Origin of the sequence: Pseudarthrobacter raffinosi, from assembly GCF_023913835.1 — a bacterium.
In the GTDB taxonomy this organism is placed as follows: Bacteria; Actinomycetota; Actinomycetes; order Actinomycetales; family Micrococcaceae; genus Arthrobacter; species Arthrobacter raffinosi.
On record NZ_JAMXBG010000006.1, the window covers coordinates 1 to 57,671 of the forward strand.

General features: G+C 66.0%; 43 protein-coding genes, 3 tRNA genes, 2 pseudogenes and 1 riboswitch (1 of these 49 running past the window's edge). Of the genes and pseudogenes, 25 read left to right on the forward strand and 23 right to left on the reverse strand.

The genetic code is table 11. The features are described 5' to 3' along the window. Positions 1-137 precede the first annotated feature (137 nt). Complete coding sequence (locus NG697_RS07410) at positions 138-2,162, reverse strand: FAD/NAD(P)-binding protein (RefSeq protein WP_252613927.1); 2,025 nt, start codon at positions 2,160-2,162, stop codon at positions 138-140. A 75-nt stretch (positions 2,163-2,237) separates the two neighbouring features. On the opposite strand from NG697_RS07410, the gene NG697_RS07415 reads away from it, so the two are divergent. The 3 genes from NG697_RS07415 (at position 2,238) to NG697_RS07425 (ending at position 6,507) form a co-directional block, all read left to right on the forward strand. After that, positions 2,238-4,523, forward strand: a complete 2,286-nt coding sequence (locus NG697_RS07415) for a prolyl oligopeptidase family serine peptidase (RefSeq protein ID WP_252599738.1) — start codon at positions 2,238-2,240, stop codon at positions 4,521-4,523. A 135-nt stretch (positions 4,524-4,658) separates the two neighbouring features. Next, positions 4,659-4,746, forward strand: a tRNA-Ser gene (locus NG697_RS07420). Positions 4,747-5,025: 279 nt separating this feature from the next. Continuing rightward, positions 5,026-6,507 carry an MFS transporter gene (locus NG697_RS07425; RefSeq protein ID WP_252599740.1) on the forward strand — a complete coding sequence of 494 codons (1,482 nt, stop codon included), beginning with the start codon at positions 5,026-5,028 and terminating at the stop codon, positions 6,505-6,507. Here NG697_RS07425 and NG697_RS07430 read toward each other — a convergent pair. Continuing rightward, entirely contained in the window at positions 6,431-8,611 is a 2,181-nt protein-coding gene (locus NG697_RS07430; protein ID WP_252599742.1) for a RecQ family ATP-dependent DNA helicase, read from the reverse strand. The genes NG697_RS07425 and NG697_RS07430 overlap by 77 nt on opposite strands. Before the next feature lie 96 nt (positions 8,612-8,707). Here NG697_RS07430 and NG697_RS07435 point away from each other — a divergent pair, with 96 nt between their 5' ends. The 4 genes from NG697_RS07435 to NG697_RS07450 all read left to right on the forward strand — a co-directional run bounded on the left by NG697_RS07435 (position 8,708) and on the right by NG697_RS07450 (position 12,391). After that, positions 8,708-10,126 carry a phosphomannomutase/phosphoglucomutase gene (locus tag NG697_RS07435; RefSeq protein ID WP_252599743.1) on the forward strand — a complete coding sequence of 473 codons (1,419 nt, stop codon included), beginning with the start codon at positions 8,708-8,710 and terminating at the stop codon, positions 10,124-10,126. Positions 10,127-10,133: 7 nt separating this feature from the next. Further along, on the forward strand, positions 10,134-10,622 hold the full coding sequence (locus NG697_RS07440; RefSeq protein ID WP_252599744.1) for a hypothetical protein: 489 nt from the start codon (positions 10,134-10,136) through the stop codon (positions 10,620-10,622). A 17-nt stretch (positions 10,623-10,639) separates the two neighbouring features. Continuing rightward, positions 10,640-11,089 (forward strand): RrF2 family transcriptional regulator, encoded by a 450-nt coding sequence (locus tag NG697_RS07445; protein ID WP_252599746.1) that lies wholly within the window; start codon positions 10,640-10,642, stop codon positions 11,087-11,089. A 141-nt stretch (positions 11,090-11,230) separates the two neighbouring features. Beyond that, positions 11,231-12,391 carry a globin domain-containing protein gene (locus NG697_RS07450; RefSeq protein ID WP_252599747.1) on the forward strand — a complete coding sequence of 387 codons (1,161 nt, stop codon included), beginning with the start codon at positions 11,231-11,233 and terminating at the stop codon, positions 12,389-12,391. A 150-nt stretch (positions 12,392-12,541) separates the two neighbouring features. On the opposite strand, the gene NG697_RS07455 is transcribed toward NG697_RS07450, so the two are convergent. Further along, a complete protein-coding gene (locus NG697_RS07455) occupies positions 12,542-14,368 on the reverse strand; it encodes a phosphoenolpyruvate carboxykinase (GTP) (protein WP_252613929.1) in 1,827 nt (608 codons plus the stop codon). 276 nt (positions 14,369-14,644) lie between these two features. On the opposite strand from NG697_RS07455, the gene NG697_RS07460 reads away from it, so the two are divergent. From NG697_RS07460 to NG697_RS07480, 5 genes are all read left to right on the forward strand, one after another. Beyond that, positions 14,645-14,718 (forward strand) — tRNA-Arg (locus NG697_RS07460). A gap of 281 nt (positions 14,719-14,999) precedes the next feature. Then, positions 15,000-16,505, forward strand: coding sequence for a dihydrolipoyl dehydrogenase family protein (locus NG697_RS07465; RefSeq protein WP_252613931.1), 1,506 nt, complete (start codon positions 15,000-15,002; stop codon positions 16,503-16,505). Positions 16,506-16,629: 124 nt separating this feature from the next. Beyond that, entirely contained in the window at positions 16,630-17,337 is a 708-nt protein-coding gene (locus NG697_RS07470) for a sugar ABC transporter ATP-binding protein (RefSeq protein ID WP_252599752.1), read from the forward strand. Further along, the gene (locus NG697_RS07475) at positions 17,334-19,370 is read left to right on the forward strand and encodes a YhgE/Pip family protein (RefSeq protein WP_252613933.1); all 2,037 of its coding nucleotides are present in this window, start codon (positions 17,334-17,336) and stop codon (positions 19,368-19,370) included. The genes NG697_RS07470 and NG697_RS07475 overlap by 4 nt, the downstream gene beginning before the upstream one ends. Before the next feature lie 113 nt (positions 19,371-19,483). Next, positions 19,484-20,098: a TetR/AcrR family transcriptional regulator gene (locus NG697_RS07480; protein WP_252614010.1), complete on the forward strand. Its 615-nt coding sequence runs from the start codon at positions 19,484-19,486 to the stop codon at positions 20,096-20,098. A 543-nt stretch (positions 20,099-20,641) separates the two neighbouring features. On the opposite strand, the gene NG697_RS07485 is transcribed toward NG697_RS07480, so the two are convergent. Continuing rightward, positions 20,642-21,670 (reverse strand): EamA family transporter, encoded by a 1,029-nt coding sequence (locus NG697_RS07485; RefSeq protein WP_252613934.1) that lies wholly within the window; start codon positions 21,668-21,670, stop codon positions 20,642-20,644. A 72-nt stretch (positions 21,671-21,742) separates the two neighbouring features. Here NG697_RS07485 and NG697_RS07490 point away from each other — a divergent pair, with 72 nt between their 5' ends. After that, positions 21,743-22,723, forward strand: a complete 981-nt coding sequence (locus tag NG697_RS07490) for a LysR family transcriptional regulator (protein ID WP_252613935.1) — start codon at positions 21,743-21,745, stop codon at positions 22,721-22,723. Here the strand turns inward: NG697_RS07490 and NG697_RS07495 are convergent. Both NG697_RS07495 and NG697_RS07500 read right to left on the reverse strand, forming a co-directional pair. Beyond that, positions 22,701-23,228: a SixA phosphatase family protein gene (locus tag NG697_RS07495; protein ID WP_056342603.1), complete on the reverse strand. Its 528-nt coding sequence runs from the start codon at positions 23,226-23,228 to the stop codon at positions 22,701-22,703. The genes NG697_RS07490 and NG697_RS07495 overlap by 23 nt on opposite strands. 353 nt (positions 23,229-23,581) lie before the next feature. Beyond that, positions 23,582-24,448 carry a winged helix-turn-helix domain-containing protein gene (locus NG697_RS07500; protein WP_252599758.1) on the reverse strand — a complete coding sequence of 289 codons (867 nt, stop codon included), beginning with the start codon at positions 24,446-24,448 and terminating at the stop codon, positions 23,582-23,584. Between the two features lie 619 nt (positions 24,449-25,067). On the opposite strand from NG697_RS07500, the gene NG697_RS07505 reads away from it, so the two are divergent. The 3 genes from NG697_RS07505 (at position 25,068) to NG697_RS07515 (ending at position 28,355) form a co-directional block, all read left to right on the forward strand. Continuing rightward, positions 25,068-25,808 carry a response regulator transcription factor gene (locus NG697_RS07505; protein ID WP_252613936.1) on the forward strand — a complete coding sequence of 247 codons (741 nt, stop codon included), beginning with the start codon at positions 25,068-25,070 and terminating at the stop codon, positions 25,806-25,808. A gap of 7 nt (positions 25,809-25,815) precedes the next feature. Beyond that, positions 25,816-27,369 carry a sensor histidine kinase gene (locus tag NG697_RS07510; protein ID WP_252613937.1) on the forward strand — a complete coding sequence of 518 codons (1,554 nt, stop codon included), beginning with the start codon at positions 25,816-25,818 and terminating at the stop codon, positions 27,367-27,369. A 99-nt stretch (positions 27,370-27,468) separates the two neighbouring features. Further along, a riboswitch (cyclic di-AMP (ydaO/yuaA leader) is annotated at positions 27,469-27,621 on the forward strand. Between the two features lie 5 nt (positions 27,622-27,626). After that, positions 27,627-28,355 carry an aggregation-promoting factor C-terminal-like domain-containing protein gene (locus NG697_RS07515; RefSeq protein WP_252599761.1) on the forward strand — a complete coding sequence of 243 codons (729 nt, stop codon included), beginning with the start codon at positions 27,627-27,629 and terminating at the stop codon, positions 28,353-28,355. A 70-nt stretch (positions 28,356-28,425) separates the two neighbouring features. Here NG697_RS07515 and NG697_RS07520 read toward each other — a convergent pair whose 3' ends face one another. The 4 genes and pseudogenes from NG697_RS07520 to NG697_RS07535 all read right to left on the reverse strand — a co-directional run bounded on the left by NG697_RS07520 (position 28,426) and on the right by NG697_RS07535 (position 30,944). Continuing rightward, positions 28,426-29,106, reverse strand: coding sequence for an HAD-IA family hydrolase (locus NG697_RS07520; protein ID WP_252599762.1), 681 nt, complete (start codon positions 29,104-29,106; stop codon positions 28,426-28,428). A gap of 30 nt (positions 29,107-29,136) precedes the next feature. Continuing rightward, a pseudogene (locus NG697_RS07525) lies at positions 29,137-29,511 on the reverse strand (VOC family protein). 62 nt (positions 29,512-29,573) lie between these two features. Next, the gene (upp, locus tag NG697_RS07530) at positions 29,574-30,209 is read right to left on the reverse strand and encodes a uracil phosphoribosyltransferase (RefSeq protein WP_056342624.1); all 636 of its coding nucleotides are present in this window, start codon (positions 30,207-30,209) and stop codon (positions 29,574-29,576) included. Between the two features lie 42 nt (positions 30,210-30,251). Next, on the reverse strand, positions 30,252-30,944 hold the full coding sequence (locus NG697_RS07535; RefSeq protein WP_374209908.1) for a phosphatase PAP2 family protein: 693 nt from the start codon (positions 30,942-30,944) through the stop codon (positions 30,252-30,254). Between the two features lie 122 nt (positions 30,945-31,066). Between NG697_RS07535 and tadA the strand changes: the two genes are divergently transcribed. Beyond that, positions 31,067-31,573: a tRNA adenosine(34) deaminase TadA gene (gene tadA, locus NG697_RS07540; protein WP_252599764.1), complete on the forward strand. Its 507-nt coding sequence runs from the start codon at positions 31,067-31,069 to the stop codon at positions 31,571-31,573. Positions 31,574-31,638: 65 nt separating this feature from the next. Here the strand turns inward: tadA and NG697_RS07545 are convergent, their stop codons facing one another. The 5 genes from NG697_RS07545 to NG697_RS07565 form a co-directional block, all read right to left on the reverse strand. Next, positions 31,639-32,937, reverse strand: coding sequence for a DNA glycosylase AlkZ-like family protein (locus tag NG697_RS07545; RefSeq protein ID WP_252613938.1), 1,299 nt, complete (start codon positions 32,935-32,937; stop codon positions 31,639-31,641). Between the two features lie 3 nt (positions 32,938-32,940). Next, positions 32,941-34,182 (reverse strand): glycosyltransferase, encoded by a 1,242-nt coding sequence (locus tag NG697_RS07550; RefSeq protein WP_252613939.1) that lies wholly within the window; start codon positions 34,180-34,182, stop codon positions 32,941-32,943. Between the two features lie 4 nt (positions 34,183-34,186). Continuing rightward, complete coding sequence (locus tag NG697_RS07555) at positions 34,187-34,582, reverse strand: 6-pyruvoyl trahydropterin synthase family protein (protein ID WP_252599768.1); 396 nt, start codon at positions 34,580-34,582, stop codon at positions 34,187-34,189. A gap of 3 nt (positions 34,583-34,585) precedes the next feature. Next, positions 34,586-35,617, reverse strand: coding sequence for a dehydrogenase (locus NG697_RS07560; RefSeq protein WP_252599832.1), 1,032 nt, complete (start codon positions 35,615-35,617; stop codon positions 34,586-34,588). Between the two features lie 195 nt (positions 35,618-35,812). Then, on the reverse strand, positions 35,813-37,342 hold the full coding sequence (locus NG697_RS07565; protein WP_252613940.1) for an HNH endonuclease signature motif containing protein: 1,530 nt from the start codon (positions 37,340-37,342) through the stop codon (positions 35,813-35,815). A 234-nt stretch (positions 37,343-37,576) separates the two neighbouring features. Here NG697_RS07565 and NG697_RS07570 point away from each other — a divergent pair. Beyond that, positions 37,577-37,666, forward strand: a tRNA-Ser gene (locus tag NG697_RS07570). A gap of 201 nt (positions 37,667-37,867) precedes the next feature. On the opposite strand, the gene NG697_RS07575 is transcribed toward NG697_RS07570, so the two are convergent. After that, positions 37,868-38,647 (reverse strand): type 1 glutamine amidotransferase domain-containing protein, encoded by a 780-nt coding sequence (locus NG697_RS07575; protein ID WP_252613941.1) that lies wholly within the window; start codon positions 38,645-38,647, stop codon positions 37,868-37,870. A gap of 105 nt (positions 38,648-38,752) precedes the next feature. Continuing rightward, the gene (locus NG697_RS07580) at positions 38,753-39,097 is read right to left on the reverse strand and encodes a hypothetical protein (protein WP_252599772.1); all 345 of its coding nucleotides are present in this window, start codon (positions 39,095-39,097) and stop codon (positions 38,753-38,755) included. 422 nt (positions 39,098-39,519) lie between these two features. Here NG697_RS07580 and NG697_RS07585 point away from each other — a divergent pair, with 422 nt between their 5' ends. The 5 genes from NG697_RS07585 to NG697_RS07605 all read left to right on the forward strand — a co-directional run bounded on the left by NG697_RS07585 (position 39,520) and on the right by NG697_RS07605 (position 44,317). Next, positions 39,520-40,641, forward strand: coding sequence for an NAD(P)H-dependent flavin oxidoreductase (locus NG697_RS07585; protein WP_252613942.1), 1,122 nt, complete (start codon positions 39,520-39,522; stop codon positions 40,639-40,641). A 70-nt stretch (positions 40,642-40,711) separates the two neighbouring features. After that, positions 40,712-42,058 (forward strand): hypothetical protein, encoded by a 1,347-nt coding sequence (locus tag NG697_RS07590; RefSeq protein WP_252599774.1) that lies wholly within the window; start codon positions 40,712-40,714, stop codon positions 42,056-42,058. A gap of 75 nt (positions 42,059-42,133) precedes the next feature. Then, positions 42,134-42,757, forward strand: coding sequence for a hypothetical protein (locus NG697_RS07595; RefSeq protein ID WP_252599775.1), 624 nt, complete (start codon positions 42,134-42,136; stop codon positions 42,755-42,757). Positions 42,758-42,845: 88 nt separating this feature from the next. After that, complete coding sequence (locus NG697_RS07600; protein ID WP_252610797.1) at positions 42,846-43,592, forward strand: YcnI family copper-binding membrane protein; 747 nt, start codon at positions 42,846-42,848, stop codon at positions 43,590-43,592. 104 nt (positions 43,593-43,696) lie between these two features. Beyond that, positions 43,697-44,317 carry a DUF4232 domain-containing protein gene (locus NG697_RS07605; protein WP_252599778.1) on the forward strand — a complete coding sequence of 207 codons (621 nt, stop codon included), beginning with the start codon at positions 43,697-43,699 and terminating at the stop codon, positions 44,315-44,317. Between the two features lie 31 nt (positions 44,318-44,348). On the opposite strand, the pseudogene NG697_RS07610 reads toward NG697_RS07605, so the two are convergent. From NG697_RS07610 to NG697_RS07635, 6 genes and pseudogenes are all read right to left on the reverse strand, one after another. Continuing rightward, positions 44,349-44,580: pseudogene (locus tag NG697_RS07610) on the reverse strand (PfkB family carbohydrate kinase); the annotation flags it as partial. A 27-nt stretch (positions 44,581-44,607) separates the two neighbouring features. Further along, positions 44,608-46,119 carry a glycoside hydrolase family 32 protein gene (locus tag NG697_RS07615; protein ID WP_252599780.1) on the reverse strand — a complete coding sequence of 504 codons (1,512 nt, stop codon included), beginning with the start codon at positions 46,117-46,119 and terminating at the stop codon, positions 44,608-44,610. Between the two features lie 106 nt (positions 46,120-46,225). Further along, positions 46,226-47,833: an ABC transporter substrate-binding protein gene (locus NG697_RS07620; RefSeq protein WP_252613943.1), complete on the reverse strand. Its 1,608-nt coding sequence runs from the start codon at positions 47,831-47,833 to the stop codon at positions 46,226-46,228. Positions 47,834-47,918: 85 nt separating this feature from the next. Then, positions 47,919-48,878, reverse strand: a complete 960-nt coding sequence (locus tag NG697_RS07625; protein ID WP_252610795.1) for a carbohydrate ABC transporter permease — start codon at positions 48,876-48,878, stop codon at positions 47,919-47,921. Between the two features lie 7 nt (positions 48,879-48,885). After that, positions 48,886-49,860: an ABC transporter permease gene (locus NG697_RS07630; protein WP_252599784.1), complete on the reverse strand. Its 975-nt coding sequence runs from the start codon at positions 49,858-49,860 to the stop codon at positions 48,886-48,888. Next, positions 49,857-50,867 carry a LacI family DNA-binding transcriptional regulator gene (locus tag NG697_RS07635; RefSeq protein ID WP_252599786.1) on the reverse strand — a complete coding sequence of 337 codons (1,011 nt, stop codon included), beginning with the start codon at positions 50,865-50,867 and terminating at the stop codon, positions 49,857-49,859. The genes NG697_RS07630 and NG697_RS07635 overlap by 4 nt, the downstream gene beginning before the upstream one ends. Positions 50,868-51,048: 181 nt before the next feature. Between NG697_RS07635 and NG697_RS07640 the strand changes: the two genes are divergently transcribed. Continuing rightward, positions 51,049-52,599: an FAD-dependent oxidoreductase gene (locus NG697_RS07640; protein ID WP_252599788.1), complete on the forward strand. Its 1,551-nt coding sequence runs from the start codon at positions 51,049-51,051 to the stop codon at positions 52,597-52,599. Between the two features lie 122 nt (positions 52,600-52,721). Then, on the forward strand, positions 52,722-57,671 hold the 5' portion of the coding sequence (locus NG697_RS07645) for a DNA glycosylase AlkZ-like family protein (RefSeq protein WP_252599833.1). It continues 129 nt past the right edge of the window; the window shows 4,950 of its 5,079 coding nt (coding positions 1-4,950); its start codon is at positions 52,722-52,724; the stop codon falls past the right edge of the window.

Genomic DNA, 57,671 nt, shown 5'->3' on the forward strand with positions numbered 1-57,671 from the left:
CTAAAAGTTTCTTTCCTTAGACAGTCAGAAACCTATAGACGGAAAGCGGCGTGCGTCCGTTAAGGCGCGCTCAAAACGCCCACGGAAGAGTCAGGAGAGCCCAAAAACTCAGGGGACGTGAGGACGAATATTTCGCCTCAGTGTCCCAGGATCGCCTGCGCGATTTCGTCGGCGTCGCGGAGTGTCCTTTGCCCGCTGGCGTACGTGGGGCCGCCCGGCTGGAGCGCTTCCGCGGCGATGGCCGTGCCCCACTGGGTGGCCGAAAGTTGGAGGCCCAGCACATAGAGACCCTCGGTCACCGAGCCGTTGGCCGCCACCGGCCGGTACGGGTGGGGCGCCACGTCGAGCCCGGTGGCCTGCACCGGCGCACCTTCCGCCGTCATCATCAGCCGGGGCCGCACCATCCCGTCCGCGAGGAGCTGTTCCAGCAGCGGTGAAGCGTTCGCCGACACCCGGTTCGCCGGCGCGAGGGCCTCCACCATGGTCTTCGCCGCCACCGGCGGGCCTTTCACCCACGGAGAGACGGCGGTAAAGCGGCCTGTCCGGCGGTCCACGCTGAACCGGGGATCGGGCCCTACAAAACTGACCACGCCGGCGCGCGCCAGGGCAGCCAGCTGTTCAGCGCGCAGCGCGGGCGGCCCGCTGGCCAGGCCCTCCACAAACGACTCAAACCAGCCACGCAGGCCAGCCACCCAGGACTCATCGGTGATGCCGCCGTCGGCCACTGCCGTTTTCAGCACCGCGCGCCCATGGTGCAGCGCGCCGATGGCCATCTTTACCGGATCCTGCTCGCCCAGTGCTGAGCGGCGGGCGTCATCCAGCAAGTACTCGACGACGGCGGCATCCAGTTCAGCGCGCGATCCGAAGGACCTGCCCACCAGGGGAGACGCGAGGCCCGGCAGGTCCAGCCGGTGCCGCGGCCCGACGTGCACTGCAAGGACGCTCTCCACAGCGGCCTCCCAGTTGGCGGCGCTGTGGGCATGCGGCCGCAGCGCATCCTCCAGCGCGGCCAGGAACTCGGACGCGTCGGGGACGGCGGCCGGCTGCGAGCGCACCAGGGTGGAGTAGTAGGCCCAGAGGGTGTCTCGGTGCAGCAGGGGCCAGAGATCGTGGTCGAAACCCGGCCGGATTCCGGTGGCCGCGAACCGTTCCAGCGCGGCCTCGGTCAGGTACCGCAGGGTAACCGCCGCCGGGTAGTAGCCGGCCAGCGCGGCCTTGGCCCGGTACGGGGTGCCGCGGCGGGAGGCCGCAATGATCAGGGGCTCCTGGCCGGAAGGCTGATACTCGAGCCGGGTTCCGGCGTCGATGAACTTTCCGCCGCGGCCCTCCGTGAGCTGGCCCATCGCGTCGAAGAAGTTCAGCCCCATGCCCCGGACCAGGACCGGTTCGCCGGCCGGAACCGCGGCCCAGTCGACGTCCGCCGGGACGGCCGGCGGGAAGTAGCTCAGGCCCAGCTGTGCGGCCGCTGCCTGGAGTTCCCGCTGTTCCGGGTTCAGCCGGGACGCCAGGTGCCCCAAGGCGAGGACCACGGAATCGACCGTGAGGGAACCGCCGCCGGCGAGTCCGACGTCGAACGTTCCGGTGCTGGGGGTTGTCCCGCCTGGGGTACCGTCCCCTTGAGAGCCGTCCGCCGGGGCGCCATCCCCTGGCGTCCCCGCTGTTCCGTCGCGCGACGGGCGCACCGACACGGCCGTCGTTTCGTGGAAACTGATGGTGACGCCGTCGGGCAGTTTTGCCGTCAGCTCGTCCAGCGTGCAGCGCAGGTAGCGGCCGTACAGTGCCCGGCTGGGGAAGTCCCGCGATCCCAAGGCAGCCAGTTCGGACCGCTCGTCCAGCGTCAGGGCAGGCATCGGCTCACGCTGCTGCCGGGCACGCCAGCGGTCGAACGTGGTGCCCGCGACGGGCGGCGCCAGCCTGGGGTCTTCAGGGATTACCGTGGGATAGAAGGACTGGGTGTTCATGAGGTACAGCCGGGACTGGCCGGCCTGCCACACGTGCCCCGGACCTGCCGGATAAGGGTCGATGACGTCGATATGGAGGGATGCGGGGCCGGAGTGGGCAGCAGCGTGGGCGGCGGCGTGTGCGAGCAGGCGCTCCAGCACACTGGTTCCCCGCGGTCCGGCGCCGATGATGGCTGTCCGGATGCTCTTCGATTTACCCACGGCATCCAGAGTATCGGCATGCGCCGCAGGCACTTGACTTGCTTGCGGAGCGAAAATGTTGTTTGGATGGGGCGCATGACCACCACTGCAGCTGATCAAGCGCCCGGTTCATCGCCCGCCCCCGAACCCACTGATGAGAACGTCTGGCTGGAGGAGATCTACGGCGGGGCACCGCTTGCCTGGGTCCGGGAGCAGAACGCCCGCACCGAGGACCTTTTGGAGGACGCCGATTACGTAGGCCTGGAGGGAAGCATCCTGGAGGTGCTGGACTCCACGGACCGGATCGCCATGGTGGGCAAGCGCGGCGAGTGGTACTACAACTTCTGGAAGGACCAGGCGAACCCGAAGGGGCTGTGGCGCCGCACCACCTGGGAAAGCTACCTGACGGACTCCCCCGCCTGGGACGTGCTGCTGGATGTGGATGCCCTCGCCGCCGCCGAAGGTGAGGAGTGGGTCTTCCACGGTGCCACGTTCCTGCGCCCCGCCGCTGGCGACCCGTACCGCCTCGCGCTCCTGGCGCTCTCCCCCGACGGCGGCGACGCCAACCGCTACCGCGAGTTCGACGTCGGGACCCGCACCTTTGTTGACCCGGCAGACGGCGGTTTTGACCTGCCGACGGCGAAGGGGAACGTCTCGTGGCTGGACGCGGACACGCTGCTGGTTGCCTCCACGGCCGGGGACCTGCCGCGAACCGCATCCTCGTATGCCCGGACGGCTGTCACCCTGCGACGCGGCAACGCCCTTTCCGCGGCCGCCCGGCTTTTTGAGGTGCCGGAGGACCACATGATGGCCGTGGTGGCGCACGATTCCACTCCGGGTTTCGAGCGCACGTTCGCCGTGGACTACATCGATTTCTACAACCGCAGCACGTTCATCCGCTGGGACGACGCCTGGCTCGAGATCGATGCGCCGACAGATGTTAACCTCAGTGCGCACCGCGAATGGCTCCTGTTCCGGCCGCAGCAGGACTGGTCCCTTGAGGGCAACACGTACCCCGCCGGGTCGCTGTTGGCTGCGAAGTTCGAGGACTACCTTGCCGGGGCGCGGGATCTCTTGGTGCTGTTTACGCCGGATGCGCACATTTCGCTGCAGTCGTGGAGCTGGACGCGGAATTTCCTGCTGCTGAACCTGCTGCGGGACGTCTCGTCCGAGATCCGGGTGCTGGATCCCTCTGTTCCAAGCGTTGCGGCCGACGGGGGTGCGGCCGACGGGAGTGCGGCCGACGGGAGTGCGGCCGACGGCGGCGCCTGGGCTTCGTCGCTGCTGGATGCCTGCCCGCCGCTGCACGACGTCAACGCCTACGCGGTGGACGACGAAGATGAAGGACCGGCCGACGGCGGTGCGGGCGACGACTTCTGGCTGGTCGCCACCGGATTCACCACCCCCAGCACACTGATGCGCGGAAGCCTCACGCGGGATCCTGCCGGGACCGCCGGCTCCGGCGGGGGCGTTGCCGGGACGGCTGGCGTGGTGAGCAGCCATGCGGCAGTCAAGGCGTCGCCGTCGTTCTTTAATGACGACCAGTACGAGGTGCAGCAGCACTTCGCCGTCTCCGCAGACGGCACCCGCGTCCCCTACTTCCAGGTGGCCTCGCGGGACCTTGTCCTGGACGGGCAGAACCCCACGCAGCTCTCCGGCTACGGCGGCTTCGAAGTCTCCCGGACCCCTGCGTACAGCGGAACCGTCGGCAGGGCTTGGCTGGAGCGCAGGACCGCCACCTCCGGCGGGCCCGGCGAGGCAGCGCACTCCCGCGGCGGCGTCTACGTTGTGGCCAACATCCGCGGCGGCGGCGAATACGGGCCGTCCTGGCACCGGGCCGCGCTCAAGGAAAACCGGCACCGCGCCTTCGAGGACTTTGCCGCCGTGGCGCAGCACCTCGTCCACCGTGGCGTCACCTCCCGGGAGCGGCTTGGCTGCGTGGGCGGGTCCAACGGCGGGCTGCTGGTGGGCAACATGCTCACCACCTACCCGGAACTTTTCGGGGCTATCTCCTGCGGCGTTCCGCTGCTGGACATGAGGCGGTACACCAAGCTCTCCGCCGGGCACTCCTGGATCGCCGAATACGGCGACCCGGACGTGGCGGCGGAATGGGAGTACATCAAGACCTTCTCCCCGTACCACCTGCTCAAGGACGGCGTGGAGTACCCCGAAACATTCATCTGGACGGCCACATCGGACGACAGGGTGGGACCGGTCCAGGCCCGCAAGATGGCCGCCCGGATGCAGGCGATGGGCATCCCGAATGTCTGGTTCCACGAAGCGCTGGAAGGCGGCCACGCCGGAGCTTCGGACAACCGGCAGGCCGCCGCCCTGCAGGCCCGCAGCCAGCACTTCCTTTGGCGGACGCTGGCAGGGGGTTGAGCCCAGGGCACTGTTCCTGGGCCCGGCGCGAGGCATACCGTGGGGCAGGGCGCCGGGGCTGAGACAAGCGTTCGGTGGCCGTTTTGCACTGCGTGCCCCGTTCTGCGTATCCTTGGTGGGCTAGTAATAGCCATTGGAGACGTGCCAGAGCGGCCGAATGGGCTTCACTGCTAATGAAGTGTGGGGCACAACTCCACCGGGGGTTCAAATCCCCCCGTCTCCGCGTTTGGCCCCGGTCCTGGACCGGGGCCTTTTGCGTTCCCTGGGGAAGTGTTTTTATGCCACCAAACCCAAACTAGGTAGCAGTAACTGTCGTTATGAGCGCTCATAACGACAGTTACTGCTACCTACATGGGCGGGAGACGGGCGTGGTGCGCGGGCGGGAGTCGGTGCCTGGCGCGTGGCGCGTGGCGCGTGGAAAGTGGGGTGGGCTGGACAGGCTGGCGGTCCGGGGTGCGGACGCACGAGGCTCCACCCGTGCAGCCGGTGGCAGGATGGTGGAATGGCAGTAAGCAATTCCCCGGGCGCGGAATCCAGCACAAGCCAGGCGTGGAATCCACGCCTGGCGCTACTGGTGGCTGCCACATTCTTTATGGAGTTCCTGGACGGCACCATCCTCACCACCGCCATCCCCAACATCGCCAGCGACTTTGGCGTTCCAGCCGCCGACGTCAACATCACCATGACGGCCTACCTCATGACCGTGGCCATGGGAATCCCGCTCAGCGGCTGGCTTGCTGAACGCGTGGGGGCCCGCAAAGTATTCTGCTTCGCGATCGCCCTGTTCACACTGGCTTCACTGGCCTGCGCCATCAGCCCCGACCTGACCGTGCTGACGCTGAGCCGGATCCTGCAGGGCGCCGGTGGGGCCATGATGGTTCCTGTCGGCACCCTCCTGGTACTGCGCGGCACACCCAAATCGGAGCTTCTGCGGGCGACGGCTTTCCTGGTGTGGCCCGCGCTGCTGGCGCCCGTACTGGCGCCGCTCGTAGGCGGCGCGCTGACCACCTACCTGTCGTGGCACTGGATCTTCCTCATCAATTTGCCATTGGGGGCGGCCGCGTTCATCGCCGCACTCAGTCTGGTACCAGCCGGCGCCGGAGACAGGGCACGCAGGCTCGACTGGCTGGGCCTGTTCCTCACCACCACCGGAGTGGGCGCCCTGGTGGTGGGCCTTGAGCTGGCCACTGCCCACCCCGACGGTCCATGGGCAGCCATCGGCGCTGCTGCAGGGGTATGCGCCCTCGCGGCCGCCGTGCTGTGGATGAGGCGCGCCAAAAACCCTCTGTTTGATCTCAGTGTTTTTTCCACCCGAACATTCCGGGCCATGGCCACCGGCGGGTTCGTCTACCGCCTGACCATCAGTTCGGTGCCGTTCCTCCTGCCCCTGATGTTCCAGACCGGTTTCGGCTGGTCACCGCTGCACGCCGGAATCATGGTGGCGGCCGTGTTCATCGGCAACATCGGCATCAAGCCGGCCACCACGCCGCTGATCCGGCGTTTCGGTTTCCGGGCCATGCTGGTCTTCGGCTCCCTGGCATCGGCGGTGACCTTCGCCCTGTGCGCCCTGCTCACTCCGGACACGCCGCAGGCCCTGATCTTCGCCCTGCTCGTGTGCAGCGGGGCCTTCCGCTCCATTGGCTTCTCCGCCTACGCGTCGGTGCAGTACGCGGACATCGCACCCGCCCAGCTGACATCGGCCAATTCCGTGTCGGCGACCCTGGTGCAGCTCGCCGCAGGCGCCGGCATCGCCGTTGGTGCCCTGCTGATCCGGATTTTCGACGGCGTGGCGGCCTTCCCCGCGGATCACGCTGGCCCCTTCCGCGGAGCCTTCCTCACCATGGCCGTCCTGATGCTCTTCAGTACGGCGGACAGCCTGTCACTGCACCGGCATGCCGGCGCAGAGATCAGCCGGCCTGGGCAAGCACGAGCGGAAGAACAGCCCCCGCCCCCGCCTGGCGCAGGGCGCGTCCAGCCACGGTAACGGTCCACCGGCTGTCCACGAGGTCGTCGATCAGCATCACGCCCTGGCCACGAAGTGTTGCCATGGCGGCCTCCAACTCCGGGCCCACCATGACGCGGTCCCAAACACCGGCCAACCGGTACGCGCTGTTTCCGCCGCGGCTTCCAGTGGGTCCGCCGTGTCCCAGGGCCAGCTCGCCAAGGTAGGGGATCCTGCCGATTTCCGAAATTCCCTGGGCAAGGGAACGGACCAGTTCGGGCTTGCTGCGGGAAGGCATGCTGACGATCGCGGCCGGCCGGCCTGCACCGCTCCAGCCCGGGTTCCGGCCGTCACCGGTAGCCCATTCCCGCAGGACCTGGACACAGGCCTGCAGCATGGCAGGATCCACCGGCCGGTCTGCGGCGCCGGCCGCAAAGAGTTCCCGCAGCGCCCCGCCCCAGCCGAGATCGGTAAGCCTTGCCAGCACCCGGCCGTCCGCCAGTCCTTCGTCGGGCTTGATTTTTCCCTTGACCGGAACGCCCAAACGGTCCATGCCGCTGGGCCACTGCAGCCGTGCCTCCAGGACACCACCGGCGCGGGTGAGCGTCTGACCCGCCGCTGCCGTGGCGTCGTCGGCGATATCGGCCCGGAACCAGCGGCCGGCGCAGTTGTCGCACTTCCCGCAGGGATGCGCCGTCTCGTCGTCGAGGACCGAGGTGATGTATTCCATCCGGCACCCGGCGGTGTCCTGGTAGATCACCATGGAGTCCTGCTCGTCCACCCTGGCCTCGGCGATCCGGCGGTAACGCTCAGCGTCGTAGATCCAGGGCTGGCCGGTGGAACGCCACCCGCCGCCGACACGTTCCACGGCGCCATCCACGGCCAGGACCTTCAGCAGCAGCTCCAGCGGGGTGCGGCGGAGATCAACCCGGGCCTCCAACGCAACCGTTGACACGGCAGTGCCGGCCTCAGCCAACGACGTCAGCACTGCTGTGGCTTTCTCCTCCGATGGCATGGAAGCGGTGGCGAAGTACTGCCAGATATCCCGGTCTTCAGAACCCGGCAGCAACAGCACATCTGCGTTCGCCGCGCCACGGCCCGCACGGCCCACTTGCTGGTAGTACGCTACAGGGGAGGACGGCGCCCCGAGGTGGACGACGAAGCCAAGATCCGGTTTGTCGAAGCCCATGCCGAGCGCCGAGGTGGCAACCAACGCCTTGACCTGGTTGTCCTTGAGCATCTGCTCTGCGCGCTCCCGGTCCGCGGGATCGGTCCTGCCGGTATAGGCCTGCACGGTGTGCCCGGCTTCGGCGAGAAGCCTGGCGGTGTCCTCCGCGGCTGAGACTGTCAGCGTGTAGATGATGCCGCTGCCGGGCAGATCGGCCAGGTGCGTCAGGAGCCAGCCCAGCCGTTCGCGGGAATTCGGCAAAGTGAGGACGCCCAGGCGCAGGGAATCCCTGCCCAGGGTTCCGCGGATAGTGAGGACGCCCGCGCCCAGCTGTTCCTCGATGTCGTGGACCACGCGCGAGTTGGCCGTGGCGGTGGTGGCCAGGACAGGGACGGACTCCGGCAGTTGGGTGATCAGGTCAGCGATCCTGCGGTAGTCCGGCCGGAAGTCATGGCCCCAGTCCGAAATACAGTGTGCCTCGTCAATAACCAGCAGGCCCGTCCGCCGGATGAGCTCCGGCAGCTGGTTCTCACGGAAGGACGGGTTGGTGAGCCGTTCCGGCGAAACCAGCAGCACGTCGACTTCATCAGCGGCGAGCTGTTCCCGGACGGTGTCCCATTCCAGCTGGTTCGCGGAGTTGATGGCCACTGCACGCACTCCGGCGCGGGCGGCGGCAGCCACCTGGTCCCGCATCAGGGCGAGCAGCGGCGAAACGATCAGAGTAGGGCCGGCCCCGCGGCGCCGGAGCAGCAGGGACGCCACAAAGTACACCGCCGATTTTCCCCAACCGGTGCGCTGGACCACCAAAGCCCGCCGGCCGCCGTCGACCAGCGCTTCAATCGCCTCAAACTGTCCGTCATGGAAATCCGCCGCCGGATGCCCCACGAGTTCGCGGAGAACCTCCAACGCCTGGCTCTTTGTGGCGGACGGTGAGTCGCGGGAAGCGGAAAGAAGGGCGGCGTTCTGGGTATCGACCATTGATTCAGTATCCCAGCCCCCACCGACACCCATAAAGCCGGGACCGCCGTATGTGGACAACCGTGAACGTCCGCGGGTCCACGTAAGATAAGACCCGTGACTAGCGAACAGACAAAAACTTTTGACCTCTCGGCATCCTTCAAGGCCTACGACGTCCGGGGCATCGTGGGCGAATCCATCACCGCTGAAATCGTCGAAGCCGTGGGCGCCGCGTTCGTTGATGTGCTGGAACTGGAGGGCCAGACGATCCTGGTAGGCGGCGACATGCGTCCCTCCTCCCCCGAGTTCGCCAAGGCATTCGCCGACGGCGCAGCCACCCGCGGCGCCGACGTCAAGCTCCTTGACCTGATTTCCACCGATGAGCTCTACTACGCCTGCGGCTCCCTCAACGCTGCCGGCGCCACGTTCACCGCCAGCCACAACCCTGCCGAATACAACGGCATCAAAATGTCGAAGGCCGGCGCGCAGCCCATCTCCTCCGAATCAGGCCTCAAAGAGATCCAGGCCCGCGCCGAGCAGTACCTCAACGAAGGGTCCATCCCGGCGGCCCCCGTCCGAGGCCTGATCGGCGTCCACGACGTCCTGAAGGACTACTCCGAGTACCTCCGCCAGCTGGTGGACCTCTCCGGATCCCGGCCGCTGAAGGTAGTTGTGGACGCAGGCAACGGCATGGCCGGCCTCACCACTCCGGCGGTGCTGGGCGACGCCCTCCTGCCCAAGCTGCCGTTCGAGATCATTCCACTCTACTTCGAGCTGGACGGCTCCTTCCCGAACCACCCGGCCAACCCCCTCGAGCCGGAAAACCTCCGCGACCTGCAGGCCGCCGTCATTGAGCACGGCGCCGATATCGGCCTGGCATTCGACGGCGACGCCGACCGCTGCTTCGTCATCGACCAAAATGGTGAGCCCGTGTCGCCATCAGCCGTCACCGGTATGGTGGCACGCCGCGAAATCGCCCGCGCCCAGGCGCAGGGCGAGGCAACGCCCACCGTCATCCACAACCTGCTCACCTCCCGTGCAGTGCCCGAACTGGTAGAGCACGACGGCGGCCGCGCCGTCCGCACGCGCGTGGGCCACTCGTTCATCAAGGCAGTCATGGCCGAGGAAGGTGCAGTGTTCGGCGGCGAGCACTCTGCCCACTTCTACTTCCGCGACTTCTGGAACGCAGACACCGGGATGCTGGCGGCAATGCACGTGCTCGCTGCCCTCGGCGAGCAGGACGGACCGCTGTCCGAGCTCGGCCGCGAGTACGAGCCCTATGTCTCCTCCGGTGAGATCAACTCCGAAATCGAGGACAAGGCCGGCGCCGTAGAGCGCGTCCGCACCGACTTCGCCGCCGAGGACATCACCGTGGACACCATGGACGGCAGCACATTCACGGCCAATGACGGCAGCTTCTGGTTCAACCTGCGCCCGTCCAACACCGAGCCCTTCCTCCGCCTGAACGTGGAAGCAACGGACCGGGCCACGATGGAACGCGTCCGGGACCGCGTGCTCTCCAATGTCAGGCGCTAAACCGAAGATGGCCCACGAAGCCACGGACGGCCCGGCTGCGGTGGCTTCGTGGCGGGATTCCGTTCCGGAGGCCTCGGCCACGGACCTGGAAAACCTGCTGGGCATAGGCGTCGGCGCAGCCCAGGAACAGCTCGAGCGAAACGGCGGCTTCCTGCCGTTCGCACTGGTGGTGGAGAACGACGGCGAAGTCCGCCTCGTGGCCGTCACACCGGCTGATGCCCAGGACGGCTCCGACGGTGACTTCGACGCGGACACGATGATCAGCGACCTCACCGAACTGCTCCGGCAGAACCGTGCTGATTTCCGCGCAGCCGCAATTGTCTGCGACATCCTCTTGGTCGAGGAAGAAACAGATGCCATCCATGTAGCTGCTGAACACCGCGACGGATCCGTTTTCGCCGCGGTCCTCCCTTACGCCGCCAACACCGGGACCCACGAACGGGAGTTTGGCCAGCTCGCCGCTGACACCAGCGAACCCACCGTCTGGGTGGACTAGACCGCGCCCCGGTTGCCATGAAAATCAACGCCTTCGCAGACGTCAGCCTCCGGGCGCTGATGGTTCTGGCCGCCGCGCCCGGGGCGACCCTCCTGACCACGCAGAACATCGCCGATGCCGTGGGCACACCGTACAACCACGTCAGCAAGGCGATGGCCAGGCTGCGCAGCCTGGGCCTGATCGAGGTAGAGCGTGGCAGGTCGGGCGGATCCAGGCTCAGCTCCGCTGGCCGCCGGGCAACGGCGGGCCAGGTCCTGCGGGCCCTGGACACCCGGACGGACGCCGCCGACTGTGTCGCTCCGGGCGGCGACTGCCCGCTGATCCATGAATGCAGGCTTCGCGCCGCGCTGGCCCGCGCCCGTGAAGCGTTTTACCGGGAACTTGATGCAGTGGTTGTGGCCGAACTTCCAGGCTCGCGGCAGATGACACCCGTCTTCCAGATGATCGGCCTGCGCCCCGGCCTGTAGCCCGGCGCCGAGCCCACATCCCCCACCGATTTGATTCCAACTTCTACGAGGTGTAGAACTTGGGGTACGAATATACGCATTTCAAATGTAAGTATTCATATTGACCGGACGAAAACCCGGTCCCCTATCGCAGGAGTACACATGCTCTCGGACAAATCCCGCCCCGTCATTGAGGCCACCCTGCCGCTCGTCGGTTCCCGGATCGGCGCCATCACTCCCAAGTTCTATGCACGGCTGTTCGCCGCCCACCCGGAACTGTTGGATGGCCTGTTCAGCCGCTCCAACCAGCGCTCGGGCAACCAACAGCAGGCGCTGGCCGGAAGCATCGCCGCTTTCGCCACGCACCTGGTCAACAACCCCGGCACCCTCCCCGAAACCGTGCTTTCCCGCATCGCCCACCGGCACGCGTCGCTCGGCATCACTGAGCCCCAGTACCAGGTGGTCTACGAGCACCTCTTCGCCGCCATCGCCGAGGACCTCGCCGAGGTCATCACGCCTGAAATCGCCGAGGCCTGGACCGAGGTCTACTGGCTGATGGCCGATGCCCTGATCAAGATCGAAAAGGGCCTCTACGCCATCCAGGCGAACGACAAAATGTGGACCCCGTGGCGGGTCGCCTCCAAGACTTTTGCGGGCACCGGCGCCATGACCTTCACCCTTGAACCCGCGGACGACACCCCCATCACCCGCGCGCTGCCCGGCCAGTACGTGAGCGTCAAGGTGCAACTCCCGGACGGGCTGCGCCAGGTCCGGCAGTACTCACTCTCCGATGACGCCGGCACCGGCCGCACCTTCACCACCAAGCTGGACGACGACGGCGAGGTGTCCCCGGTGCTGCACCGCGGCGTCGGAGTCGGTGACATCCTGGAACTCTCCAACCCCTACGGCGAGATCACCCTCAAGGACGGCGACGGTCCGGTGGTCCTGGCATCGGCCGGCATCGGCTGCACGCCGACGGCGTCGATCCTCCGGTCACTCGCCGAGTCGGGCTCCGACCGGCAGGTGCTGGTGCTGCATGCGGAAAGCACACTGGACAGCTGGGCGCTGCGCGGTCAGATGACGGACGACGTCGAACGCCTAGCGGGTGCCGACCTCCAGCTGTGGCTTGAAGAGCCACGCCCCGGGGCCAACGAGGGGTTTATGTCACTGCGTGAAGTCGACCTGCCGGCCAACGCGTCGTTGTACCTCTGCGGACCGCTGCCGTTTATGAAGCACATCCGCAACGAGGCCATCAACGCCGGCATCCCGGCCACGAGGATCCACTACGAGGTCTTCGGACCGGACATCTGGCTGGCTTCCTAACCCCGCTCATAGGAGTTTTTGTCCAGATATCGCGTCCAAGCGGGGCATTTGGCGGGATTATCTGGACAAAAACTCATGGAGACGGACGACGGCGGCCCCGCACCTTTCTTGCAAAAGGTGCGGGGCCGCCGTTGTACTTTGCAGTGGGGATCAGCCCAGGCGGGCCTTCAGGCCGGCAAGCTCGGACTGCAGCGCCTCGGGGAGGGAATCGCCGAAGTTGGCGTACCATTCCTCGATGGACGCGAGCTCGGTGGCCCACTCGGCCGGGTCAACGCGGACAGCTTCCTCGACCTGGGCCGGCGTCATGTCCAGGCCCTTGAGGTCGATGGATTCGGCGGTGGGAACAAAGCCGATCGGCGTCTCGACGGCGTCTGCCTTGCCTTCCAGGCGTTCGATGGCCCACTTGAGGACGCGGGCGTTGTCGCCGAAGCCGGGCCAGGCGAAGCCACCCTCGGCCGTGCGGCGGAACCAGTTGACCAGGAAGATCTTGGGCAGGCGCTCCGGGTTGCCCTTGGCGGACAGGTTCACCCAGTGGTTGAGGTAGTCGCCGGCGTCGTAGCCCATGAACGGCAGCATGGCCATGGGGTCGCGGCGGACCACGCCCACCGCACCGGCTGCCGCGGCAGTGGTCTCGGAGGACAGCGTGGAACCCATGAAGATGCCGTTTGACCAGCTGCGCGCCTCGGTCACCAGGGGGATGGTTGTCTTGCGGCGGCCGCCGAACAGGATCGCGGAAAGCTCCACGCCGTCGGGGTTGTTGTACTCCTCGGCCAGCATGTCGATCTGGTCGATCGGCGTGCAGAAGCGCGAGTTCGGGTGGGCTGCGGGCTTGTCCGAATCCGAGGTCCAGGAGTTGCCCTGCCAGTCGGTCAGGTGAGCGGGCACTTCCTCAGTCATGCCCTCCCACCACACGCCGCCGTCGTCGGTCAGTGCCACGTTGGTGAAGATGCTGTTGCCCTTGGCGATGGCGCGCATCGCGTTGGGGTTGGTGCCCCAGCCGGTGCCCGGAGCCACGCCGAAGAGGCCTGCCTCGGGGTTGACGGCGCGGAGCTCGCCTTCCTTGCCGAAACGCATCCAGGTGATGTCGTCACCGAGCGTCTCCACCTTCCAGCCTTCGATGGTGGGATCGAGCAGCGCGAGGTTGGTCTTGCCGCAGGCGGACGGGAAGGCAGCCGAGACGTAGTAGGTCTTCTGCTCGGGCGAGGTCAGCTTCAGGATGAGCATGTGCTCGGCCAGCCAGCCTTCGTCGCGGGCCATCACAGAGGCGATACGGAGGGCGTAGCATTTCTTGCCGAGCAGCGCGTTTCCGCCATAGCCGGAGCCGAAGGACCAGATGGAGCGCTCCTCCGGGAAGTGAACGATCCACTTGTCCGTGTTGCACGGCCATGGCACGTCCGCCTGGCCTGCTTCGAGCGGCGCACCCAGGGAGTGGAGGGCCGGCACGAAGAATGCGTTGGTCTCAGTGATGCGGTTCAGCACGTCGGTGCCGATGCGGGCCATGATGCGCATCGAGGCAACAACGTAGGCGCTGTCGGTGATCTCCACGCCGAACTTGGGATCCTCAGCGTCGAGGTGTCCCATCACGAACGGGATGACGTACATGGTGCGTCCGCGCATGGAGCCGGCAAAAAGCCCACGCAGCTTTTCCTTCATCGCAGCCGGGGCCATCCAGTTATTGGTGAAGCCGGCGTCGTGCTTCTTCTCGGAGCAGATGAAGGTCTGTTCTTCCACACGGGCTACGTCCGCGGGATCAGAGAATGCAGCGAAAGAGTTGGGGAAGAGCTCCTGGTTCAGGCGCGTCAGCGTTCCTGCTGCGACGAGTTCATCGGTAAGACGCGTGTTTTCCTGTTCGGAGCCGTCAACCCAGTGGATCCGGTCGGGCTGCGTGAGTCCAGCAACCTCTTCGACCCATGCCAGCAGGCCAGCATGCGTGGTGGGTGCTTTCTCAAGCAGCGGCAGTCGTGCGAGATCGCCCATTGCGGTTCCCTTCCTCGGGGTCATCGGTGTGGACTAAATGCTATTGGCCGCCCAAGGGCGCGATGGGAGGTCAGCGGTGCACGTTCGTGATCGTTGGAGCCGAAAACCGCGCAAATTCAAGGAAAACCACGCCCAAACGACTGTATTTAAGTGACGAAGGTCTCCTAGACCGGTCTAGTCAGCTAGATTACATGCCTCTCGATTTGGTACTCCGGGCAACCCTCGCGTAAAGTAATTCGAGGTTCGGGGAGCAAGAAACTCCGCGAAACACAAAATGCGCCCATAGCTCAGCTGGATAGAGCGTCTGTCTACGGAACAGAAGGCCGGGGGTTCGAATCCCTCTGGGCGCACAGAGAAAGGCCTGTATCGGTTCGCCGATACAGGCCTTTTGTCGTTAAGCGCAGCGCCGCTTTCCTGCCACCGGCCTCAGCTTCAGGAACAGCCCGGCCACCCGCGCCTTGCCAGCTTCCCAGCGGAAATGCGTCACTTTTGGTAGCAAACCCCCGCGCTGCCCCTGGATTCGCGCGGGCGAGCCCGCCCTAACACGGTCAAAAGTTACGCAGTTCTGCAGTCACCGGAATGACGACGACGGCGCTCCCCGCCTCCCGCGAGGCGGGCGTAGGCTGGACGAATGACGCCTGAAACGCTGCAACGTGAATTCGATGTCATTGTGATCGGTGCTGGTGCCGTGGGGGAAAACGTCGCCGACCGGGTGGTCCAGGGCGGCCTGACGGCTGTCCTTGTTGAAGCCGAACTGGTGGGCGGCGAATGCTCGTATTGGGCCTGCATGCCGTCCAAAGCCCTGCTCCGCCCCGGCACCGCCCTGCACGGCGCTCAGACGGTACCCGGCGCGGCGGAAGCCGTCACCCTGACACTGAATGCAGCGGCAGTCCTGAAGCGCCGGGACTATTTCACCGCAAACTGGCAGGACGACAGCCAGGTGAAGTGGCTGGAAGATACCGGGATTGAGCTGATCCGTGGCCACGGCTGGATCACCGCGCCGCGCACCGTTGAAGTAGCCGGGCTGGACGGCAACACTTACGAGCTCAAGGCGCGTCACGCCGTCGTACTCGCCACCGGCTCTACGCCAACCACACCTCCCATCGACGGGCTGGCGGACCTGCAGGTCTGGGGCACACGCGAAGCCACCTCGGCCAAGGAGGTACCGGAGCGCCTGGCTGTAATCGGCGGGGGCGTCGCGGGCAGCGAGCTGGCGCAGGCATTCGCACGCCTGGGCTCGGACGTGACGCTGGTGGCCAGGAGCGGCCTGCTGGGCACGTTCCCCGCAGAGGCCAGCAAACTTGTGGTCGCGGGGCTGCGCGCGGACGGCGTGGCGGTCCGCCTCAACACGTCCACCGAAAGTGTCCGGGAAAACGACGACGGCACGTTCACCCTGACACTTCAGGACCAGACGACGGACGGCCGCACCACCGTCATTGCGGACAAAGTCCTCGTTTCAACAGGCCGGCATCCCGCCCTCGAAGGCCTCGGCCTGGAAAGCCTGGGCTTCGAGGCGCAGGACGTGCAGCCACTGAAACTCACCACCGACTCCACTGGACTAGTCCAGGGCGTCCCGGACGTCCCGGGTACCCCGGGCGAGAACGGCGTGGAAGGCGAGAACCCCTGGCTTTACGCTGTTGGCGACGCCGCCGGCAGAAATTTCTTAACGCACCAGGGCAAGTACGAGGCCCGGGCTACCGGCGACGCCATCGCGGCCCGAGCCAAGGGCGAGCTCAGCGGCGTCCCCGCGGCCTGGAGCCGGTACGCCCAGACCGCCAACCAGCATGCCGTCCCGAACGTGGTGTTCACCGATCCCGAACTGGCGGCCGTCGGGCGCACAGTGGAGCAGGCAAAGCAGGACGGTTACAACGTGTCGTCCGTGGAGCTGCCAATCCAAGTGTCGGGTTCGTCCCTGCATTCGGAACACTACGAAGGCTGGGCGCAACTGGTGGTGGACGAGGACCGGCGGGTCCTGCTCGGCGCCACCTTCGCGGGCCCGGACGTGGGCGAACTGCTGCACGCGGCCACCATCGCAGTGGTGGGCGAGGTCCCGCTGGAGCGGCTGTGGCATGCGGTGCCATCGTTTCCCACGGTCAGCGAGGTGTGGCTGCGGCTCCTGGAGAAGTACGGCTTGTAGGAGAGGCCGCAAGTGTCCGCTCGCGCTGGCCTACTTCACCCGCGCCTCCTCCACACTCACTATTTGAACTGACCAGTCAGTTCAGTTAGGCTGAAGGTGGACATACACCGTCGAAAGGCCATTTTTGCTCTCCGTACAGCAGCTCCTTGTGAAGGGCCGGCGCGACGATTTGCTTCCGCCCACCTCTCTGCGGGTCGGCCGGGGTGAGCTCCTCCTCGTCACCGCCGAACGCCAGGACCAGCGGACAGCCCTTGCCCTGACCATCAGCGGGCGCATGAAACCCACTGGCGGCCGGATGTCCTGGGACGCCAACGAACGCACCAAATCCCTCCGCCTCGCGAGCGCCCTGGTGGATTCCCCCAACGTGAATGAGCCCGAGCAGCACCTCAGTGTCCGGGACCTTGTCACCGAGGACCTCGCCCTGATTCCCCGCCGCTACCGCGGCGCGCTGCTGAGCAAGCCCTGGCTCAAAGTCAACAGTTTCGAGGACATCGCGGACCTGTGGACGGAGCAGCTGGCGCCGGACCGGCGCATTGAACTGCTGACGGCCCTGGCCCTCGCCAACCCGCACACGGACCTCCTGGTGGTGGACTCCCCCGACAGGCACGGTGCCCACGCTGCGGACTGGCTCCCGCGGCTTGAGGAGCTGGCGTACGACGCCGGCCGGCCGCTCGCCGTCGTCGTCACCGTTACTGCCCTCCCGGCAGGGTGGACGGGACCGGCCACGGTGATCGGTAACGCCGTCCCGGACGTGGACGAAGCCCCCGATGCGCCGACTCTCACAGACGAAGAAACCGAATCCCTCTTACTCGAAACCGAGGATGCCAAGTGACCGTGCTGCGGCTGGCCCGTTCCGAACTCAAGCGGATGACCGGCGGGTTGCTGCCGAAGCTGACCATCCTGGCCCTGATCATGGTGCCGCTCCTGTACGGGGCCGTGTACCTGTACGCCAACTGGAATCCCTACGGGAACCTGAACCAGATCGAGGCCGCCCTGGTGGTGGAAGACACCGGCGCCACGTCCAGCGACGGCACCGAGCTCCAGGCGGGCAAGAAGGTGGCGGACGGCCTGGTGGAGGGGAACGTCTTCAACTGGCAGGCGGTCCCCTCGGCGGCCGAGGCCGACGCAGGGGTCAGCAGCGGCAAGTACGCGTTTGCACTGAAAATCCCGGCAGAATTCTCCACAAACCTGGTCTCGCCCGGCAGCTTCGATTCGGCCAGCCAGGCGATGCTGAACGTCACCACCAACGATGCCAACAACTACCTGCTGAGCACCATCGTGGACAAGCTGACCACCGCGGTGCACACAACGGTGGCCAAGGAAGTGGGTGAAGAGACGGCGAACCAGCTGCTCACCGGCTTCGGCACCATCCACGCCCAGATGCTCAAGGCCGCAGACGGCGCCGGGCAGCTGACGGACGGCATGGCCAACCTCCGCGACGGGACGGTCACCCTGCATACGGGCACCAGCGAGCTCAGCGCAGGAGCCGGTGAGCTGTACAACGGCCAGCTGAAATTGCGGGACGGGGCCAATCAGCTGACCGACGGCGCCGGGCAGCTCAGCAGCGGGCTCTCCGTCCTGAAGGACAGCACCGCCACGCTGCCCACCGACACCCGGACGCTGGCCAACGGCGCGGCCCAGGTTGCCGCGGGGAACGCCCAGCTCAATACCAAGGTCCAGGACGTCGTCACGCAGCTTGATGCCGCGGACCAAGGACTCCGGACGCGCGTGATCGAATCGAATGCCCGCCTGGTCGCCTCCGAAGTGATCACCCAGGTGCAGGCAGACAAAATCCTGGCCGACTTCGATACGGTGGCAGCCTCCAGCCCCGTAGCCGCGGCGAAAACCCGGATCCAGGCCGACGCCACCCAGATCCAGCAGCTCGCGGACGGCTCCGAAGCCGTGAGCGTCGGCGCAGCTCAGCTGGCCACGGCCACCCCTGCGCTGAAGGACGCCATTATTCAGGCTTCCGGTGGCGCTGACCAGCTCCACACCGGGGCGGCCACGCTGGCCACCGGCGAGCAGACTGCGCTCGACGGCGCCGGACGCCTCGCGGAAGGGGCGCAAACGCTCGACGCCGGTGCGGGGCAGCTGGAAGCCGGGGCCGGCACTGCCGCTGACGGCTCACGGACGCTGACCGACGAAATTGCCAAGGGAGCCGGGCAGGTGCCCAACCCGGACGATTCGCAGAAGAGTAGCCTCTCAGAGGTGATTGCCGATCCCGTTGCGGTCAGCAATGTCTCCCAGGCAAAGGCGGACTCCTACGGCGCGGGGCTGGCACCGTTCTTCCTGACGCTCGCCTTGTGGATCGGCATCTTCATGCTGGTCCAGGCGATGCGGCCCATCACCCAGCGGGCCCTGGCGTCGAACGCCCCGGCCTGGAAAATCGCCGTCGGCGGCTGGCTTCCGTTCCTTGCCGTTTCGGTGGTGCAGGCTAGCCTGCTGACCCTCGTGGTGAACCTGGCGTTGGGCCTCAACCCCGCGCATCCGGTGCTGATGTGGCTGTTTATGCTGGCCGCGGCCATGGCCTTCAGCGCCATCATCCAAGGCATCGTGGCGCTGCTGGGGTCACCCGGCAAGCTGGTGGTGCTGATCCTGCTGGTGCTACAGCTGGTGTCCTCGGGCGGCACGTTCCCCTGGCAGACCACCCCGCAGCCTCTCCATGTTGTCCACGAAATCCTGCCCATGGGCTACGTGGTCACGGGCATGCGGCACCTCATCTACGGCGCGGACCTGTCCGGGATCGTGCCCACTGTCCTGGGGCTGCTCGGCTACACGTTGCTGGGCGCGGCGATGTCCACGTTTGCTGTCCGGAAGCATAAGTACTGGACACTCAAAACGCTCAAACCGGAGATCGCGGTATGAGCCCGCCCGCGCCGGGATCTGGGGTGCACGATCCTGGCGTGCCTGAGCCTGGGGTGCACGAGCCTGGCGTGCATGATCCTGGCGTGCATGATCCCGTGGGGCACGATCCCGCCATGCACGGTCCCGCCGAGAAGAAACTCCGCCCGGCCCGGACCAATGCCACCCGGCAGAAGCTCTTCGACGCGTCCATGGAGCTGATCGGCCAGCGTGGCGCAGCGGGTGTCACTGTGGACGAGATCGCCGCGGCGGCGGGCGTCTCCAAGGGCACTGTCTACTACAACTTCGGCAGCAAGTCGGACCTGATCGCGCAGCTGCTGCGGCACGGCGTGGAAATCCTGAAGGCACGCCTGCTTAGCGAGGCCGGGCATCCCGGGGCCGATCCACTGGTGGCCATGGAGGCAATGATCGGCCAGGCCATGGATTTTATGGACGATTACCCGTCCTTCGCCCGTTTGTGGGTGAGCGAAAACTGGCGGACTCCCAGCGAATGGCGGGACACGTTCGCGGTGCTCCGGTCTGAACTCCTGGCGGTCATCGGCGCGGCCATAGAGAACGTGGCTGCCGTCTATCCGGTGGACCAAACGGTCTCGCGGGGCAGCCTCGAAACGGCGATCTTTGGCGCCTGTTTTGTGGTGGGGCTTGACCGGCAGACCTACAACCCGGAACGCACCCGTGACCAAAGCGTTGCAGCAATCATGGCCATCATGCGCGGCTATGTCGTGAAGTAGCAGGATGATTGGACACATGCGCCACATGGGTAACAGCGGGAAGTTCGCCGTGATCGCGGCCGTCGCCGCCTTGGGCATGCTGGTGCTCACCGCCATCACCTTGGAAGAGGCCGTGATGGTCACGTTCCTGGCCCTGGTTACGCTGGCCTATGTTGCGGCCGTGGCGGAGGTACTGGCCCGGGGGCGCCACTTTGTATTGGTTGCCACGGCTGTGGGATCCAGCCTCACCATTGCCTTCTCCCTGGCCTTCGTCAGCACCTGGGAGCTGGCCTTCGCCGAGCAGTCGTCGATCTTCGGCACACCGCTCCCCACCGGGGATCCGGACAACTACTTCTACTGGGGTGGGGCCTCAGCGGTGGCCACGCTAGCGGTCCTGTTCCTTGGCGCAGTCTGGCCGGCGGGCAGGCGGTTGGGGACTGCCAAACGGAGGCCCTCGCCAGCCAAGCGGCGGCCCGCTTCCGGCACTGGCCGCACTGCTGCGCGGCGCCCGGCAACCGGAGCCACCGCGGCCCGGGGCGCGGCACCCCGGGGTGCCGCCACCGGTCAGCGCGCGTCAGGCTCCCGCGCGCCAGCCCGGATGCCAGCCTCAGCAGCCAAGCGGCCGTCGTCGTCCGCCTCCCCGGTCCGCAAACCGGCACCCAAACCGGGCACCAAGACGGGCGCCAAACCGGCGCCCCGCCGCTGACCGCGCCGCAGAACCTGCCGGCCCCGGCCGGCGAGCACGGCAGTCGCCACCCCGCCCAGGAGGAGCAATCCGCCAGCCAGTTCCGCCGGCGTGGGCACCTCCCCCAACGCCAGCCAGGCCGCGCTCATGCCCACCACGGGCACCAGCAGGGTAAAGGGCACCACGGCCGACGACGGATAGCTGGCCAGGAGCCGGTTCCAGATCCCATACCCCACCAGAGACGCGAAAATGGCTGTGTATAGCGCACTCAGGATCGTGGCCGGCTGGAGGTCTGCCAGCGTGCCGAACACCGCGTCCGGCCCGTCCACCAGCAGCGACAGCCCGGCTAGTGGCAGCGGAACCACTGCGCCGGACCAGACCACCAGCCCCAGCCCGGAGGCGGCCTTGGCCTTCCGCGCAGCGACGTTACCGGCCGCCCAGGACAGCGCGGCTCCCAGGACGATGATGAGCGGGAGCACCGGCGCCACGGCACTGCGGCCGACGGCCACTACGGCCAGCCCCGCAACGCCAAGAACGACGCCGGCCAGTTGGCTCCGGCTGGGGCGCTCGCGCAGGAACCCGGCGGCCAGGAGGACGGTGAGGAGCACCTGGGCCTGGAGGACCAGGGAGGCGAGGCCTGCCGGCATGCCCAGCGCCATGGCGAGGTAGAGGAGGCCGAACTGGCCCGCGCTCATAAAGACGCCGACGCCGATAATCGCCTTCCAGCTGACGTCAGGCTTCCTGATGAAGAAGATCCAGGGGAAGACCACCAAGAGGAACCGCATGGCCACAAACAGCAGCGGGGGAACCTCACGGCCGTTCGCATGCAGGCCGAAGTCGATGGCCACGAAGTTCAGGCCCCAGAGAACGGCGACCAAGGCAGCGAGGACGGAGTGTCGGAGATTCACGGTCCCACTCTTGCAGAACGGCAGATGAAGCACCAGCGTTGAATTCCGCGTCGAATCATGTACGTTTGCTTCATGATTGAGATTGGTTCGCTGCGGGCACTGGCGGCGATTGAACAGCACGGTTCGGTCATAGCGGCGTCGGAGGTGATGGGCTTCAGCCCGTCGGCCGTCTCCCAGCAGATCAAGAAGCTGGAGAAGCAGACCGGGTTCCCCGTCCTGGAACGCCGCGGCCGCGGGGTGCTGCTGACCGAGCGGGGGCTCACCCTGGCAGCGTACGGCCGGCGCATCCTATCGGAGCTCGAGGAACTGGAATCCACCCTGTTGGCGGATCCGGCCAAGCCCACCGGGCACCTCAGGGTTGTTTCCTTTTCCACTGCCTGCCGGGGCCTCGTGGGGCCACTGCTGGGACGGTTGGCTTCGTCCGGAGCGGACCTGGACCTCAGCGTGCTGGCCGAGGACCCGCGGGAAGCCGTGGCGCGGGTGGCCAACGGGGAGGCGGACCTGGGTGTGGTCCACAACTGGAACTCCGTCCCGCTGGTCATACCGGAGCACATGACCCTCGAATGGCTGTGCGAGGACGTTGCGGACGTCCTGGTGCACCGCGACCATCCCCTGGCAGTATGCGGCCAGGTGGAACCGGCGGACCTGGTGGACGAATGCTGGATCAGCACGCCGCACGGAGCCATCTGCAACGAGGCGCTGCTGAGGATCTTCGCCGACCTTGGCCGGGTGCCGGACATCAGGGTCTACGATCCAGACTTCGCAACCCACCTCGCACTGGTGGAGCAGGGAGCCGTGGTGGCGCTGGTCCCCCGCCTCGGCCGGCCCGCACTGCCTGCGGACGTCGTCGCCCTGCCCCTGGTCAACCCCACGCAGGTCAGGCAGGTGGGCATCGTGTACCGCCGCACCATGGCGGCCAGCCCGGGCATCCAGCACGTCGCCGGACTGCTGCGGGAGGTCGCCGGTTCCCTTGGGGTCAGCGAGTCCCATGAGGTCGGTAGGTCCCATGGGGTCACTGGATCCCGTGGCGTTAGTGGGCTCGCGGGACTTTGAACTTGGTCAGCCGGGCGTCCTGCCCGTCCAGCTCGGCCCAGGATTTTTCCGTTTCCAGCACCGTGAGGGCGCTGGTGGGGTAACGTGTGGCGGCGTCCATGTAGGCGTCGTGGTTTGAGTCCCGTGAGGCCAGGTGCATGGCGAGGTCCTGGACGCCAGGCATATGCGAGATGAGCATCAGCGTGGTGACGGTGTCAGGCACGTGGTTGACCACGGCGAGCATCCGCAGCGCAGAGGCGGCGTAGAGGCCGTCCTCAAGTTTCGGCGTCGGGGCCTTGTCCCCCAGTTCTGAGCACACCCAGGTGCAGGTCTGGCGGGTGCGGAGCGCACTGGAACACAGGATGAAGTCCGGGAGGATGCCGTGTTTGACCAGCCACTTGCCGGCAAGAGGCGCCTCGCGGTGCCCCCGTTCCTCAAGCGGGCGCTCATGATCCGCCACACCGCCGGGCCAGTCGGACTTGGCGTGCCGCATGATCACCAAGCGTTTGATGTGGTGGTCGCTCATCCCCCAAGCCTAGACCCGCAAGACCCACGGCGCCGCCCGTCACGCCCAGCGGACTGTTGGCCGCACCAACAGTCCCGGCCCGCGGAATGACGGGCCAGAGCCGCGGTCAGGACGCCAAAAGCATGCTCCCCGTGACACCCCGGCTGGGCCGCACCGCCGTCGAACCATAGCCGCGGAGGCCAACACTCGCGAGCACGGACGCACGAAAGCGGCATTTCGCGTAGTGCCGCATCGCCGGGGCCCACGCCGCCAGGGTTCCCTGGCCGAGCTTGCGAGGCGAGGGAGGCGGTGGGGAGGAACGAAGGAGGTGTCTAAGGCACGGCGAAATGCCGCTTTGGTGCGTCGCTGAAGGGCTAGATCGAGTATTCCGGAGCGGCCCAGACAATAACTTCGGGGTGCTCGTAGAAGCGGTAGCCCTGGCCGCGGACGGTACGGACGGTGTTGGCGAGGCGGCCCAGCTTGGAGCGGAGACGGCGGATGTGGACGTCGATGGTGCGTTCGTTGGGGACTTCCTCGGCGTTGCGCCACAGGCCCTCAAGCAGTTCATCGCGGCCAACCGTGCGGGTGCCGTTTTCCACCAGGTAGTTCAGGAGTTCGAATTCCTTGAAGGTCAGGTTCAGGGATTCGCCGTCAAGGTGGACTTCGCGGCGGGCGAGGTCGATCAGGACGCCGGACGGGCGCGGGTCCTGAGGCTGCTGCAGCCGGGCAGTCTCGGTGCGCTTCTGCGCGTTCACGGTGGGGTCACCAAAGGTGGAACGGACGACGTCGAGCGCGGAACCGGGGGTGCCGGCCGGGGCCACGGCCACGGCCGCGTAGCTTTCAGCACCAGTCACGAGTGACTGTGCGTAAGCGCGGATTTCCTGGGCAAGCTTGGCAATGGAGGTTCCGGCAGCCGCTGCGGTCTCCTCGTTGATGCCCATGTAGAGGACAAATCCGCGGGCCACGGTGTCATTGGCGACCGGGCGGACAGCGTTGGGTCCCGCGATAACCGGAGTGGGCGCGGTCAGCGGCGCGGCTTCGGCAGGCTGGACCGCGCGGAGCTGTCCGTAGGAACTGGGGTTGTAGCCCTGGGGTGCGTAGCCGGGAGCAGGAAAGCTGGCTCCGGGGGCAGCCGGGGCGAATGCCGGTCGGGCACCGAACCCCTGGCGGAGGCCGGAAGCCTGGCCGGCCTTGCCTGCGTTACGGACGGAGATGTGGACGTATCCAGATGCAACTGACATGAATGCTTACCTCAATGTGAATGGCCGTCATCGCGGCTCGAATGCTGGTTGTCCCCGCAATGAAATCTGGGGATGGCGCCCTACGCTGGGCTGGGGGCGAATGCCTAAGAACTTCGCGGGGTCTGAAGATCAGGCGTGCATTCGACAACAGCGCATGTCGGCAGCAGCGGATGTGCTGGGCCAATATTCTGCGGCTGCAGGTGCTGTTGAGTTCTTGTTCACAATTGAAAGTGTGCAACGTAACAATGAGAACTTGCAAGTAACAATGGGTGCAACGTTCCGCATACTGAGACAAAATGCAGATTTGTGTTACAGATCACCATTCTGATTTGGCGGCAAAATAGGAGTTGTTGTCCGCCAAGGGTGCGCAAATGGCCCTCTCCGGCGAACAATGTTCGCCCTTTCGCCATACCAAGACCTTGAAATTCACCGGCCAATGACTTGCCGAGATTCCCTGCTGGGTTTTGCCGCCTGTCCAGCGGAGAAGGCGGCCGCCTGCGGATGGTCGGCGTCCCGCCCGGCCACCCAGATCGCCCATCCAGCTCGCTAGGCTGGGATTCACAGCGTGCGCACAGGAACCCCATAGCGCGGGCTAACCGATTGATCGGAGAGTTGTCCCATGGCCACTTCGCACTCCATGACCAACAACCTTCCGCAACTGACCCACCCGGACGGCTCCCCCATCCGAGCCTTGGTGGTTGACGACGAGCCCAGCCTTTCCGAGCTCATGAGCATGGGGCTGCGCATGGTCGGCTGGCATGTTGCCGTGGCTTCGGATGGCCCGGAGGCCGTCAAGCTTGCCAAGGAGTTCCGCCCGGACGTCCTGGTGCTGGACGTGATGCTGCCAGGGTTCGACGGCGTTGAGTTGCTGGGCAGGATCCGTGCCTTCGCGCCCGAGGTACCTGCGCTTTTCCTGACTGCCAAGGACGCTGTCCAGGACAGGATCGTGGGCCTGGCGGCCGGCGGGGACGACTACGTGACCAAGCCGTTCAGCATGGAAGAGGTCCTGCTGCGGCTGCACCGCCTTGTCCAGCGCTCCGGCGTTGCCGCGATGGACACTGCCGAACTTGCGGTGGGCGATCTTGTCCTCAACATCGACACCCGCGAAGTGACCCGTGCGGGCGACGCCCTCCAGCTCACCGCCACCCAGTTCGAGCTGCTCCGGTACCTCATGGAGAACCCCAAACGCGTCATCAGCAAAGCCCAGATCCTGGACCGCGTCTGGAACTACGACTTCGGCGGCCAGGCCAACATTGTGGAGCTCTACATCTCCTACCTGCGCAAGAAAGTGGATGCAGTGCACCCGCCCATGATCCATACCGTGCGGGGCGCCGGCTACGTCATCAAGCCGGCTGAGTAGCAGCTCGATGTCCTCGCCGCGAGCAACCCCAGCGCCAGCCCGGAGCTGGCTGAAACCGGACACCTGGCATCTGCGCACGCGCCTGATCCTGTTGGCCATGGCCCTGCTGGTGGCCATCTGCGGCGCCGTGGGGCTGTTCAGTTACGCCTCCATGGATTCCTTTCTCACCGGGCAGCTGGATGAACAGCTGAGCCAGGCCGCCAAACGGTCGAACGATCCGGGCCGCCCGCCCCTGGGCGGATTCAACGGCAGGCCGGACCCGCTTGACTCCCGCGGGCAGAGTGTCGGAACGCTGAATGCGCGGATCCTGGACGGCCAGATCCCCAGTGGCGGTTTCCTGGACTCGGACACCACGCGTCTGGCCCTCGACGCCGAAGACAAGCAGACCCTGCTGGCGCTGACGCGGAACGGCCTTCCCGTGAACCGCTCGCTGTCCAACGGGGATTACCGGATTGTGGCCGTGGAAACCGGCTACGGCGATGTCCTTGTCACGGGCCTTCCGCTCGCTGCCAAGGAGAGTACTTTGGCATCGCTGGTCTGGACTTTTGTGTTCGTTTCCCTGGGCGGCCTGGCGCTGATCGGACTGGCAGGAACTGTGCTGATCCGGCGCACCATGAAGCCGCTGGAGCAGCTTTCCGAGGTTGCAACCCGTGTGGCCAGGCTGCCGCTGGACGCGGGCGAGGTGGCACTCGCGGTGCGCGTCCCGCCGTCGAACTCCAATCCCGGAACCGAAGTGGGCAGCGTAGGGCACGCCCTCAATCTCATGCTGGACAACGTCGCCAGCGCACTCGAGGCGCGGCAGCGGAGCGAGACCAAGGTGCGGCAGTTCGTAGCCGATGCTTCCCATGAGCTGCGCACGCCGCTGACTGCCATCCGCGGGTACACGGAGCTGATGCGGATGACCGAGAGCTTCACGCCGGACGGCCGGAAATCCCTGGCCCGGGTCCAAAGCCAGTCCGAACGCATGACCACCCTGGTGGAGGATCTGCTCCTGCTCGCCCGGCTCGATGAGGGCCAGCCCCTGAAGCTCAGCGAAGTTGACCTCACACAACTCGTGATCGAAACCGTCAGTGACGAGAAGGTCATCGCCCCGGACCACCACTGGCGCCTTGAACTGCCTGACCAGCCGCTCGCCGTCACGGGTGATGCGTCCCAACTGCGTCAGGTGCTTGTCAACCTGCTATCCAATGCGCGCAAGCACACGCCGCCGGGGACCACCGTGGTCACCGCTGTCACGAAGTCTGCCAATGGCGACGCAGCGGTGACGGTAACGGACGACGGCGGGGGCATCCCTGCGGAACTCGTTGACCACGTTTTCTCCCGGTTTGCCCGCGCAGACGCGGCGCGCAAGGGTACAGCGCCGGCCTCGGGCGCCGGGGCCTCCGAAGGCACTAGTGGCTTGGGCCTGTCCATTGTCCAGTCGATCATGGAGGCCCACGGCGGTAGCGTGGAGGTGACATCGCGGGCCGGACGGACCGAGGTCGCGTTACTCTTCCCTACCGGCGCGCTCGCGCGACCCACTGACGCCCGGGCCCAGCAAGGCGACACACCGTCGTCGTGATTCCTGTTACCAAAATGTGACTTAAGCGTCCAGCTCCTGTAGCGTCGATGACGTGTGGTTCCCGTTGGGCCGCATATCCGGATGACGCCAAGCTCTGCCGCTTCCCGGATTCCGTTTTCAGAGGCAGAGGCGGGGGACCCACCGTCCCGGGCACCAAGTGCCCTTTGGGGTTAAGCCAACACGTGATTGTGCCGTGTGGCCGGATGCCCTCATCCGAACCCGACAGCTAACTCCGCAGGTGTGAGAGGCGATCCATCATGTCTGAATTCAAGGTACAAACGCGCCCGCAGGGCGACACAAAGTCCGACAGCCACCGCAAGCAGTCCCGCTTCGGTGCAGCTATGTCCCCACTGTCCAAGGCGGCCCGGATTCCCTCCGTGGGCCAGCGCGTCGCGGTGTTCGCGACGGCATGCGCCCTGCTGGTCGGCGTCAGCGCCGCAGCACACGCTTCCGAGTCTGCGTCGCTTGCGGCCAGCGCGGACCAGGCCGCCGAAGAAGCCAGCGCCCAGTCGAAGCTGAGCTTCGAGGCAGCCGAGATCCAGCCCCCGGCCTCCCCGGAAGCTGCGCCGGCCGAGATCAACGTCGCGCCCCAGGCCGCCGAACCGGCACCTGCCCCGGCCCCGGAGCCCGCTCCGGCCCCGGCTCCGGAACCTGCACCCACGCCCGTTGTGGCCGTCAACGACCCCGCAGGAGCGCAGGCCTACGCTGCTGGCCAGCTGGCGACGTACGGCTGGTCCGCTGACCAGATGCAGTGCCTGCAGACGCTGTGGACCAAGGAATCCGAATGGACCACCACGGCCACCAACGCCAGCAGCGGCGCGTACGGCATCGTCCAGTCATTGCCCGCTGAGAAGATGGCGAGCGCCGGCGCGGACTACGTCACCAACTACCGCACGCAGATCAACTGGGGCCTGAACTACATCCAGGAGCGCTACCAGTCACCGTGCGGCGCGCTGAACTTCCACCTGTCGCACAACTGGTACTAGGCCGACTGAGCCTCGCCGGCAGCCGCGGCGCTGAGCTGCGCCGGCGGATTACGAAGGTGATCCGCCGGCGTCAAAGCCGGAAAGAAATGAGTTGCCGTCCCGCGGCGTCCGTTTCCACGGAGGCGGTTACGGCGCGGTAATCCGCGATATGCAGCACGCCTGCCGGCAATTCGCCCGCATTCGGACCCACGGCCACCGTCCGGATACCCGCAGCAACGCCTGCCGCGATTCCGGCGGGCGCATCCTCGAACACCACGGCGTCCTCCGGTTCCACGCCCAGCAGCCCGGCGGCCATCAGATAGCCCTCCGGGTGCGGCTTGCCCCGTGTGACCAGGTCCGCCGTCACGGCCGTGGCCGGCATGTCCAGCCCGGCAGCGTCCATGCGGATGTCCGCCAGGGTCCTGTCCGCTGAAGTCACCAGCGCCACTGCCTGAGCCGGGAGGCTGCGAAGCAGGTCGGCAGCCCCCGGCAACGCGACGATACCGGCCGTCCGCACCCGTTCCATCGCACCCAGTTCCTCGGTGAGGGCCGCGACGTCCGCTCCCCCCGGCGCGAACCGGCGTACGGTATCGGCAGCCTGGACGCCGTGCGAAGTGCGCAGGATTTCGGCGACGTCCAGGCCGTACCGGGCCGCGAATTCTCCCCAGACCTCCTCCACTACTGCCGTGGAGTCCACCAGCGTGCCGTCCATATCGAAAAGGACGGCCCGGCAGGTCAGTGTTCGTGTGGCGGCAGGTGTGGGGATGTTCATGCTGCCTATTTTGCCCCAGGCGTCACCGGCTTAGGCGTCACGGCCCGGGATGTACTGCACCGCCCACTTGTTTCCGTCGGGATCCGCGAAGTAGACGAAGTGCCCCCAGCCCTGGATGTCTATGTCGCTGACCTCCACACCGTTGCCCTTGAGGTGGTCGTGGGCAGCCTGGATGTCGCTGACCACCATCTGCAGGCTTGGGGCCGTACCCGGAGGGGCGACATTGAGGCCCTCGCCAATACAAATGGAGCAGGCGGATCCCGGCGGGGTCAGCTGGACGAAGCGGATGCCATCCATGGGTCACTCGTCGAAATCCGGGTTGAATCCAACTTTGCTGACGTAGAAATCCTTGGCGCGGTCCACGTCGGATACGGGCACAAAAACGAGTTCAAGCTTCCAGTCCATGCGCCACAGGCTAACGGCGGCGGCAGAAAAGCGGAAGACCTGAAATCCGAAGCAGCCCCGAATTAGCCGGCGATGCCGTACAGGCGGTCGCCGGCGTCGCCGAGCCCGGGAACGATGTAGGACTTCTCGTCGAGCCGTTCGTCAATGGAGGCCAGCACGATGGTCACGTTGGCCTCGGCAAGTTCCTCTTCGAGCTTGGCCAGGCCTTCCGGCGCGGCCAGGAGGCAAATGCACGTGACGTCGGAGGCGCCGCGCTTGAACAGGAACTTGATGGCTTCGCGCAGGGTTCCGCCTGTGGCAAGCATCGGATCCAGCACAAAGATCTGCCGGTCCGTCAGGTCTTCCGGGAGCCGCTCCGCGTAGGTGATGATGTCCAGGGTTTCTTCGTCGCGGGCCATGCCCAGGAAACCCACTTCAGCAGTGGGGACCAGCTTGGTCATGCCCTCAAGCATGCCGAGCCCGGCGCGCAGGATGGGGACCACCAGAGGCGTGGGCTTGGTGAAAGCGGTGCCCACAGTGGTGCTGACCGGCGTCTCGATGGTGACCGGCTGGGTGCGGACCTCACGGGTGGCTTCGTAGGCCAGGAGGGTCACCAGCTCTTCCGTCAACTGCCGGAAGACCGGTGACGGAGTGTTCTTGTCCCGCAGGACGGTGAGCTTATGGGCGACCAGCGGGTGGTCCACAACGAGAGTGCGCATGCGTCAAAACTATCACCCGCGCGGAGGGCCTCCGGCCGGGAATCAGCTCGACGGATCCTCCCGCAGGGCGGGGTGTTCGAACGTGGGTGCCGGGCCCGCGTGCTCGCGTTTCCGCAGCACATGGAACAGCCGGTGCGCCAGGATCACGATGCCCACCCAGGCAAGGCCCAGGAACCAGCCGGCCATCACATCGGTCAGCCAGTGGTGGCCCAGGAACACCCGGCTCAGGCCCATCGCGATGATGAAGATCACCCCGGCGGTGATGGCTGTGATGCGCGCCCACAGCATTTCGAACTGGAGGCACATGACGTACACCAGGACACCGATCACCACCGTCGTATTCAGGGTGTGGCCGCTCGGGAAGGACGGCGAAGTCTCGTACGGAGGGACAGCTTCGGCGTGGTCCGGGCGGGTGCGGCCCACCAGCCGCTTGCCCACCGTGGTGGCCAGCGTGGAGACGGCCGCGGCGCCGCCCACCAGGACGATGGGCCGCCAGGTCCGGCTTAGGAACGTGAGCCAGGCTGTCAGGATGCTGGCCAGGATGGGCATGCCGATGCCCCCGCCGATGTTGGTGAAAGCCGTCACCCCGGCATCCAGTGCGGGGTTCCGAAGGCCCTGGGACAGCTCCAGCGCGGGCAGGTCCAGGGCGGCCAGTCCCTCTTCATCCACCACGTTGTTGTAGACCTCGGCACCCAGGAGCGCCATGGTGACCACCAAGGCGCCGCCCACCATCATGGTGAGCCACAGCGCGGCATATGGTTTGAACCATTGGCCCAGACGGTCCCTGAATGTGTCCACTATGCCTCCCGGCGTCCATGCTTTGCAGGCTGGATATCCTTCGAAACTATCATTGAGCCATGGTCGCCGCAGAAAAGATCCACCTCGAATGGATGGGTCTTGCCCTGAACGAAGCCCAGCGCGCGCTGGACACCGAGGATGTGCCCATCGGCGCCGTCGTGATAGGGCCCGACGGCGCCGTCCTGGGGTCTGGACGAAACCAGCGGGAAGACCTGGGAGACCCCACCGCCCACGCCGAGGTGATGGCCATCCGCCAGGCGGCGGACAGGTTGCGTGCCTTGTCCAAGCTCGACGGCGGCGCCGGGGACGGCTGGCGGCTGGCGGACTGCACGCTGGTGGTCACTCTGGAGCCGTGCGCCATGTGCGCCGGCGCGGTGGTCCTGGCCAGGATTCCCCGAGTGGTCTTCGGTGCCTGGGATGAGAAAGCCGGAGCGGCGGGCTCGGTATTCGATATCCTCCGCGACCGCCGGCTCAACCACTGGGTTGAGGTGTACGGCGGGGTCAGGGAAGAGGAGTGCGGTGCGGTTCTCAGGGACTTCTTCGCAGCGCACCGCAGCCGGCTGTAACGGGTCGTAGGGGGCTGCAATTTGTCTCGGGCCTGCTGTAGCGCTCTCACCTGCCTGCACGACTCTCAGCCTGCGGCATCCAGGGCGTCGATCCTGTCCTGGCGCGAGGCCGGCGAGTCCAGGCTGAACGAGCGGAAGTCCCCCAGTTCGTCCCGGATCCAGGCCTCTACCTCGGCGATGCGCCGGGATACTGCGGGTGTGGCCCCGTCAAAGAGCCAATAGACAATCCGTGATTTCCTGGGATCGTATTGCCACAGCCCGATGATCCGGCCGCGGTCGAAGATGGGATGGTCCGGCAGGTCAGCCTGCAACGCCAACGTGGACCCCAGGACCTGCTTTCCCTTGTCCTCCTCGGCAAACAGCTCCCCCGAGTTCCTGCGGAGCAGGACCAACGAATCCGTGCCGGCCAGCAGCTGAATCTGTTCCTCCGCCGGCGCCTCGAACGACGCAAGCCGCCCGACGTCGTCGGGCATCATCCACAGCACCTCACCGTTGGCGGTGGGAACCTCCACTGCCCCAGTGGCGGCCAACGCTGCCTTCGTGTGGGCCAGGGTGAACCCGGTGAACCATTGCGACTGCTTGACCGTGGCACCGCCAGTCCAGCCGAGATAGCGCTGCAGCAGGAGGCTGCGGGCGGCGTCGTCGTCCATGGCGGTGGGCGGCAAACCCCACAGTGTGTAGGCGTAGCGCTGCTGATCCAGCCGGCCGTTGGCGGGCACGCGCCGTATCCGGCCGTCCGCCTGGAGGAGGCCCAAGGCCGTGGGCAACGTGGTGGCGGCGCCCTTCTTTTTGCCCTCCTCGCCGAGGTTCCGGACCGAATCGCCCAGGAGATCCTTGAGCTGTTTGGGGTCCAGCGGGTTGCCGGCCTCGGCGAGGGCGTGGAGGATCTCCTCCTCCAGCAGCGTGATCTCGCCGCGCTCGACGCCCATTCTTGCCAGCACACGGAACGGCGCCACGGCGGCGTCCCGGCCGATCTGGAGGCCCCACGCAAAGTCACCCTGTCCCAGCACATAGGTGCAGCCGCGGGCGGTGGGCAACTCATGGATGTTCAGCGACAGGACGTCGGCATCCGCCTGCGCGCGGCTAGTGCCGGCGCGGGCAAAGAGCGTGAGGTACGGGTTGGCGCCGCCGACGGAACGGGCCCAGCCCGCTCTGCTAAACACGTCGGCGGCATCCGCGCCCTGCAGGGAGCCGTCGAGGCCCTGCTTATGCCAGGCCCATGCCCTGAGGAGCTCCGGAGTGAGCACCTGCGGATCCGGGGCATCTTGGCTCAGGGCTTGTGGGGTCCCGGCTTGTGGGATCACGGCTTGTGGGATCACGGCTTGTGGGGTCAATACGGCGGCGGAGGTCGGGAGCGTGGTCATGGCTTATTGTCCACCGGCCGTACGCGCAGCGGTAGGCATCCCCTCGGCTGGGGTTTCTTCAGCAGGCGTTTTGGCAGCAGGCTTTTTAGCAGGCACGCCGAGGATTTCCAGGACGTTCCGGGCAGTGGAGTCCCAGCCGGGCAGCTGTTCCCGTGCCGCCAGGGCAGCGGCACGCCAGCCGGCTCGGAGGGATCCGTCCACCAGCCACTGCCGGATCACGGCAGCGAGCACGTCCGCGTGGTGGTCTTCAGCTCCGTTGCCACGAGGTGCGTCGCCTTCGGGTCCGGCGAGTCCGACGGCGGCACCTGGCACCGCATATGTCCCGGCATCACGTTCACCGCCACGCTCGCCGTCCGGTCTTCCCGCGAGCCTGCCGGCGAGTCTTCGGGCGAGTCCCAACGCGTCCACGGCGCCGGTTCCCTCCCGCACGATGACGGGAATCCCGTGGGCCAGCGATTCCGTCACCACAAGCCCAAAGGCTTCGGCCCGGGACACAAGAAGGCTCAGGTCCGTCCGGCTCCACTCGTCCGCCAGGGCGGTACCGGCGAGCTGGCCGGTCATGCGCACCCTGTCCTCCATTCCAGAGGAGGCAATGGCTGCCCGGACCTCCGCCGCGTAGGCGGGATCGGCGTCGTCCGTTCCCACGAGGGACGCTGTCCAAGCGAGGTCCTGGAGCCTGGCCAGCGCGGCCACGGTCAGCAGCTGGTCCTTGTTGGGCAGCAGCGCTGCCACCGCGATGATGTGGGGCGGGGCCGAACCAGGCGCCACCGGTGCAGGATCCGTCCCGGGCAAGGCAACCGGGCTGGCGGGAAGCCCGTGCTTTTCTGCCGCCGAGGCCGCTGCGGACGAACTGGTGCAGATCACTCCGGCGGCCGCCCGCAGTGCCCGCCCTTCGCCGTCGGGGTGGCTGGGCGACGGCATGTGCTGCAGGACCCACGTGTGTTGTCCGGCGGCCGCGGCGTACTCCAGTTCGCTAGGCGCACCGCACGCAATCAGCCCGTCCACGAAGGTGACCGTTTCTGGGGTGATGTTCGCCTGCGGTGAGTCCACCCTTGGGTCCCAGGCGCCCAGCAGGCCGCCCAGCCGCCGTCGTTGTCCAGCGCTGGCGTCAGGCCACGAACCTTCCACCGCCAGTATCTCCACGGCAACCCCCAAGGATCTCAGGCCTTGGGTGAGCCGCGCGTTGTAGACGTTGCCGCCGGAGTTGTGGCGGATGTTGGCGGGGACCAGGAACCTGATCAGCATGGGATCAGGCGGACAGGTAGTGGGTGTAGGTGGCCCAGGCGTCCGGATTTTCGCGCAGGGTGACGTCGATCCCGGCGAGCTCGCGGCCGTCGTCGTCATCCGTGAGCTTGGCTGCGACGGCGTGGGCGATGTATTCCGCGAGCGCCTCGGTGGTGCTGAGCTTCCCTTCGAAGTCCGGGTGTTCGTCCAGGTTTTTGTAGTTGAGGCCGGACAGCACGTCCTCGATGATGCCGCCGGCGGCCCCGATGTCCAGGACGATCGCGTCCTGGTTCAGCGCACGACGGCGGAACGTCACCTCCGCCACGAACGTCGCCCCGTGGAGGGCCTGGGCCGGGCCAAATACGTCCCGCGGGAGGCTGTGGGCGATCATGAAATGACGTCGGACGGTCAGGCTGAACACGGGCTACTTCCTGTCTTTGGGGTTGGCTTCCGCGGGGCTGTCTGCGTTGGGGTATTCGATCACGTGGCACAGGGCTTCGAGCGTGCCGTCCGCGAGGTTCTGCACTACGGCCGGCAGGTCCGTGAACGGAGAGGCGCCGGTCAGGAAGGCATCGAAGACGGGGTCCGTGAGGAGCCCAACAGCCAATTCCAGGCGCTCGGCCGTGGTCCGGCGGTGTCGCCGTGCCCGGGCAACCACGCCCACCTGGCTGGCCCGGATGGAGAGCCTGCGTGCGTGAAAGTCTTCACCCAGCGGCAGCGTGACCTTGCGGTTGGCGTACCAGGACATCTCGATGATCTCCCCCTCATCGCCGGCCAGCTGCAGGCTGCGTTCGAGGCCTTCCGGGGAAGCGGAGCAGTGGAACACGATGTCGCAGTCGGGTTTGGCATCATCCGGGCGGGCGAATTCCACGCCGAGCCTGTCCGCCAAGTGCTTACGTTCCGGGTCCAGGTCCACGAGCTGGAGGCGGGCCAGCGGGAAAGTCCGCAGCAGTGTCGCCACCATGCCTCCCACCAGACCCGCGCCGACGACGGCGACCCGGTCCCCCAGCCTCGGTCCGGCTTCCCAGAGGGCGTTAATGGCCGTTTCAACGGTGCCGGTCAGGACGGCGCGGCGGGCGGGGACGCCGTCGGGAATCCTGGTGAGGGCGTCGGCGGAAATGACATAGCGGTCCTGATGGGGATTGAGGCAGAAGACCTTCTGGCCCGCCCAACCTTCGGGCCCCTCCTCCACAACGCCCACTGAGAGATATCCGAACTTCACGGGCGACGGGAAGGTACCCTCCTGGTGCGGGGCGCGCATTTCCGCAGCCACGCGGGGCGGGACGGAGCCTTTGTGCACCACAATTTCCGTGCCTTTGCTGATGCCTGAGTACAGCGTGCGGACCAAAACTTCGCCGGGCCCGGGAGCGGGCAGGGCCTCGCTGCGGAGCTCGCCGTGTTCCGGGCCCGTGGTCCAGTATGCGGTCGCCTGCGCTTCTCTGCGTGACTTGGTCATCTTGCTCATGAATCTAGTCCGTGAGGGCTCTCCGCGACACCCACCCGGCGCGAACGAACACTTGCGGCCCTTGAAATCCGGGCCCTAACTGTCCGTTCGCGCCGTTGATGAGAGGAGAGCCCGATGGGAGAGAAGCCCAGTTCTGCCCGTCTTGGCCCTGCCAGTGCCCTAACCCTGCCCACGTTGGCCCTGCCGTCACTTGGCGCTGGCGTCGCTTGGCGCTGGCGGCCAGACAGTGCTGTGAGCAGTGAAGTCCCAGCTCGGGTAGGGGTCTTCGGGCACGGGCCCGTCCGGCAGCGCGTCGTCTGGGACGATGTCGTCCGATGGCAGCCCACAGTCGGGCAGTTCATTGCCGGGTAGATGTTTTGGCCACTCCGGTGGTTCCCAGTCTGGGTGTTCGCTTTTGTAGTGGCGTCCGGTGGGTGATATCCAGCCGGGTGGTTCGTTCTTGGTGGCGGTGGTGGGTTTCCAAGCTGTGGTGTGGCGGAGTCTGTGGTGTTTGTGGCACGGTTGGCCGAGATTGTTGATCCCGGTGGATCCTCCCCGGGCCCAGGCGAGGAGGTGGTCTGCTTCGTTGTCGAGGGAGTGGTTGCTGCAGCCGGGGAACGGGCACTTTCCGTCGCGCAACCGCAGCCATTGGCGCTGGGCTTTGGTCACGCGGTAGCTGGTTCTGCCGATCTCCAGGGGTGCTCCGTCGCGGGGGTCGATGAGGACGCGGTGGAAGGATTCGGCGCCGTCGGCGACCAGCTGGCGGGCCACGGACGGCGGAATAGGCCCGTACCCGTCGAGCATGGCCGGTTCATCCGTGAGGCCTAGGAGCGAGAACACCGGGACGGTAACGAGGACCTGTGCCCGCGGTGACGGAACACGGTCATTCCCATTTGCATCCCCGGCCGCATTATCTGTGGCACCGAGGAGCCAGGCGGCGACGCTGTCAGCGCGGAGCTGCGTGAGGGTCCGGCACTCATGAGGTCCTTGGAGGGCGCGGGCTGCGGTGGTGGTGCGGTTCCAGATTCCGGCAGCCTGATCGGCGGGGAGGTAGGCGGAGAGCCAGGCCATGCCGTCGCGGTCCGGGGCATACTCCAGGCGCCGATCGGCGGTGCTGCGTGCGTGGCGTTTTTCGATGCTGACCGGGTGGTGGCGTTCCCGCCAGGTCCGGGCCTGGTGCCGAAACCGCCCGGGGATGAGCTCACCGGCCGGGCCACTCCTCGCCGGGTTCGGTGCGTCTGGGTCCAGGAAATGCGCTTCGAGGGCTTGGGCGCCGGCAGGGTCCAGGTTCACGGTTTCGTCGACCATGATCCGGGCGTGCTGCCACGAAATCGTCCCTGCCTGCAGCGCGGAGAATGTCAGCGGCAGGGCCGTGGTCAGGGCGTGGGCTTCGGCGAGCAGGGCGCCGGCAGCCCGTTCACTGACCGTCAGCACGCAGGCGACCTCCGCGACGACGGCCATCTCCTGCCCGGTATGGTCCTCGGGCGACGTTGCAGGGCCCGCCAGAGCCTCGGCAGCGGCGGAGTAACCGGCAGCCAGCCAGGCCTTCAGTGCGGCACTTTTCGCGTCCAGCCGTGAGATCTCGGCCAGCCCGTCCAGGAATTCATCTGCCCGCCGACGCATAGGATCAGCCTCCCCGGAACAGCCGGAATCAGTCCCGTCCCGGAGCACCACAGCCAGCTCAGCGAAGGATGCCGAAAGGGCCTCCGCCGTCGCTACAGCTGCTCTGCTATCCATACTCAAATCATCCCGCGAGGGTCTGACAATAACGGCGAGGCTGAATCGCTATGTGCATAACTCAGAAGCTACATGCCCCCAGCATGCGTCCATTCGACGAGCCGAGCAGAATCCTGCAGGGCCCATCGTGTCCTCGGACGCTGGCGTGGGCATAGATGTCCCTTTGCACCATCCGGGGGCTGAATGCCTGCCGTTTTGTGGATGGGCGGTATGCTCCGGTAACCTATTCAGGTTGGTGACGTGTCCGAGCGGCCGAAGGTGCAACACTCGAAATGTTGTTTGGTGTCAAAGCCAACGTGGGTTCAAATCCCACCGTCACCGCCAATTGGCAAGGCCCCTGCTTCCCTTCATAAACAAAGGGAAGCGGGGGTTTTGTTTTCCCGCAAACTTGGCCCCTTGATTTGTTGAGGTGGCCGTACATCGTGCAGCGCCGAACCTGAAGCAGGTCGGCGATGCGTTGGACAGTATGGTCGCCGGCGCACGTACGGCTGCTGGCGGCCGCCAGTTTCAGTGCCCCTGCAGGCGTTAGTGCTCAGTCCCAGCCGCAGCCGCCTTCTTGGCGCTCTTCTCTGCGTCCTTTTCGGCGCGCAGCGCCTCCGCCACGTGCTGCTCCTCGGCTTTTTCCTGGTGGATGACCTCTGCCAGGAGCTTCTCCATCTCCTTGGCCACGCCGGCGGCTGAGGCCGGGTTCTGGCCGGTCACCAGCCGGTCGTCGACCACGACCATTTCCTCAAAGACACCAGCGGAGACATGGGTGGCACCCTGCTCCTCAAGCCGGTCTGCCAAAAAGAACGGGATGACCTTGTCCTTCCCTGCGGCAACCTCCTCGTCGTTGGTGAAGGCAGCGACCTTCCTGCCCTCGACCAGCCGAAAGCCGTTGGCCAACTCGACCTTCAGCAGTCCGGCCGGCCCGTGACAGACAGCGCCCACCACACCGCCGGCGTTGTAGACGCTGGCTACAAGGTTCTGCAGGCCTTCGCTGTCCGGGAAGTCCCACATGGTGCCGTGGCCTCCCACGAGGAAGACGGCGTCGTACTGGTCGGGATCAACGACGTCGACGCGGGCAGTGTTGTAGAGACCGGCGCGCGTGGTCTCGTCCTCCGTGAAGGCGACCTGGATGGGATCTTTTGAGTCCACCTCGTCGCGCGGGGGCTGGCCGCCCTGGATGGAAGCGAAGTCGACGAAATGCCCGGAATCCTTGAAGACCTTCCAGGGATGTGCGGCCTCGGCCACGTTGTACCCGGTCTTCTCTCCGGTATCGCCGATCTCGGAAACGCTGGTCAGTACCATGAGGATTTTCTTCATGAAGTGCTCCTTCCGTCTAGCTTCCACCCTACGCCCGGCCCAATTCGGGCCCTCCCCGTCTTAGAAGGCAAGGGCCTTTGTTGTACCCGAGGGACCGCTCCTCTGTTAGAGCTTGTCCGTCCTGTCGTCCCCCTTGTGCCCGCCGCGCAGGTTCTCCTGGACCTTGCCGAAGAGGTCCTTAATGGTGGACTCGGTGTTGGTGAGCATGTCCGGCTGCAGGTAGACGTGCTGACTGCCCGGGAGGCTGTAGCTGGACTGCAGGCCGCCACTTCCTTCGACGCCCTGCAGGGCGATGGTCACGCCGCCTTCCTTGCGCGCAATGGCCGAGATTTTTCCGAACACCAGCGTGAATTCGTCTGGCTCAAAACTGACGGTCTGACCCACGTGGGTCCTGTTGAGTTCGCTGGCCGGGGTGGCTTTTTCGTTGCCAGTTCCTGAGTAGTTCATCATGTGCTCCCTGAGGTGGTTGGCGACTTACGCCAGCAGTCTAGCCTCGCCCCCATGTCGCGGTACATGGCCCTACTGGATGCCTGCACAAACGGGTGCGGCAACCGTGGTCACATCCTCCATTGAGCAGACAGTGCCCTTGGGGTTGGATGTATTGGACCGGCATACCTGTCCGGCACCCGATCTTTAAGGACCAACCGTGACTTCGATGACGAATCGCGCCAATGGGCGGACGCAGACTCTTCCAGGTCTGCGAAGGCCTCGAAATCCCTTGGAGCCAGCCGTGACCGAAACCTGCCCCGACGACTGCCATTACTGCTCAGGCCCCGAAACAGACTGACTTCGCGTGCACAGATTGGGCAGCGGCCGCCAGCCCTGCGAGACTGGGTCCTGAAGCCAACGCCGACCTGCCAGGAGCTGCCCGCATGACGCCCGAGAACCGCACCTCCGCCCGGCCAAACCGCATCACCGAACTGTTCGGCACGGACGTTCCGGTGGTGCTGGGTCCGTTCGGCGGAGTGTCTTCCGTGGAGCTGACAGCAGCCGTGAGCGAAGGCGGCGGGCTGGGTTCCTACGGCCTCTACGGTTACGGTGCCGACGCCATTCGGAACACCGCAGCTGAGCTCAGGAAGGCAACGGCGAAACCGTTCGCCCTCAACCTCTGGATTCCCACCGGCGACGAAGCCACCTCACTCCCCCAAGCGGACTTCGACCACTACCTCGAAACCCTGAAGCCGTACTTTGACGAACTGGGCCTGCCGCTTCCGCACATGCCGGACCGCTACCTGCCCAATTACGAAGAACAGGTGGAGGCAAGCCTGGAGGCGGGTCCCGCCGTCGTCAGCTTTGTCTTCGGTGTGCCCGCGCCGGAACTGGTGGAGGAGGCTCACCGGCGTGGAATAGTCCTGGTGGGCACCGCCACGACCGTCGCGGAAGCCATCGCCCTGGAAACCGGTGGCGTGGATGCTGTAGTCGCCAGCGGCATGGAGTCCGGCGGGCACCGCGTCTCGTTCCTGAAGCCCGCGGAGGAGTCCCTGATCGGAACCTTTGCATTGGTTCCGCAGGTGGTTGACGCCGTCGACATTCCAGTCATCGCTGCCGGCGGCATTGCAGACCGCCGCGGCTACGCTGCTGCACGAGCCCTCGGCGCCGACGCGGTCCAGGTGGGCTCGGCGTTCCTGGCCACCCGCGAATCCGCGGCTGTGCCTGAATACCGGGCCATCCTCCACAGCCCGGCCGCGCGGGAAACAGTGCTGACAAGGGCACTCAGCGGACGGCTTGCCCGCGGGATCCCCAACCGCATCATCGCCGAACTGTCAGCGGCCAAACTGTCAGAGGCCAAACTGGCGGCGGGTGGACTCTCGGAAGCCGGAATAGCCCCGTTCCCCGTCCAGAACTGGCTCACCGGCCGCTTCCGCCCACAGGCAGCCGCCCTGGGAAACACGGAGCTTATGTCACTGTGGGCGGGGCAGGCCACACCGCTGATCCGGCATGACTCCGCCGCTGATGTCCTGGCGGAACTGCTCGCCGGCAGTCCGGCTTTGTAAGCTCGATACATCCGCGGTTATCCCAGCCATCGAATGTGGGACGATCGCCCGTTGACACCGGAGGCACTCCTTGACCAAAAAGACCGGCAAATCGAAGAGCAAGAACAAGGACCGGCGGCACCTGAAGGCTGTTCCGTCGGCGCCCAAGATGCCGTTGCAGCTGGTCCTGAACCATCGGGCAATTGACTCGATGGCTGTCGATTTCATTCAATGGAACGCGGCTGAAGCCCCTGACCCTGCCGATGCGTTCGAGTGCCTCGAACTGGTCAAGCTCTTCCTCACGGCGCAGCACACCATCAACGGTTCGAGTTCGGCCACCGCAATCGACAGTGACGGCGTGGAGCAGGCGGCCGGAGCAATTGCGGTGTCGTTGGACCCCGATGAAATGGATGAGGTCTTCGACAACATCTACTTCGCACTGCACTCCTACATCCATTTCCTGAAGGCGACCGGCCGCTGGAGCGGCACGGACGCCGCCTACGAGGAACTCCATGCTGCGCTGGGAAACGGTATCACCGCAGCTGTCCCGCAATTGCCGGTTATCCAGGTACCTGACCTCAGCGACGACCACCAGGAGGCTGCGTTCAATGCCATGCCGCTGATCCAGCATGCCACCTCCCTGCTGGACTGGATCGGAACCGGCAAGGAAATCACCAGCACGGGTGCCCTGCGGCTTAAGGACATCGAGCCGGCAGCCGCAGCCGTAGGAGTACATGCCTGTGGAAAGCGGGCCGCGAGTCGGACCCTCCCACTTTTCGATCTGGAAACTGCCGAGAGCCGGCCCAAAACGTTGCTGGAAGTTGGAACCATGCACGACGTGCCTGTGCTCCGAGACATCTGGTCAGCTCTGGTGGGGGCAAACCTGATCACGCTCGGATCCACCAAAGCCATTCCCGGCCCGGAAGTGGCCGCCTGGAACAGCACGAGGATCGAGGAACGGCTGGACATCCGCCGGATGCTGTCGGTGGTCCTTTTGGTCGGAGTGCTCACCGACGAGGACCAGGTGTGGGACCAGGAAGCGGTAGCCGGGACACTGCTGGCCGTCCTCACCTATGGCACCACCGATGAACCGATGCCCGTGGCGGAACTCGAACGGATGGCGTCGCCGGACCTTGAGGGCGCCTTGCTTCAGGACGTAGACCTTGAAGACACGAAACTCGAAGAAACGGGCCTCGAAGAGGTCTACGCGTCGCTCGCGGCCCTGCAGGCACAGCAGAAGCTGACCCTTCTCGCCGAACTCGGATTGGTGGAGGCGGCGACCGATTACCGCGTTCCCCCGGTGGCCATCCAGTGCCTCGACCTGGCCATGGGTTTCTTCAACTTGGCAGACGAGCCATCCGAAACGACAGAATCTCCATCGAACGTGATCGCGCTGCACCGCCCGTCACACACCGGTGGCCCGCCCAAAGGCCGCTAGAATCTGAACGTCGCCGAAGAACACTGGAAGAACGCGACTGAAGCCCGTCACCGGCGACCGCAATAAGGAGGATCCGTGCGCACCAACCACGCCCGGCCACCCTTCCATTTCCTTCGCGCCGCCTCCCTGTCCACGGGAATCCTGACACTTGCCGCAGGCGCCCACGTCGCCGGCGGCGGCGACCTTCCCGCCCCAGGCATCCTGCTGGCCGTGCTCGCACTGACAGTCCTGGCAGCCACCACGGCCACGAGGCTGCGACTCAATTTTCCAGCCATGCTCACTGTCCTCGGCGCGGGACAGTTCATCCTGCACGAAGCCTTCACGGTCTTCAGTTCGTCGGGTACCGCTGTAAGCGCTGCCGCCTCCGGGCTCCATAACGCCCACCTCGCCGGCGCCGCCGCGCCCGTCATCGCTGCCACCGGACACGTCCACGATGCCGGATCAGCGGGCATCCTGATGCTCCTGACCCACGCACTCGCCACCGGCGCGTGCGCCCTCCTGCTTGCCAAGGGTGAAGCCGCGCTGTGGGCTCTGGCCGCGTGGCTGAGGCCCCTCGTCCGGCTCCCCGAAGCAGTAACACCCGACGCCGGCACACCGCGTGCGGTGACTGCCCCACCGGCGGTTCTCCCCCTCCGCCCCTGGCGGAACCTCAGGCAACACAGCCGACGCGGCCCGCCTTCCGCCGTCGTACTTTCCTGACTACGCCCGCACCGCACTTCCGCAGGCCGCGGGCCCCATCCCGTACTTCCGCACGCCCCCATCCGGCGTGCGTCCGAAAGGCAACCCCATGACCACCACATTCCTTCGCCGCACCCTCACCGCAGTGGCAGCCACCGGCGGCGCAGCCGTCCTGATCCTGACCGCAGCAGCAGGCGCGTCCGCCCACGTCGGCGTCAAGCCGGACAAGACCGACGCCAACTCGTACGCCCTCCTGACCTTCGGCATCCCGCACGGCTGCGAGGAGTCCGGCACCACGAAAGTGGCCATCACCCTGCCGGCCGAACTCAACGACGCCCAGCCCACGGTGAACCCCAACTGGACCGTGGAAAAGGTGACCGAACAGCTCGCCGAGCCCAAGAAACTGGCCGACGGCTCCTCCATCACCAAACGCACCAGCCAGATTGTGTACACGGCCAAAACTCCGCTGGCCCATGAACTGCGCGATGCCCTGGTGCTGTCGGTCAAGCTGCCCGACGCGGCAGGCTCCACGCTCTACTTCCCCACGCTGCAGTCGTGCGAAACGGGACAGACCGACTGGTCGGAGATCGCCAAGGACGGGCAGGACCCGCACTCCCTGAAGGCCCCGGCACCGTCCATCACCATCACCGAGCCGGCCAGCGCGGACGGCCACGGCGCTGCTTCCGCGGCGCACACCACCGAAACCCCGGCCACCGAACAGGCAGCCGCCGTGACTGACAGCGGCGCGGACGCCCGCAGCTGGGCTGGGCTTGCCGCCGGCCTCGGCGGCCTCGCCCTGGGCGGGGTGGCCTTCGCGCGCAGCGGCTCGAAGCGCCGGCAGGAATCCGCCACGTAACATCGCGGGATTTGATGTCCGGATGATCACGATCCGGGCATCAAATCGTCCTGCCTGCCCGTGGCATCGTTGACTCCCGTCGCAGCAGCAACAAAGGTGGTGCCATGACGTCTCAGCGCATTGCACAAGGGTTTGTTATTACGACGGCGGTCGCGGCGGCGGCGCTGATGCTCACCGCCTGCGGACAGAGCCAGCCGCAGGCGCAGGGGACGACGACGCCGGTGACGAACTCCGCCAGCCCGTCCAGCACTCCGTCATCTCCGGGCGCGTCCGCGTCGCCGTCGGCGACCAACACCCAGGCCGGTCCCGCGCTCTGCAAAGCGGCCACACTGTCGGCGGCTACCGATGCGTCCGGCGGCGGCGCGGCGGGCAGCGTCTACATGAAGCTGAACCTCACGAATACGGGAACGGCGCCCTGCCTGCTCAAGGGCTACCCGGGGGTGTCACTGACCGCCAACGCCGACGGTGCACCGATTGGTGCGGCGGCAACCCGCGACGAATCCACCCCCGTCGCGGACGTCCTGCTGGCGCCCGGCCAGACCGGAACCACTGTCCTCCGCTACACCCAGGCCGCGAACTACAGCGACTGCACGCTGACGGACGCGGCCGGTTACCGCATCTACCCGCCCGAAGACACAGCGTCGTTGTTCCTGCCCCAGCCCACCAGCGCGTGCACTAATGCGAACATCGCCCTCCTGAGCGTCGGAGCCTTCCAGCCTGCCTGAAAATGTGGGAAGGATTCGGTCCGCTGCCAGGTTAATTCGCCGGCTGCAGATGGGTCCGGAGTTCCTCGAGTGTCGGCGGATTTGCGCCGGGCCGCCGCACCGTGATGGCGGCCGCCATCGCAGCTGTGCGTCCTACTTGCTCAAGAACAGCGGGTGCCAAGCCATCGGGTCCCGCAGGCGAGGAGTCCCAGGATCAGGGCTGCCATATACGAGTCCCCGGCGCCAATCGTGCCAGCGACCCGGGAGGCCTCTGCCGGGATGCTGGTGTGCCGTGACCGCGAATTCTTCAGTCAGGCGAAGAACTGCGTGACGTTCAGGTTGTTTACGGTGGCTGTGCCACCGATGGAATAGAGCGCGAGGTCGGTACTGGTGGGTGCCGGGAAGATCAGCTCGGTCATGGTGACCTGGCCGTCCTGGGCGAAGACCTCAACGGAGCAGCGGTCCACAAAGATGGTGAGCTTGTAGTCACCGTCGATAGCCCGGATAGCGGCGGAGTCGATGGAGGCGAAAGTTTCGTGGAAACCTGTCTGCCCGGAATCGCGCCGGTCAACGACGAGGGTGCCTTCAACGGGTCTGATGCCGATGCGGGTTCCCTGGCCGCCGTTGCCGCGGACCACAAGCCCGAATTCCGTGGCGCTTCCGGGCCTCAGGGTGACATCGATGCGCTGGACGCTGCCCGCTGCACCATCAAGGATGTGTGTACCGTCGGCGATTTCCATATGCGCAAGCCTGAACGCCCGGGCAGGGTCGGAAATCGAGGCGAAATCTCCGGTGGCCTCTTGAATCAGTCGCGCATTTCCGTCAATGGTGCGGAGGGATACTTCGCGGGCCAGCGTCATGGGGCTGCGCCAGGGCGAGGTGGGGATCTGATTCGCGTATTCCCAGTTGTTCATCCAGGCGATCATGAGGCGGCGGCTGTCGGGGGCATCACTGAAGGAGACTGCGGCGTAGTAGTCCCGTCCCCAGTCCAGCCACTGGTACTCGCCCAACCGGTCCGGGTCCTGGAGTCCTTCGGTCACGGTGGTGGCCGAGGTGAACGTGGTCCCGTCGAAGTCACCTACAAAGTACTGTCCGGCGGAGCCGTTGTTGGGTCCGCCGGGGTTGAGGTTCACGGTGAGGACCCACTGAACGTTCTCTGGGTCGCCGTCGACGGGGAGGGGGAAGAGATCAGGGCATTCCCAGACGCCTCCGGTGGCGTTAGCCGGGCCGAAGGTGCTCAGCATCTCCCAGCTCTTCAGGTCCTCGGACTTGTAGAGCACCACTTGGAAGTCCTTGGCTTCCACGGCGACCATGACCCAGTAACTGCCGGCACCGCCGTCGTACCTTATGACCTTCGGGTCGCGGAACTCGGCGGATCCGCGGTTCAGTACGGGGTTGGCGGTGTGTTTGGTCCAGGTGTGGCCGCCGTCGCGGCTGTAGGCGAGGGACTGGGCCTGGAGGCCTTCGTGCGCGGAGCCGGGTTTGAAGGCGCTGGTGTAGACGGCGACCAGGGGCGGAGCCGAGTCGGTCCCGAATCCGCTGGTGTTGTCCCGGTCGAAGACGATGCTGCCGGAGAAGATGTCTTCTTCCTCGTCACAGGAGATGGCGACGGGGTGTTCGGTCCAGGTGGTCAGGTCCGGGGAGGTGGCGTGTCCCCAGGACATGTTGCCCCAGACGTTATCCAGCGGGTTGGTCTGGTAGTAGAGGTGGAAGACGCCGTCGTGGTGGATGAGGCCGTTGGGGTCATTGAGCCACGTGTTCCGGGCGGCGTAGTGCAGGGCCGGGCGGAAGGTGTCGGCCGTGGTGGCGGTCGCGGCAGTCATGAAGGTGAGGTCTCGTTTCTGTGCAGGTCTGCGGAGAACCCTTGTCCGCAGGGTTCCCTGAACGTGGGGTGGGCCGGTTTGCGCCGGCCCACCCGGCTTCTCGGAGCTAGGAGTTCTTTTTGTAGCGGTCGTAGGCCTGCTGGTAGACCTCGATCATTTTGTCGATGCCGACGTTTTTGAGCTGGGTGACGTAGCCGTCCCATTCCTGCTCGATGCCGCCGGAGACGATCCACTTGGCGACGTTCTGCTTGACCAGCGAGGTGGTGTCCGTCTGGATGGTGCTGATCTGCTGCAGTTCTTCGTTGGAGAGGGCCACCGGGGGGTAGCCGTCGTTGCCGGCGAAGGGCTTGTAAAATTCGTTGACGACCTTCTGGCGTTCAGCGGCACGCGGTTCGGGAGCGACGACGGTTGTGAAGTTCTCTGCGGTGTTCGCCTTCGGGCCGCCCGGGGCGACCTTTTGGCGTCGTTCGCCTTCGCTGGTTCCGGCCGGGGCGGGGATCTGGGTCAGGAGGCCGCTGGCGTCCTTCTGGAGGGTTTCACCGACGGGTCCCCAGTTCGCTTGGGCGGACTGGATGGGGTCGTAGAGGTTGTCGGCCCAGCGCATGGTCGCGGCCGGGTATTTGTTGGTCCGGGTGATGGCGAAGGCGCCGCGGGCGATTTCCTGGTTGTTGGACTGGCTGGCGATCCGTTTGCCGTCCACGCCTTCAAGCACGGGGACGATGGAGTAGTTGTTGGCGCGGTCAGCGCCGACCATTTCGGGGATTTCCCACCAGACAAAGGAGCCGAGGTTTTCCGTGGCGGACTTGCCCTTGGCCAGGTAGGCCTTGTCGTCCTGGGAGAAGGATTCGGGGTCGATCAACCCTTCCTTGTACCACTCGTGCAGGGTCTGGATGGCCTTCTTGTAGCCGTCCTGCGTGGCGGTGAAGATGACTTTATCGTCCTTGACGATGCGGTGGTCCATGTTGTCCGGCACTCCGCCAAGGGCCGCGATGAGGTCAACGATGTCGCCGGTCCAACCGCCGGGCCTGAAGCTCAGCGGGAGGGTCCTGCCGGTCCCGGACGCGTCCTGGGTCTTGAAGGCCAGCAGGGCGTCGTGGAACTCGTCGATGGTCTTCGGCATCGGGATGTTGAGCTTTTGCAGCCAGGAAGTGTTGATGATCAGTTCATTGGGGAACTGGACCAGGCCGAGTTCTTCCACCGATGGAAGGGAATAGATGTGCCCGTCCGAGGAGGTGATGGCTGCCTTGATGTCCGGCCGTTCGGAGAGCAGCTTGGAGAGGTTGGGTGCGTTCTTTTCGATCAGGCCCTCGAGTGGGATGAGGGTGCCGCTGGCGGAGTAGGTGGCGATTTCGGCGTCGGTCAGGCCGGTGTTGAAGAAGGCGTCGGGCAGGTCCCCGCTGGCGAGGATGAGGTTCTTTTTTTCCTGGAAGACCGTTTCGGGCAGGTTTTCCCAGTTGATGTGGATATTGGTGGTTTTTTCCCATTCCTGCACCACGGTCATGGTGTTGTAGTCCGGCGCCAGGGCGGTCTTGGTGCCGGAGAATGTCAGGTCGAGTTGCTTGCTGACGATCGGGAAGCCTGTTTGCTGGAAGCCGAACTCGGCGGAGGCGTCTTTGATCTCCGTGGTGCCGGAGCCTCCGCCGGAGCAGGCGGTGAACATCAATGTTCCGGCCAGGACGGCGCCGAGGGCGGCGTATTTACGGCTGAGTGACATGGTCATTCCTATTCTGAGGTGGGTTCTTGCGGTGGGTGTGCTGCCGTCCGACGGCGGTTGCCAGGGCGGTCGATGCGGGGAGGTGCTATTTGACGGCGCCGATCATGGCGCCCTTGGTGAAGTGCTTCTGCATGAATGGCAGGGCAATCATGAGTGGCAGGCTCGAGACGACGATCATGGCGTATTTGGTGAGCTCTGCGATCCGTTGCGCGGCGGCATAGGATTCGATGTCCCCGCCGGTGGTTCCGGTGGAGGAGACGTCTGACTGGATGAGGATGTTGCGCAGGACGAGCTGCAGCGGGTATTTGGAGTCGTCGTTGAGGAAGATCAGTGCGTCGAAGAACGAGTTCCACTGGGCCACGACGTGGATCATGATCATGAGCATGATCAGCGGTTTGGACAGTGGGAGCACCATTTTGAAGAAGAATTTGAAGTCGGTTGCCCCGTCCATCTGGGCGGCTTCGCGTAGCTCGTTCGGAATGGTGTGCTCGAAGAAGGACCTGGCGATGATGAGATTCCAGACGCCGACCGCGCCGGGAAGGACCACTGCCCAGACGGTGTCCAGCATGCCCAGGTCGCGGACCACCAGATACTTGGTGATGAGGCCGCCGTCGAAGAACATCGTGATGACGAACAGGAGCATCAGGATCTTCCGGCCCGGCATGTCCTTGCGGGACAGGGCGTAGGCGCCGCACAGGATGGTGCTGACGCTGACGGCGGTACCGAGCACGGTATAGATGACGGTATTGCCCAGGCCATTCCAGATCCGGCTATCGGCGAAGATCCGTTCGTAGCCTTCGGTAGTCATACCGGAAGGAAACAGCCAGACCTTACCTTCGTAGACGGCATTCGGGTCGCTGATGGAGGCGATCACGATGAAGTACAGCGGGTACACCACGGCCAGGATGGACAGCATCAGGACAGCTGTGGCGGCGATACTGAAGGCGCGGTCGCCGTATTTGTCGCGCAGGGTCCGCTGGGGGCGGCCCTGGTTGATGGTCCGGCTCGGGGTGTCGGTTGTGCGGGGGTTGGTTGTCAGAGACATTTCGGCATCACCACAGGGTCGCTTGGTTGGCCCGCCGCGCAATCGTGTTGAAGACGAGCAACAGCGCCAGGTTGAGGAGGGAGTTGAACAGGCCGATGGCGGCCGAATAGCTGAACTGCGCCTGCTGCAGGCCCGCATGATAGACGTAGGTCTGGATGACCTCCGAGGTCGAGATATTCAGGGGCGTCTGCATCAGCAGTGCCTTCTCGAAGCCGACGTTGAGCAGGTTGCCGATGGCCAGAATGAACAGGATGGTCACCACCGGCATGATGCCAGGGAGGTCGATGTGCCGGATACGCTGCAGCTTGGAGGCACCGTCCACCTTGGCCGCGTCATGAAGCGCCGGGTCGATGGCCGCCAGCGCCGCCAGGTACACGATCATCGAGAAGCCGGCGTTCTGCCAAACATCAGAGATCACGTAGATGGGTCGGAACCACTCCGCCGAACCCATAAAGAAGATTGGCTCACCGCCGCCCAGTTGGATGGCGTTGTTCACCAGCCCCGACCGTGGGGAGAGGACCACGAACATGATGCCCACCACCACCACGGTGGAGATGAACGCGGGCGAATACAGCACCGTCTGGGTGAACTTCTTGAACTTCTCGCTCTGGAGCTGGTTGACCAGCAAAGCCAGGATGATCGGAATGGGGAAGGCAAGCAGCAGGCCCAGGACGGCGATCCACAAGGTGTTACCGACCACTTGCCCGAACTGGTAGGAGTTCACGAACCTGATGAAGTGGGTCAGGCCCACCCAGGGGCTGTCAGTGAACCCGTCCACCGGGTTGTAGTTCTTGAACGCGATCTGCACGCCGTACATCGGCCAGTATTTGAAGACCAGGATGTAGATGATCGCCGGGGTTAGTAATACGTATAACTGCCAGGCACGGGAAATCCTCTTCAGGCGGAGCGAAAGAGAATTTTTTCGTTGCGGCAACGGCGCCGCAACCGGACGCCCGCGTCGGGCCGGGATGGTGCGGCTCATGGCATCTCCTTAGGGTGGGTCACTGAGTTCCGTTCGATCAGAGGGCAGTCCATGAGCTCGACCCGGCCATCGGGTTCCGCGTCCTGGAGGATCAGGTCAACCGCGCGCCGGCCCATGGCGACGAACGGCAATTCAAAAGTGGTCAGTCCGGGGCGAAGAAACGGCGCCAGAGTCGCCTGATTATCGAACCCCACGATCGAGACGTCCCCGGGGATTGAGAGCCGCAGGTCCGAGACGGCCTGGTAGGCGCCCCAGGCGCCACGGTCATTCGCGCAGAAAATCGCGGTGGGCGGGTTGCTGGAGGTCAGCAGCTCCATCGCGTACTTGTAGCCATGTTCCTCACCGCCTTGACCGAAACGGACCAGCGACGGATCAACGTCCAGCCCCGCTTCCTCAAGTGCCGCGCAGTAGCCCTCGTAGCGGCCGACGGCGGCAGGAAGACCGCTTTCCAGGGTTTCGATATTGATCATCCCCACCCTGGTGTGGCCTGCCTCGAGCAGTCGACTCGTGGCCGCATACCCGCCTTTGACCTCGTCCGGGGCGACACTCGGGACCCGACCGACCCTGTCTTGCGAATTCAGCACTACGGACCTGACGCCCGCCAGGGCCTCCGGAACTTCCAGCCGGCGGTGATACATGGCGGCGTAGACCACGCCGGCAACCTTATAAGAGAGCATGGTGTCCAAGGAAGCGGCCTCGAGCTGCCTGTCACCACCGGTGTTTACCGAGAGCAGGAGGAGCCCGTCCTCCCATGCCCGCTGCTGCGCGCCTTCGATGATGGCGCCCGCAAAAGGAGTGGTGGCCACGGAATCGCCGATGAAACCGATCATGCCGGCCACGCCCTCGCGAAGAACTTTAGCGTGGGCGTTCGTGCGGTAGCCGAGCCGGTTCACGGCGTCCCGAACACGCTTACGCGTATCCTCGGAGAAACGCGACCCGGAGGCCGAATTCAGCACCAATGACACGGTGGCCTGTGAAACACCGGCAGCAGCAGCGACGTCGTGCATTGTCGGTCCTGACTTTGGCCGTGATCCAGCCATGATGGGCACCTCCTCGGGCCAGTTGGTTTTGTGGGTTATTCGTATAACTTCGGTCAACTGTAGCGTGCATCACATCGGGCGTCAACAGATGATCCGCATCGCTCTGGGCTCTGGGCCTGACAGACGCTGATAAGTACACTTAGCTTCCATGACGTCGCTCTGGTTGGACCGCGGGCAATCATTCAGCTCTGACCCGTTCGAGGCAGGGAGCCGCTACGACACCGTGGTGGCGGGGGCCGGTCTGACGGGGCTGGTAACCGCACTGTTGCTGGCCAGGTCGGGGCAGCGCGTCCAGGTCCTGGAGGCCAGATTTCCCGGGGCCGTGACCACCGGAAACACAACGGCGAAAGTCAGCCTGCTGCAGGGGACCGTCCTGTCTGCCCTGGCCAGACAGTACGCGCAGAAGCAGGTTGGGGCCTACGTTGAGGCCAACCGGGAAGGGCAGTCGTGGCTGCTCCGCTACCTCGACGAACACCACGTGCCGTATCAGCGCCGGGATGCCTACACCTACGCCACCACTGCCCAAGGGACCGAGCGCCTGCTTGAGGACCTCGGCGCCGCGACCACCGCCGGCCTGGACGTGGAGTACGTGCGCGATGCACGCCTCCCCTTCCCCATCCAAGGCGCCCTCCTGCTGACCGATCAGGCCCAGATCAACCCTATGGACGTCCTGGATGCCTTGCTCAGGGACGTCCGTGCCCGCGGCGGGAGCGTAGTAGGCAGGACCCGGCTGCGGAATGTCTCCGGGAGCGGACCACTAATTGTCCACACAGACCAGGGCACCGTCACCGCCAACAACGTCGTTCTCGCCACCGGAATCCCCGTCCTCGACCGCGGACTCTACTTCACCAAACTCAAACCCCTACGCTCCTACGCCGCGGCCCTGGAGCTGCCTGCCGGGGTCACCGCGCCGCCCGGAATGTACCTCTCCGCCGAGGAACCCACCCACTCCTTGCGGGATTATGAGGCTGACGGCCGTCAGTTCCTGCTTGTGGGCGGGCACGGGCATCAGGTGGGGCGGACTGAATCGGAAAAGTCCCATCTGTCGGGACTGCTCGACTGGGCTACCGGACACTTCCCGGGTGCGGTAACCACCCACACGTGGTCGGCCCAGGACTACCAGGCCACCAACCTCATGCCCTTCTTTGGCAAACTGCCACGGGGCCGGGGCCACATCTTCTTCGGCACCGGTTACAACAAGTGGGGCATGACCAACGCGGTGGCCGCCGCCCTTGGCATCTCCGCGGACATCCTCGGCGGCAGCCTCCGCTGGGCCAACACGATCCATCACCGCGTGACGTCTCCGGGCGGGGCGCTGACCGCCGTCGCCGTCAACGCGGGCGTGGCTGCGCGGCTGGCCACCGACTGGGGGAAGCTGGCGGTTGGCAAGTCGGTGAGTGGCAGGCCGGTGGTTGAGCCTGCCGAAACCGCGGTTCCGGAGGCAACTGCCGGAGGTCCCGTACCGGCCGACGACGGCGGGCGGGTATATCGCGACGGCGCCCGGCCCACGGCGGTCTCCACTGTGGACGGCACCACCTGCAGGGTCTCCGCCGTCTGCACGCATCTGGGCGGGATCGTGCACTGGAACGACAGCGAACTGACCTGGGACTGCCCGCTGCACGGCTCGCGCTTCAGCCCGGACGGCAAGCTCCTCGAAGGACCCGCCACCAAGGATCTTCCGAGGCTTGAGCAGCGTTGATCCACGCCTCCAACGCTGCCGGCAATACTGTCGGTGGGGTAGGGCATGATGGAGGAATGCAGGAGGATCAGCCAGCGGAAGCGGGCCACGCAGCCCGCCCGGCCGGGCGCAAAGAGGAACCCATGGGCCGTTTCAGCCGGCCCACGCGGGACTGGTTCCTTGGCGCGTTTGCGGAGCCCACCCCTGCCCAGACCGGCGCCTGGAACGCCATCTCGTCCGGCTCGCACGCACTGGTGGTGGCACCCACCGGTTCAGGAAAGACGCTCGCGGCGTTCCTCTGGGCCCTGGATCGTTTGCTCGTTGAGGCCCCTTCCCCTGCTCCGGAACTGGGTGACCCTGAATTGCCGGGCGTGGATGCTGTATCGGTCAAAGGGCCGGTGAAAGGGCAGGCCAAAGGACGACGCCCCCGCCCGCCCAAACGCAAGACCCGCGTCCTGTACATCTCGCCGCTGAAAGCCCTCGGTGTGGACGTGGAACGCAACCTCCGCTCGCCGCTGATCGGGATCACCCAGACTGCCAAGCGGCTGGGACTTCCAGCGCCCCTGATCACCGTGGGGGTCCGGTCCGGTGACACCACGACGGCGGACCGTCGCGCGCTGCTCAGCAACCCGCCGGACATCCTCATCACCACGCCGGAATCGCTGTTCCTGATGCTCACCTCCAGGGCGCGCGAGACCCTCACCGAGGTGGACACAATCATCGTTGACGAGGTCCACGCCGTGGCTGGAACCAAGCGTGGCGCGCACCTGGCGGTCTCCCTGGAACGGCTGGATGCGCTGCTGTCCAAGCCCGCCCAGCGGATCGGCCTCTCCGCCACGGTGGAGCCGCGCGAGTTGGTGGCCCAGTTCCTGGCCGGTGCTGCGCCGGTGGAAATCGTGGCCCCGCCGTCACGGAAAAACTGGGACCTCACCGTATCCGTCCCCGTGGAGGACATGTCCGACCTCCCGGGCGCCGCGGGCGCCTTCGACTCCGGTCCGGCATCCGGGCTGCAGCCCCAGGCCTCGATCTGGCCCCATGTGGAGGAAAAGATCGTTGACCTGGTGCTGGCCAACCAGTCCACCATCGTCTTCGCCAACTCCCGTCGCCTGGCTGAACGGCTCACGGCGCGGCTCAACGAGATCTACGCCGAACGGCAACTGATCGCGGTCGGCGGCGGCTGGGACTCGCCTGATGCTGGTGCCGCAGATCCAGGTTTTCCGTCCGGCGACGGGGCATTCAGTCCTGCTTTCAGTCCTGCCTCCACTCCTGCGTCCACCGCGACGCCGGCCCACATGATGGCGCAGGCCGGCAGCACGGCGGGAGCCGATCCTTTGCTGGCCCGAGCCCACCACGGTTCCGTTTCCAAGGACCAACGGGCACTCATTGAGGATGATCTCAAGTCCGGCCGGCTGCGCTGCGTCGTGGCCACTTCGTCCTTGGAACTCGGCATCGACATGGGCGCTGTGGACCTCGTGGTGCAGGTGGAATCACCGCCGTCGGTGGCCAGCGGACTCCAACGCGTGGGCCGCGCCGGGCACCAGGTAGGGGAAATTTCGCAGGGAGTGCTGTTTCCCAAGCACCGGGCAGACCTGGTGCACACGGCCATCACCGTGGAGCGGATGCTCGAAGGGAAGATCGAGCGGCTCTTTGTCCCGGCCAATCCGTTGGACATCCTGGCCCAGCAGACCGTCGCGGCCACCGCCCTGGGCAGCATCGATGTGGAGGAATGGTTCGCCACTGTCCGGCGGTCCGCCCCGTTCGCGTCCCTCCCCCGGTCCGCCTACGAAGCAACCCTTGACCTGCTGGCCGGCCGATATCCGTCCGATGAATTCGCCGAATTGCGTCCCCGGATTATCTGGGACCGGAACGCCGGCACCATCGAAGGCAGGCCCGGGGCCCAACGGCTTGCCGTCACATCCGGCGGCACCATCCCGGACCGCGGCCTCTTCGGTGTGTACATCATCGGCACCGAGGTGGAAGGCTCCGGTGCACCGGGCGCTGATGGCAAACCCGCCGCGTCCCCTGCCAAGGGCGGCCGCCGCGTCGGTGAGCTGGACGAGGAGATGGTCTACGAGTCCCGGGTGGGTGACATCTTTGCGTTGGGCGCCACCAGCTGGAAGATCGAGGACATCACTCATGACCGCGTCTTGGTCTCCCCCGCCTTCGGCCAGCCGGGCAAACTTCCCTTCTGGAAGGGGGACTCACTGGGGCGGCCCGTTGACCTGGGCCGTGCCCTGGGCGCCTTCGTGCGTGAGCTGTCCGCGTCCGACGTCGGCCCTGCCACCGCACGCTGCAAGGCCAGCGGCCTGGATGAATTCGCCGCAAACAACCTGATCCAGTACCTCAGTGAACAGAAGCTGGCCACCGAGGTGGTCCCCTGCGACACCACGCTGGTGGTGGAACGCTTCCATGACGAACTGGGCGATTGGCGGGTGATCCTGCACAGCCCCTTCGGGATGCCGGTGCACGCTCCCTGGGCACTCGCCGTCGGGCAGCGCCTCCACCAGCGGTACGGCCTGGACGGCTCTGCCATGGCGGCGGACGACGGCATCGTGCTGCGGGTCCCCATGATGGAGGACGAGCCGCCCGGCGCCGAGCTGTTCCTGTTTGACCCCGAAGAACTGGAGCAAATTGTCACCGCAGAGGTGGGCGGCAGTGCGCTGTTTGCCTCCCGCTTCCGGGAGTGTGCGGCGCGTGCCCTGCTCCTTCCGCGGCAAACCCCCGGCAAGCGGCAGCCGCTCTGGCAACAGCGCCAGCGGTCGGCGCAGCTGCTCGACGTCGCTCGGAAATACCCCACGTTCCCCATCGTGCTGGAGACCGTCCGCGAATGCCTCCAGGACGTGTACGACCTCCCGGCCCTGAAGGACATTGCGGCCTCGGTGGAACGACGCGAACTCAGGATCGTGCAGACCACCACACAGCAGCCCTCACCGTTCGCCAAGTCCCTGCTGTTCGGGTACGTGGCCCAGTTCCTGTATGAAGGCGACTCGCCCCTGGCCGAGCGCCGGGCCGCGGCCCTGGCCCTGGACTCGACGCTCCTGAACGAGCTGCTCGGCCGCGTTGAGCTCCGTGAACTGCTCGACGCGAAAGTCATCGAGGCCACCGAGCTTGAACTCCAGCGCCTTGCGCCGGACCGCCGGGCCCGCGGCATGGAAGGCGTCGCCGATCTTCTCAGGTTGCTGGGTCCGCTGACGCCGGAAGAGGTCGCCGCCCGCCTGGAGGCTCCGCCTGTCGAAACCCCGGAAGCCGATCCGGGGGTTGAGCCATCGCCGGGGGTTGAGCCTGTCGAAACCCCGCATGCCGACACTCCTCTGGCCACGACGCACCTGACCACACTGCTGCGGGCCAACCGGGCCATAAGAGTCAACATCGGCGGTGCCGAGCGCTACGCTGCCGTCGAGGATGCCGCCCGGCTCCGTGATGCCATCGGCGTTCCGCTGCCCATGGGCGTTCCCCTTGCCTTCATCGAACCGGTGGCAGACCCCTTGGGCGACTTGGTTTCCCGGTACGCCCGCACGCACGGACCCTTCACGTCGACGGAAGCCGCGGCCCGGTTGGGGCTTGGCGTCGCCGTGGTCAACACCGCATTGAAACGGCTCGCCGCGGACGGTCGCGTGGTAGAAGGCGAGTTCCGGCCGCACGCCGCCCCGCCGGAACAGGCGGCCAACTATGGGCCATCGGACGACACACCAGTTGAGGATGTCCAAACGGCTCAACCGCTCCCGGAAGGATCCATGCAGACGCACCTGCCCGCGCCCACCACCAGCGAATGGTGCGACGCCGAAGTGCTCCGCAAGCTCCGGCGTCGTTCGCTCGCAGCCCTGCGCGCCGAAGTGGAACCGGTGGACGCCGCCGCCTATGGGCGTTTCCTGCCGGCCTGGCAGCATGTCCGTACGCCGGGAGCCGGGCGCGGGCAGCCGTCCTTGCGGGGGCTGGACGGAATTGTCACCGCGATCGACCAGCTGTCCGGCGTGCCGGTACCTGCTTCGGCGTGGGAGCCGCTGGTCCTGGCCAGCAGGGTTTCGAACTACCAGCCCGCCATGTTGGACGAGCTCATGGCCGCCGGTGAGGTCCTCTGGTCCGGGGCGGGAGCGCTGCCTGGAAACGACGGCTGGGTCAGCCTCCACCTGGCCGATTCCGCCGAACTGACGCTGAATCCCGCCGTCGAATATGAACCCGGAGACGCGCAGCAACGCCTGCTTGACCACTTGAGGAACAACGGCGGCGGTTATTTCTTCCGCCAGCTGAAGGACGTGGCCGGTGGCATGGACGCGGTGCTCAGCGACCAGGAAGTGGTGTCCGCGCTGTGGGATCTGGCGTGGGCGGGCCGCATAACCGGAGATACCTTCGCCCCGGTCCGCGCCCTCATCGCCGGCGGCCACACGGCGCACCGCCAAGTGGCCCGCTCGCCCCGCGCCCGTGCCCCCAGGCTGAGCAGGCTCGGCCGCTCGCACGGTACCGGCCTTCTGGGATCGCCCGGGCTGGGCTCACCTGCGCTGGGCGGCGGACGGTACGGCTCATTGTCGGGCACTGCGGCAACACCCCCGCTGGCCGCGGGTCGTTGGTCTGCCCTGCCCTCGCCCGAGCTGGACGCCACCATCCACGCCCGGGCCACGGCTGAACTGTTGCTGGACCGGTATGGCGTGGTGACCCGGGGATCGGTCATGGCGGAGCAGATCCTGGGCGGGTTCGGCCTGATGTACAAGGTGCTGGCCCGGCTGGAGGAGGCCGGACGCTGCCGTCGTGGGTACTTCATCGAGCACCTCGGGGCCGCCCAGTTCGCTGTCCCCGCAACCGTGGACCGGCTGCGCTCCTATTCCGAGGACACTCAGCTGGCAAAGCCCGAGCCAATGGCACTGGCCCTTGCGGCCACGGATCCTGCTAACCCCTATGGGGCTGCTTTGTCCTGGCCTGCCCTCGACGTGGAGGCCGGAACGGGCCACCGGCCTGGGCGGAAAGCCGGGGCGCTGGTGGTCATGGTAGACGGCGCCCTGGTCCTCTATGTGGAGCGCGGCGGCAAAACGCTGCTGGCCTTCAGCGAGGACGCAGCCGTGCTGTCCGCCGCCGGCGCGGCTTTAGTAGGTGTGGTCACC

Bases quoted from the DNA above. Each gene is read 5' to 3' on its own strand.
- NG697_RS07415 (WP_252599738.1), top strand. From the start codon at position 2,238: ATGACCACCACTGCAGCTGATCAAGCGCCCGGTTCATCGCCCGCCCCC.
- NG697_RS07425 (WP_252599740.1), top strand. From the start codon at position 5,026: ATGGCAGTAAGCAATTCCCCGGGCGCGGAATCCAGCACAAGCCAGGCG.
- NG697_RS07430 (WP_252599742.1), bottom strand. From the start codon at position 8,611: ATGGTCGATACCCAGAACGCCGCCCTTCTTTCCGCTTCCCGCGACTCA.
- NG697_RS07440 (WP_252599744.1), top strand. From the start codon at position 10,134: ATGGCCCACGAAGCCACGGACGGCCCGGCTGCGGTGGCTTCGTGGCGG.
- NG697_RS07445 (WP_252599746.1), top strand. From the start codon at position 10,640: ATGAAAATCAACGCCTTCGCAGACGTCAGCCTCCGGGCGCTGATGGTT.
- NG697_RS07450 (WP_252599747.1), top strand. From the start codon at position 11,231: ATGCTCTCGGACAAATCCCGCCCCGTCATTGAGGCCACCCTGCCGCTC.
- NG697_RS07455 (WP_252613929.1), bottom strand. From the start codon at position 14,368: ATGGGCGATCTCGCACGACTGCCGCTGCTTGAGAAAGCACCCACCACG.
- NG697_RS07465 (WP_252613931.1), top strand. From the start codon at position 15,000: ATGACGCCTGAAACGCTGCAACGTGAATTCGATGTCATTGTGATCGGT.
- NG697_RS07480 (WP_252614010.1), top strand. From the start codon at position 19,484: ATGCACGGTCCCGCCGAGAAGAAACTCCGCCCGGCCCGGACCAATGCC.
- NG697_RS07490 (WP_252613935.1), top strand. From the start codon at position 21,743: ATGATTGAGATTGGTTCGCTGCGGGCACTGGCGGCGATTGAACAGCAC.
- NG697_RS07495 (WP_056342603.1), bottom strand. From the start codon at position 23,228: ATGAGCGACCACCACATCAAACGCTTGGTGATCATGCGGCACGCCAAG.
- NG697_RS07500 (WP_252599758.1), bottom strand. From the start codon at position 24,448: ATGTCAGTTGCATCTGGATACGTCCACATCTCCGTCCGTAACGCAGGC.
- NG697_RS07505 (WP_252613936.1), top strand. From the start codon at position 25,068: ATGGCCACTTCGCACTCCATGACCAACAACCTTCCGCAACTGACCCAC.
- NG697_RS07510 (WP_252613937.1), top strand. From the start codon at position 25,816: ATGTCCTCGCCGCGAGCAACCCCAGCGCCAGCCCGGAGCTGGCTGAAA.
- NG697_RS07515 (WP_252599761.1), top strand. From the start codon at position 27,627: ATGTCTGAATTCAAGGTACAAACGCGCCCGCAGGGCGACACAAAGTCC.
- NG697_RS07520 (WP_252599762.1), bottom strand. From the start codon at position 29,106: ATGAACATCCCCACACCTGCCGCCACACGAACACTGACCTGCCGGGCC.
- upp (WP_056342624.1), bottom strand. From the start codon at position 30,209: ATGCGCACTCTCGTTGTGGACCACCCGCTGGTCGCCCATAAGCTCACC.
- NG697_RS07535 (WP_374209908.1), bottom strand. From the start codon at position 30,944: ATGATGGTGGGCGGCGCCTTGGTGGTCACCATGGCGCTCCTGGGTGCC.
- tadA (WP_252599764.1), top strand. From the start codon at position 31,067: ATGGTCGCCGCAGAAAAGATCCACCTCGAATGGATGGGTCTTGCCCTG.
- NG697_RS07545 (WP_252613938.1), bottom strand. From the start codon at position 32,937: ATGACCACGCTCCCGACCTCCGCCGCCGTATTGACCCCACAAGCCGTG.
- NG697_RS07550 (WP_252613939.1), bottom strand. From the start codon at position 34,182: ATGCTGATCAGGTTCCTGGTCCCCGCCAACATCCGCCACAACTCCGGC.
- NG697_RS07560 (WP_252599832.1), bottom strand. From the start codon at position 35,617: ATGACCAAGTCACGCAGAGAAGCGCAGGCGACCGCATACTGGACCACG.
- NG697_RS07565 (WP_252613940.1), bottom strand. From the start codon at position 37,342: ATGGATAGCAGAGCAGCTGTAGCGACGGCGGAGGCCCTTTCGGCATCC.
- NG697_RS07575 (WP_252613941.1), bottom strand. From the start codon at position 38,647: ATGAAGAAAATCCTCATGGTACTGACCAGCGTTTCCGAGATCGGCGAT.
- NG697_RS07580 (WP_252599772.1), bottom strand. From the start codon at position 39,097: ATGATGAACTACTCAGGAACTGGCAACGAAAAAGCCACCCCGGCCAGC.
- NG697_RS07585 (WP_252613942.1), top strand. From the start codon at position 39,520: ATGACGCCCGAGAACCGCACCTCCGCCCGGCCAAACCGCATCACCGAA.
- NG697_RS07600 (WP_252610797.1), top strand. From the start codon at position 42,846: ATGACCACCACATTCCTTCGCCGCACCCTCACCGCAGTGGCAGCCACC.
- NG697_RS07605 (WP_252599778.1), top strand. From the start codon at position 43,697: ATGACGTCTCAGCGCATTGCACAAGGGTTTGTTATTACGACGGCGGTC.
- NG697_RS07615 (WP_252599780.1), bottom strand. From the start codon at position 46,119: ATGACTGCCGCGACCGCCACCACGGCCGACACCTTCCGCCCGGCCCTG.
- NG697_RS07620 (WP_252613943.1), bottom strand. From the start codon at position 47,833: ATGTCACTCAGCCGTAAATACGCCGCCCTCGGCGCCGTCCTGGCCGGA.
- NG697_RS07625 (WP_252610795.1), bottom strand. From the start codon at position 48,878: ATGTCTCTGACAACCAACCCCCGCACAACCGACACCCCGAGCCGGACC.
- NG697_RS07630 (WP_252599784.1), bottom strand. From the start codon at position 49,860: ATGAGCCGCACCATCCCGGCCCGACGCGGGCGTCCGGTTGCGGCGCCG.
- NG697_RS07635 (WP_252599786.1), bottom strand. From the start codon at position 50,867: ATGCACGACGTCGCTGCTGCTGCCGGTGTTTCACAGGCCACCGTGTCA.
- NG697_RS07640 (WP_252599788.1), top strand. From the start codon at position 51,049: ATGACGTCGCTCTGGTTGGACCGCGGGCAATCATTCAGCTCTGACCCG.